General features: G+C 47.0%; 49 protein-coding genes, 1 pseudogene and 1 other annotated feature. Of the genes and pseudogenes, 28 read left to right on the top strand and 22 right to left on the bottom strand.

From position 1 onward, the window contains the following. The 6 genes from ACVA6Q_RS22375 to ACVA6Q_RS22400 all read right to left on the bottom strand — a co-directional run. On the bottom strand, nucleotides 1-681 hold a 681-nt coding region (locus ACVA6Q_RS22375), incomplete at its 3' end, for a response regulator (RefSeq protein ID WP_446648968.1). A gap of 337 nt (nucleotides 682-1,018) precedes the next feature. Continuing rightward, nucleotides 1,019-4,120, bottom strand: a complete 3,102-nt coding sequence (locus ACVA6Q_RS22380; RefSeq protein ID WP_446648969.1) for an efflux RND transporter permease subunit — start codon at nucleotides 4,118-4,120, stop codon at nucleotides 1,019-1,021. Beyond that, nucleotides 4,120-5,196: an efflux RND transporter periplasmic adaptor subunit gene (locus tag ACVA6Q_RS22385; protein WP_446648970.1), complete on the bottom strand. Its 1,077-nt coding sequence runs from the start codon at nucleotides 5,194-5,196 to the stop codon at nucleotides 4,120-4,122. The genes ACVA6Q_RS22380 and ACVA6Q_RS22385 overlap by 1 nt, the downstream gene beginning before the upstream one ends. Nucleotide 5,197: 1 nt before the next feature. Beyond that, complete coding sequence (locus tag ACVA6Q_RS22390; protein WP_446648971.1) at nucleotides 5,198-6,232, bottom strand: efflux RND transporter periplasmic adaptor subunit; 1,035 nt, start codon at nucleotides 6,230-6,232, stop codon at nucleotides 5,198-5,200. Between the two features lie 140 nt (nucleotides 6,233-6,372). Continuing rightward, nucleotides 6,373-7,146 carry a carbohydrate deacetylase gene (locus ACVA6Q_RS22395; RefSeq protein ID WP_446648972.1) on the bottom strand — a complete coding sequence of 258 codons (774 nt, stop codon included), beginning with the start codon at nucleotides 7,144-7,146 and terminating at the stop codon, nucleotides 6,373-6,375. An 11-nt stretch (nucleotides 7,147-7,157) separates the two neighbouring features. After that, nucleotides 7,158-8,489: a 6-phospho-beta-glucosidase gene (locus tag ACVA6Q_RS22400; protein WP_446648973.1), complete on the bottom strand. Its 1,332-nt coding sequence runs from the start codon at nucleotides 8,487-8,489 to the stop codon at nucleotides 7,158-7,160. A gap of 104 nt (nucleotides 8,490-8,593) precedes the next feature. Between ACVA6Q_RS22400 and ACVA6Q_RS22405 the strand changes: the two genes are divergently transcribed. Then, the gene (locus ACVA6Q_RS22405; protein WP_446648974.1) at nucleotides 8,594-9,508 is read left to right on the top strand and encodes a LysR substrate-binding domain-containing protein; all 915 of its coding nucleotides are present in this window, start codon (nucleotides 8,594-8,596) and stop codon (nucleotides 9,506-9,508) included. Nucleotides 9,509-9,617: 109 nt separating this feature from the next. Here the strand turns inward: ACVA6Q_RS22405 and pspC are convergent, their stop codons facing one another. From pspC to pspA, 3 genes are read right to left on the bottom strand one after another with little or no spacing between them, the layout of a single operon-like run. Continuing rightward, nucleotides 9,618-10,037: an envelope stress response membrane protein PspC gene (gene pspC / locus ACVA6Q_RS22410; RefSeq protein WP_353496481.1), complete on the bottom strand. Its 420-nt coding sequence runs from the start codon at nucleotides 10,035-10,037 to the stop codon at nucleotides 9,618-9,620. Then, complete coding sequence (gene pspB, locus ACVA6Q_RS22415) at nucleotides 9,997-10,233, bottom strand: envelope stress response membrane protein PspB (RefSeq protein ID WP_042499466.1); 237 nt, start codon at nucleotides 10,231-10,233, stop codon at nucleotides 9,997-9,999. Before pspB ends, pspC begins: the two co-directional genes overlap by 41 nt. A 20-nt stretch (nucleotides 10,234-10,253) precedes the next feature. Further along, nucleotides 10,254-10,922, bottom strand: a complete 669-nt coding sequence (pspA, locus tag ACVA6Q_RS22420) for a phage shock protein PspA (protein WP_353496482.1) — start codon at nucleotides 10,920-10,922, stop codon at nucleotides 10,254-10,256. A gap of 191 nt (nucleotides 10,923-11,113) precedes the next feature. Here pspA and pspF point away from each other — a divergent pair, with 191 nt between their 5' ends. The 6 genes from pspF (at nucleotide 11,114) to ACVA6Q_RS22450 (ending at nucleotide 17,520) form a co-directional block, all read left to right on the top strand. After that, nucleotides 11,114-12,148 (top strand): phage shock protein operon transcriptional activator, encoded by a 1,035-nt coding sequence (pspF, locus tag ACVA6Q_RS22425; RefSeq protein ID WP_446648975.1) that lies wholly within the window; start codon nucleotides 11,114-11,116, stop codon nucleotides 12,146-12,148. A gap of 138 nt (nucleotides 12,149-12,286) precedes the next feature. Further along, nucleotides 12,287-13,906: an ABC transporter substrate-binding protein gene (locus tag ACVA6Q_RS22430; RefSeq protein WP_446648976.1), complete on the top strand. Its 1,620-nt coding sequence runs from the start codon at nucleotides 12,287-12,289 to the stop codon at nucleotides 13,904-13,906. Next, nucleotides 13,907-14,869, top strand: a complete 963-nt coding sequence (locus tag ACVA6Q_RS22435) for an ABC transporter permease (RefSeq protein ID WP_446648977.1) — start codon at nucleotides 13,907-13,909, stop codon at nucleotides 14,867-14,869. Further along, nucleotides 14,856-15,743 (top strand): ABC transporter permease subunit, encoded by an 888-nt coding sequence (locus tag ACVA6Q_RS22440; protein ID WP_446648978.1) that lies wholly within the window; start codon nucleotides 14,856-14,858, stop codon nucleotides 15,741-15,743. Before ACVA6Q_RS22435 ends, ACVA6Q_RS22440 begins: the two co-directional genes overlap by 14 nt. Then, nucleotides 15,743-16,738, top strand: coding sequence for a peptide ABC transporter ATP-binding protein (locus tag ACVA6Q_RS22445; protein ID WP_353496486.1), 996 nt, complete (start codon nucleotides 15,743-15,745; stop codon nucleotides 16,736-16,738). Before ACVA6Q_RS22440 ends, ACVA6Q_RS22445 begins: the two co-directional genes overlap by 1 nt. After that, nucleotides 16,735-17,520: a peptide ABC transporter ATP-binding protein gene (locus tag ACVA6Q_RS22450; protein WP_353496487.1), complete on the top strand. Its 786-nt coding sequence runs from the start codon at nucleotides 16,735-16,737 to the stop codon at nucleotides 17,518-17,520. The genes ACVA6Q_RS22445 and ACVA6Q_RS22450 overlap by 4 nt, the downstream gene beginning before the upstream one ends. An 86-nt stretch (nucleotides 17,521-17,606) precedes the next feature. On the opposite strand, the gene rluB is transcribed toward ACVA6Q_RS22450, so the two are convergent. From rluB to rnm, 3 genes are all read right to left on the bottom strand, one after another. Beyond that, complete coding sequence (rluB, locus tag ACVA6Q_RS22455; RefSeq protein WP_353496488.1) at nucleotides 17,607-18,542, bottom strand: 23S rRNA pseudouridine(2605) synthase RluB; 936 nt, start codon at nucleotides 18,540-18,542, stop codon at nucleotides 17,607-17,609. 138 nt (nucleotides 18,543-18,680) lie between these two features. Continuing rightward, a complete protein-coding gene (locus ACVA6Q_RS22460) occupies nucleotides 18,681-19,301 on the bottom strand; it encodes an L-threonylcarbamoyladenylate synthase (protein ID WP_446648979.1) in 621 nt (206 codons plus the stop codon). A gap of 158 nt (nucleotides 19,302-19,459) precedes the next feature. Further along, a complete protein-coding gene (gene rnm, locus ACVA6Q_RS22465; protein WP_446648980.1) occupies nucleotides 19,460-20,356 on the bottom strand; it encodes an RNase RNM in 897 nt (298 codons plus the stop codon). Nucleotides 20,357-20,492: 136 nt separating this feature from the next. Then, nucleotides 20,493-20,595, top strand: a sequence feature (Trp leader region). Nucleotides 20,596-20,759: 164 nt separating this feature from the next. Here rnm and ACVA6Q_RS22470 point away from each other — a divergent pair. The 7 genes from ACVA6Q_RS22470 to ACVA6Q_RS22500 all read left to right on the top strand — a co-directional run bounded on the left by ACVA6Q_RS22470 (nucleotide 20,760) and on the right by ACVA6Q_RS22500 (nucleotide 29,095). Next, nucleotides 20,760-22,325, top strand: coding sequence for an anthranilate synthase component 1 (locus ACVA6Q_RS22470; protein ID WP_446648981.1), 1,566 nt, complete (start codon nucleotides 20,760-20,762; stop codon nucleotides 22,323-22,325). Nucleotides 22,326-22,330: 5 nt separating this feature from the next. Then, on the top strand, nucleotides 22,331-22,966 hold the full coding sequence (locus tag ACVA6Q_RS22475) for an aminodeoxychorismate/anthranilate synthase component II (RefSeq protein WP_446648982.1): 636 nt from the start codon (nucleotides 22,331-22,333) through the stop codon (nucleotides 22,964-22,966). A gap of 28 nt (nucleotides 22,967-22,994) precedes the next feature. Next, nucleotides 22,995-23,996, top strand: coding sequence for an anthranilate phosphoribosyltransferase (gene trpD / locus ACVA6Q_RS22480; protein WP_446648983.1), 1,002 nt, complete (start codon nucleotides 22,995-22,997; stop codon nucleotides 23,994-23,996). 25 nt (nucleotides 23,997-24,021) lie between these two features. Next, a complete protein-coding gene (trpCF, locus tag ACVA6Q_RS22485) occupies nucleotides 24,022-25,386 on the top strand; it encodes a bifunctional indole-3-glycerol-phosphate synthase TrpC/phosphoribosylanthranilate isomerase TrpF (protein ID WP_446648984.1) in 1,365 nt (454 codons plus the stop codon). 120 nt (nucleotides 25,387-25,506) lie between these two features. Continuing rightward, the gene (trpB, locus tag ACVA6Q_RS22490) at nucleotides 25,507-26,697 is read left to right on the top strand and encodes a tryptophan synthase subunit beta (protein ID WP_353496495.1); all 1,191 of its coding nucleotides are present in this window, start codon (nucleotides 25,507-25,509) and stop codon (nucleotides 26,695-26,697) included. After that, nucleotides 26,697-27,515 carry a tryptophan synthase subunit alpha gene (trpA, locus tag ACVA6Q_RS22495; RefSeq protein ID WP_446648985.1) on the top strand — a complete coding sequence of 273 codons (819 nt, stop codon included), beginning with the start codon at nucleotides 26,697-26,699 and terminating at the stop codon, nucleotides 27,513-27,515. Before trpB ends, trpA begins: the two co-directional genes overlap by 1 nt. Nucleotides 27,516-27,856: 341 nt before the next feature. Further along, on the top strand, nucleotides 27,857-29,095 hold the full coding sequence (locus tag ACVA6Q_RS22500; RefSeq protein WP_446648986.1) for a dicarboxylate/amino acid:cation symporter: 1,239 nt from the start codon (nucleotides 27,857-27,859) through the stop codon (nucleotides 29,093-29,095). Nucleotides 29,096-29,186: 91 nt separating this feature from the next. Here the strand turns inward: ACVA6Q_RS22500 and ACVA6Q_RS22505 are convergent, their stop codons facing one another. After that, a complete protein-coding gene (locus ACVA6Q_RS22505; protein WP_446648987.1) occupies nucleotides 29,187-31,016 on the bottom strand; it encodes a M4 family metallopeptidase in 1,830 nt (609 codons plus the stop codon). Nucleotides 31,017-31,329: 313 nt separating this feature from the next. On the opposite strand from ACVA6Q_RS22505, the gene ACVA6Q_RS22510 reads away from it, so the two are divergent. The 4 genes from ACVA6Q_RS22510 (at nucleotide 31,330) to ACVA6Q_RS22525 (ending at nucleotide 33,207) form a co-directional block, all read left to right on the top strand. Beyond that, entirely contained in the window at nucleotides 31,330-31,914 is a 585-nt protein-coding gene (locus tag ACVA6Q_RS22510) for a septation protein A (protein WP_353496498.1), read from the top strand. 86 nt (nucleotides 31,915-32,000) lie between these two features. After that, complete coding sequence (gene yciA, locus ACVA6Q_RS22515) at nucleotides 32,001-32,402, top strand: acyl-CoA thioester hydrolase YciA (RefSeq protein ID WP_112461011.1); 402 nt, start codon at nucleotides 32,001-32,003, stop codon at nucleotides 32,400-32,402. Nucleotides 32,403-32,485: 83 nt separating this feature from the next. Continuing rightward, a complete protein-coding gene (locus ACVA6Q_RS22520; RefSeq protein ID WP_112461010.1) occupies nucleotides 32,486-32,782 on the top strand; it encodes a YciI family protein in 297 nt (98 codons plus the stop codon). Between the two features lie 17 nt (nucleotides 32,783-32,799). Beyond that, a complete protein-coding gene (locus ACVA6Q_RS22525; protein ID WP_446648988.1) occupies nucleotides 32,800-33,207 on the top strand; it encodes a GspS/AspS pilotin family protein in 408 nt (135 codons plus the stop codon). Nucleotides 33,208-33,290: 83 nt separating this feature from the next. Here the strand turns inward: ACVA6Q_RS22525 and metE are convergent, their stop codons facing one another. Further along, nucleotides 33,291-35,570: a 5-methyltetrahydropteroyltriglutamate--homocysteine S-methyltransferase gene (gene metE, locus ACVA6Q_RS22530; protein ID WP_446648989.1), complete on the bottom strand. Its 2,280-nt coding sequence runs from the start codon at nucleotides 35,568-35,570 to the stop codon at nucleotides 33,291-33,293. A gap of 199 nt (nucleotides 35,571-35,769) precedes the next feature. Here metE and metR point away from each other — a divergent pair, with 199 nt between their 5' ends. Continuing rightward, nucleotides 35,770-36,681 carry an HTH-type transcriptional regulator MetR gene (gene metR, locus ACVA6Q_RS22535; protein ID WP_446648990.1) on the top strand — a complete coding sequence of 304 codons (912 nt, stop codon included), beginning with the start codon at nucleotides 35,770-35,772 and terminating at the stop codon, nucleotides 36,679-36,681. Nucleotides 36,682-36,896: 215 nt separating this feature from the next. On the opposite strand, the gene ACVA6Q_RS22540 is transcribed toward metR, so the two are convergent. Next, nucleotides 36,897-38,393, bottom strand: a complete 1,497-nt coding sequence (locus ACVA6Q_RS22540) for an ArnT family glycosyltransferase (RefSeq protein WP_446648991.1) — start codon at nucleotides 38,391-38,393, stop codon at nucleotides 36,897-36,899. 263 nt (nucleotides 38,394-38,656) lie between these two features. After that, entirely contained in the window at nucleotides 38,657-39,355 is a 699-nt protein-coding gene (locus ACVA6Q_RS22545) for a GntR family transcriptional regulator (protein ID WP_353496503.1), read from the bottom strand. 278 nt (nucleotides 39,356-39,633) lie between these two features. Between ACVA6Q_RS22545 and ACVA6Q_RS22550 the strand changes: the two genes are divergently transcribed. The 5 genes from ACVA6Q_RS22550 to ACVA6Q_RS22570 all read left to right on the top strand — a co-directional run bounded on the left by ACVA6Q_RS22550 (nucleotide 39,634) and on the right by ACVA6Q_RS22570 (nucleotide 45,390). After that, nucleotides 39,634-41,250, top strand: coding sequence for an alpha-glucoside-specific PTS transporter subunit IIBC (locus ACVA6Q_RS22550; protein WP_446648992.1), 1,617 nt, complete (start codon nucleotides 39,634-39,636; stop codon nucleotides 41,248-41,250). A gap of 124 nt (nucleotides 41,251-41,374) precedes the next feature. After that, nucleotides 41,375-42,712 carry a 6-phospho-alpha-glucosidase gene (locus ACVA6Q_RS22555; RefSeq protein WP_446648993.1) on the top strand — a complete coding sequence of 446 codons (1,338 nt, stop codon included), beginning with the start codon at nucleotides 41,375-41,377 and terminating at the stop codon, nucleotides 42,710-42,712. 390 nt (nucleotides 42,713-43,102) lie between these two features. Beyond that, nucleotides 43,103-43,393: a SemiSWEET transporter gene (locus tag ACVA6Q_RS22560; RefSeq protein WP_353496506.1), complete on the top strand. Its 291-nt coding sequence runs from the start codon at nucleotides 43,103-43,105 to the stop codon at nucleotides 43,391-43,393. Between the two features lie 202 nt (nucleotides 43,394-43,595). Continuing rightward, a complete protein-coding gene (locus ACVA6Q_RS22565) occupies nucleotides 43,596-45,017 on the top strand; it encodes an N-acylglucosamine 2-epimerase (protein ID WP_446649003.1) in 1,422 nt (473 codons plus the stop codon). Between the two features lie 133 nt (nucleotides 45,018-45,150). Then, nucleotides 45,151-45,390, top strand: a complete 240-nt coding sequence (locus ACVA6Q_RS22570; RefSeq protein ID WP_446648994.1) for an RNA recognition motif domain-containing protein — start codon at nucleotides 45,151-45,153, stop codon at nucleotides 45,388-45,390. A gap of 96 nt (nucleotides 45,391-45,486) precedes the next feature. Here the strand turns inward: ACVA6Q_RS22570 and ACVA6Q_RS22575 are convergent, their stop codons facing one another. From ACVA6Q_RS22575 to ACVA6Q_RS22585, 3 genes are all read right to left on the bottom strand, one after another. Next, on the bottom strand, nucleotides 45,487-47,136 hold the full coding sequence (locus ACVA6Q_RS22575; RefSeq protein ID WP_446648995.1) for a GMC family oxidoreductase: 1,650 nt from the start codon (nucleotides 47,134-47,136) through the stop codon (nucleotides 45,487-45,489). Next, on the bottom strand, nucleotides 47,123-48,700 hold the full coding sequence (locus ACVA6Q_RS22580; RefSeq protein WP_446648996.1) for a long-chain-fatty-acid--CoA ligase: 1,578 nt from the start codon (nucleotides 48,698-48,700) through the stop codon (nucleotides 47,123-47,125). The genes ACVA6Q_RS22575 and ACVA6Q_RS22580 overlap by 14 nt, the downstream gene beginning before the upstream one ends. A gap of 104 nt (nucleotides 48,701-48,804) precedes the next feature. Beyond that, a complete protein-coding gene (locus ACVA6Q_RS22585) occupies nucleotides 48,805-50,280 on the bottom strand; it encodes a coniferyl aldehyde dehydrogenase (protein WP_446648997.1) in 1,476 nt (491 codons plus the stop codon). A gap of 178 nt (nucleotides 50,281-50,458) precedes the next feature. Between ACVA6Q_RS22585 and ACVA6Q_RS22590 the strand changes: the two genes are divergently transcribed. The 3 genes from ACVA6Q_RS22590 to ACVA6Q_RS22600 all read left to right on the top strand — a co-directional run bounded on the left by ACVA6Q_RS22590 (nucleotide 50,459) and on the right by ACVA6Q_RS22600 (nucleotide 53,319). Beyond that, nucleotides 50,459-51,505, top strand: a complete 1,047-nt coding sequence (locus ACVA6Q_RS22590) for an AraC family transcriptional regulator (protein ID WP_446648998.1) — start codon at nucleotides 50,459-50,461, stop codon at nucleotides 51,503-51,505. A 198-nt stretch (nucleotides 51,506-51,703) separates the two neighbouring features. After that, the gene (locus tag ACVA6Q_RS22595; protein WP_446648999.1) at nucleotides 51,704-52,270 is read left to right on the top strand and encodes an outer membrane beta-barrel protein; all 567 of its coding nucleotides are present in this window, start codon (nucleotides 51,704-51,706) and stop codon (nucleotides 52,268-52,270) included. A 230-nt stretch (nucleotides 52,271-52,500) separates the two neighbouring features. Next, nucleotides 52,501-53,319 carry a hypothetical protein gene (locus ACVA6Q_RS22600; RefSeq protein WP_446649000.1) on the top strand — a complete coding sequence of 273 codons (819 nt, stop codon included), beginning with the start codon at nucleotides 52,501-52,503 and terminating at the stop codon, nucleotides 53,317-53,319. Between the two features lie 55 nt (nucleotides 53,320-53,374). Here ACVA6Q_RS22600 and ACVA6Q_RS22605 read toward each other — a convergent pair whose 3' ends face one another. The 3 genes from ACVA6Q_RS22605 to ACVA6Q_RS22615 form a co-directional block, all read right to left on the bottom strand. After that, nucleotides 53,375-54,676, bottom strand: coding sequence for a DNA cytosine methyltransferase (locus ACVA6Q_RS22605; protein WP_446649001.1), 1,302 nt, complete (start codon nucleotides 54,674-54,676; stop codon nucleotides 53,375-53,377). Between the two features lie 123 nt (nucleotides 54,677-54,799). Further along, nucleotides 54,800-55,087: a helix-turn-helix domain-containing protein gene (locus ACVA6Q_RS22610; protein WP_446649002.1), complete on the bottom strand. Its 288-nt coding sequence runs from the start codon at nucleotides 55,085-55,087 to the stop codon at nucleotides 54,800-54,802. Nucleotides 55,088-55,201: 114 nt separating this feature from the next. Continuing rightward, nucleotides 55,202-55,921 carry a DUF3581 domain-containing protein gene (locus ACVA6Q_RS22615; RefSeq protein ID WP_429761826.1) on the bottom strand — a complete coding sequence of 240 codons (720 nt, stop codon included), beginning with the start codon at nucleotides 55,919-55,921 and terminating at the stop codon, nucleotides 55,202-55,204. A gap of 209 nt (nucleotides 55,922-56,130) precedes the next feature. On the opposite strand from ACVA6Q_RS22615, the pseudogene rpsF reads away from it, so the two are divergent. Beyond that, a pseudogene (gene rpsF / locus ACVA6Q_RS22620) lies at nucleotides 56,131-56,216 on the top strand (30S ribosomal protein S6); the annotation flags it as partial.

Raw genomic sequence — 56,216 nt, forward strand, 5'->3', positions numbered from 1 at the left:
GCCATCCGAGAAACCAAGACGCTCCCCAACCTGACTAATCGAGTCCCCTTCAATACACACTAAGGCCTCACCATGAAGGCCTCCGCCAACAAACCTTTGCGCGGCTGCACAGCTGTTGTCTCGTGTCAGCGTATCTTGGATCATCATTGTTAATTCACTAAACGACAGCTCACCAACCGTCGGTACGGGGAGGATAATAAACTCTTTGAGCAACGTGGATATTGTTGCCGCTCCGACACCAAGAGCAATATTGGACGTCTCCTGAAATCGCTCAAACATCTGAGCTTTAGAAAACTGAGCGCCAACAGAGGCTGGGCGGTTGAAAGGTAAGTGTAAATCATCAAACAGCGGTGTCGCTACTTCTGGCGTTAACGGCTTTTGTATAAAGGCATACGCCCCAAGCTCAAAACAACGCTCTTGCGCCATTTCTTGAATATCACCAGACACCATGACGACTTTTGAACGACACTCGCGCTGACGCAATATTTCGAGAACCTCAAAACCATCCATACCCGGCATAGTAATGTCGAGAAATACGACATCTATCGACTGATTGTCGATAATTTCAATGGCTTCATGCCCATTTGCGGCAAACACAATTTCGCCTGCGAAACTCGCATCAATACAGCTTGCTAAACTTTTTCGCGCAACCTTGGAGTCATCGCATATTAGTATTTGCATGAACCTATTCAAATTCTTGATAAATCACCCAAAACTATCTAAACAGAATTTCATCTTGGAAGCTAGGGGAATTCTGAACCGAAATCACACTTTTATCGTTAATTGCGAGAAGGACTAAGTTACTGTTCAATAAAGGGATGTATGAGCCAATCTAGCTCGCAAAAATATGACCTAACGCTCATATTGTAGGGAGTATAGAACGTCAATCCTAATGGGAAACAATTATAAAATTTAGAGGGTTAAACAACCTATTTGATCATACTTTTAACTCAAGTTAGATAAAAAAGACTTGGTACTACTCAAATAGTACCAAGTCATAATAAGACAACAGCTCAAGTTAGATCGGTTTGACCCTATGGAATATCCGATACAACACCGGAACCACAATCAGAGTAAGTACCGTCGCAAAACCCAACCCAAACATGATCGTTACCGCCATTGGCTTAAAGAAAATATCCGGTAGCAGAGGAATCATACCCAGTATGGTTGTGATCGCCGCCATACAAACCGGACGCACACGACTTAATGCAGCATCAACCACAGCCAAATACGGCTCTTTGCCCGACTTCATCTCAATCTCAATTTGATCCAGCAGTACGATACCATTTTTCAATAGCATCCCTGACAAGCTCAAAAATCCAAGCAATGCCATAAAGCCAAACGGCGTATTGAGTGCCAACAACCCAGTCGTGACCCCAATTACTGCGAGTGGCACAGTAAACCAGACAATCAATGCCTCTTTCACGGCGTTGAACAAGAAAATGGTGATTAAGAACATGAATAGGTAGCCAAGCGGCATGGTCTGGAATAACGACTCCTGCGCATCACCTGAAGACTCATACTCACCACCCCACTCTAACGAGTAACCTGGCGGTAATTCTATTGCTTCAATCTGAGGTTGCAGACGTTTTTGTAACGTTGCTGCCGTCTCTTCTCCAAGCAGGTCAGGATCCGCCATAATGGTCAGCATACGCTTACGGTTTTTACGCACGATGATTGGATCTTCCCATCGAGTATCGTAACCCTGAGTCACTTGCTGGAACGGTATAAACTCGCTAAGTGCTGGACTCCAGATCATCATGCCTTCAATGTTGCGGATATCCACACGCTCTTCATCTGGCAAACGTGCCACAATCGGCATCAAGGTTGTGCCATCGCGGTACAAACCAACGTTTTTACCTGAGAACGACATCATCAACACATCATCAATATCGGATTTTGTGATGCCGTAACGTCTCGCCTGGCTTTCATTGAAAATAGGCTCTAACACTTGAGTTCGTTCACGCCAGTCATGTCGAATATTATAAGCGCCAGGATCGGCGTACATGATATCCATCACTTGCGATGCAATGCCACGCAGCACGGTTGGATCAGAGCCGATAATGCGCGCCTCTATTTTCGCACCACCGCCAGGACCAAGCTCAATTTGCTTAAGCTTGTAGTTGATTTCAGGGAATGTCGCATCCAAATACTCTCTGAATCGCTCCATTAAAGAATTCAAGTCTTCATAGCTGTGCACACGCGTGGTGATTTCCCCATAAGCGGCATAGCTTTTCTCAGGCGCATAAGTCAGCATGAAACGTTGCAAGCCTTTGCCCGCAGTCGTCGTGATGTGGTCCGTTTCTGGCTGGTCAGCAATCCATGCCTCTATCGCTTTGAGCTTAGTGTTCGTTGCACGAATGTCTGTCCCTTCAGGTAACCATACATCCACTTGGAACATCGGCGTGGTTGAGGCTGGGAAGAAGGATTGTTTCACCTGAGTAAAGCCGTACAACGCTGCCACCAGTGCCACAACCAATACCACAACAGTCAGCCACGCTCTGTGCATACAAAATTCAAGGAACTTACGATACATGACGAAGACAAAGCCGTTATAAGGATCTTTCCCTTCTTCGCCCTCTTTCACCTTTTGACCTCTAAAGAAAATGTCAGCAAAGAATGGCGTAAGCGAAATCGCGGTGAACCAACTGAGCATTAGAGAAATCAATAGCACCGAGAACAAGGTGCCACAGTACTCACCAGTTGAGTCTTCGGAAAGACCAATAGGCGCAAAGGCTGTTACCGCAATCACGGTTGCACCAAGAAGCGGCCACTTGGTTTGAGTGACAATGTCTGTTGCCGCTTGGAGCCTCGTTCGCCCTTTTTGTGTTCCTATGAGTATCCCCTCGACCACCACAATGGCATTGTCCACCAGCATCCCTAACGCTATGACGAGCGCTCCAAGTGAGATACGTTGTAAATCGATGGCCATGTACTGCATGAAAATAAAGGTGCCAAATACCGTGAGCAGCAATATCAAACCAATCAACAACCCAGAGCGCAGCCCCATAAAGAACAGCAGTACAATGATTACGATAGCAACCGCCTGCCCCAGACTCACCACAAAGCCACGAACCGATTTATCCACCTCTTTGGGCTGGCTATACACTTCGTTTATCTCAACACCAACAGGCTGCTGAAACTTAAGCTCAGCAAGCCTGCGATACAAACGATCGCCCACTTCCACCACGTTAACGCCGGTCGCGAAAGAGATACCGACGTTTAGCGCAACGTCACCGTTATAAGTAATGATATTGCTGGGTACTTCTATAAAGCCGCGTTTTATTTCCGCTACGTCTTTTAAGAAGATGAGACCTTGTGCCCCCCCTTCCGTCAATATCAAATCGCCAAGCTCAGAGACGTCAGTAAACTCGCCCGTTGGCTGGATACGAATATATTTATCACCAATGCGCGTGGCACCTGCGTTGGAGACGATGTTCTGAGTTTGTAAAAGATTGAAAATGGTGCTCGGCGCGATACCCAAGGCACTAATGCGCTTAATGGAAATCTCAATAAAGACCTGTTCTTGCTGATCACCTGTGACCGAGACTTTGCTTACGCCATCCACTAACTCGAGCTCTCGGCGTAGATAGTCCACATAGTCGAGAAGTTCTTTGTAGTTATAACCTTCGCCCGTTAACGCAAACAAGACACCATACACATCACCAAAGTCATCAATCACTGAGGGTTCATTGACCCCGGGGGGTAACGAGCCCTTCACATCATTCACTTTTCGGCGGAGTTCATCCCAGATCTGCGGTAGGTCGTCCGGCCCATAGTTGTTTTTCATGGTGACGGTTATCTGCGACAACCCGCGACTAGAGATAGAATTAATCTCGTCGACATAGGTCAGTTGCTGAATTGCTTTCTCGATAGGATACGTTACCTCTTCTTCAACTTGCTGAGGCGTCGCACCCGGGTAGGAAGTCACTACCATGGCATCTTTGATGGTAAATGCCGGATCTTCGAGTCGACCCAATCCAAAGAACGCAGATACCCCACCAATCAAAAAGATCAGCGAAACCATCCAGCTGATCACGCGGTTGCGAATGAAATACGCCGCTACACCCGTGATTTCATCATCGGATTGCGGTAATGATTTTTGTTGTTCTTGGCTCATTACTTCGCCTCCTGCGGCAATACTTCAACCTTCATGCCTTCTCTAAGCCTCGCAATCCCTGCAATGACAATCTGCTGCGACTGCTCAAGCCCATTAAGGATCTGAATAGTCGATTGAGACACTTTGCCCGTGGTCACTTTTTGTTTGGTCACCGTACTATCACCATTCACAACCCAGACAAATTTCTCATTCGCCGCCAAGCTGTCACCATCTTGATTAAAGACCGCTTCGATAGGCACGCTGACACCAACGCTAAAGTTGATCCCTACATCTTTCGCTTTCGATGTTACATCCACTGCCATCCCATCAAGAATGAATTCATTCTCCGGCATCGGTAATACCAAGGTTGCAGTAAAGGTGCCAAGTGCAGGATCTGGCTCTGTCGTAAATTCTTTCAACGATGCGGTGTATTCATTGCCAGAGGGCACTCTGACCAGCGCTTCTATATCGGTAACATCTTTATGCTTCGGCTGGTTGAGTGAGAAACTGTCTGGCATTTGCACCACCACTTCCACCTCTTCAACGCTATGAATATTAACCACTTGTTGCCCAATTTGAACATTTTCAAACTTCTCAGCAGAGACACGAGAAATGATGCCATCCACAGGAGCTTTTAGTTCGGTGAACGATAAGCGAAGTTTGGCAAGATCCAGCTCCGCCCGCGCATAGGCACGCTGCGCCGCTATCTCATCAAATTGTGACTGTGCCAAAAGGCCTTTCTTTACTAGCGGGCTTGAGCGGCGATATTGGCTATTGATTACGTTGTAGCGTGCCTGAGCATTATCAACCGCGAGCTGATAATCAGTAGGCTCTAATGCCGCCAATACATCACCGCGATTAACAAAGTCTCCTTCTTTAAGATCGATTGAGCTTATCTCGCCTGCTACGCGAAAACTCAAATGAGAACGGTCTGCCGCACTCGCTAAGGCAGGGAAGTAAAGTCGACTTTTCAGCTCAGTACGACCGATTTCTGCCACGCGAACTTTTGGCACCTCGTTGCGTTCACCGACTTCCGGTTTACTGCAACCGACAAGCGTCGCTCCAATCAAAAGAGCTGTAAGAGTGTGTAACTTCATACTAGAGCCCTCTCTCTTTGATCCATTCGCGAACCTTGATACCAGCATCGATGCCTTGCACCCCGGAAATAACGATTTGGTCGCCATTATTGAGTCCACTGATCACTTGGCGCTTGTCATTAAGCTCTACCGCTACTTTTTCAACAATACCTTGCTCATTCACACGCCATACACACTGCTTTTCGCCTTCCATAAACAGTGCTGATGTTGGTATCACCGTCGCGGCGCTACTTTTTGCCACAACGAGAACTTGACCCGCCATACCGGGCAGAATCCCAACATCACTTGGGCGCTCCATGACCATGGTGACTTTATACGAGCCAGTTTTCGGATCCGCCTCTGTATCAATTTCTTGGAACGTCAGCTCGTAGCTACTGGATGGGTGAGCATCAAATGTCATCGTCGCTTCCACCTCTGCACCGCCTTGGAAGCGATTAAGGAGCGTATCTGGAAGTTGGAAGTTCACTTTGAGAAGCTGATTGGACTGAATGTTCATCACGCCTTCTTTGGCCTGGATGTATTCATAATTATCCGCGGGAATAATGGAGATAGTGCCATCGTAGGGCGCGAGCAATCGCGTATAGCTTAGATTTGCTTTCGCTTGCGACCAGTTGGCACGAGCAGAATTCATGTTTGCCTTAGCTTGGTCAAAGTCCTGTTCGGACACCACTTGCTCTTTGCGAAGCTTCAAAGCTCGTTGATATTGCACATCCGCCAAACGGAAGTTCGCTTGTGCTTGTTTTTCAAGCTGCTGATATTCATCCGGATTGAGTCCAGCTAAGAAATCCCCTTTGGTGACTCGCTGGCCTGAGCGAACGGCAATTTCTTCAAGTTGTCCTGGAACACGAAACGCTAGCACGGCTTTATCTCCCGCTTCCGATGTGGCAGGAAAAGTACGTTCAAATTGGCTGTTGCCGACAGCAACGGAGAAAAGCTTAGCGGGGCGAGATTCGGGCTCGGGAACGGGAGGCGGCTCCTTACCACACCCACAGAGAAGGCCAGTGATAACCACCAGCAAGGTAAACTTACTATTCATTCTCTAACTACCTTGTTTTAATTGTACTTTTAAACATAGTCTAGAGAGTCAGCGCTTGCCACCAAGTTATTAATAATTAATGAATTTGTGGCAAAATAGCGTAGCTCAAGCGATCTATGGTCGCTTGAGCTAGTGTTTTATCAGTAGTTAGAAGCAATATCGTTAAAGCCAATGCATTGTATTTGATTCGTTTCGAGCCACTCTTTTAGTGTTCTGCTGGTTAGAATCTCCCACTCATCAACACGTTGCTGCCTATAACCAGATACCGCACAAAGCTCTTCCGTCACTTCCATTGCCGGGTGGCACATCAACTCTACAACTCCGGTTGGCATTTTGTGCTTATAAGCTGCCAACATGGCTTTTAGATGTTCAAGGGTTGCACCTTCTGCATAAAAGCCCATATCGAACGCATCGGGAGTTGCGCTTCGCAGCATCTCTTGACCAAGCACCACATTGTCAATACGCCTTGCTGGAAGGCCTATCTCATTGATTCCCTCAGTAAAGCCAATTTTTAAAGCACGAAATGCGCCTGCAAAATGGTGACTGTCAATATGGTTGATCTCGAAACCTGCATCCAATGCCGCTTGGTACTGTGCTTTAAGCTCGATAACCACTTCCTTTGGACAAATATCTGATTTATTAAACAAAGTTGCTCTGTCATAAAAGCAGCCTGACGCATCCACTAAACTTGGTATCAGACTCGGCTCTGCAATCGGTTTGCCACTTGTTAGAGTGAAATGCAATCCAACATCAGGAATCAGCCCTTGCGCATTCAGCGCAGCGGCATGGGCCGTGCCGGGTTGATTCATCATCACCGTGGTCGATTTCACGACACCCGCTTCAATGCAATCAACAATCGCCAAATTTACGCTTTCAGTGAGCCCAAAGTCATCGGCATTGAGGATGAGTTTCATAATAAGACCCCTTATTGATTCAATGCGTGAGCAAACTTTGGCATGAAGTCTAGGTTCTCACGAATAGTTTCTTGCAAAGCTTCATCAATATGCGCACCACTATCCACTATTGGATTAAGCATTAACGCTCGTTTTGCGAGATTAATATCACCGCTGATTGCCGCTTCAACCGTCAGAGTCTCAAACTCTTTCATCAACTGGATGAGTCTTAGCGTGCCTGTTTCAAAAGGCTCAACATTGAGAGGAATAATTTCACTGCTAGTGATGAGCGAGCTCACCTCTACCGCGCAGTCATCCGGAAGGCCTTGAATCGCTCCGTTGTTACGAGTGTTAACGTGCATGATTGAGCGCTTGTTATTGTAGATACTATTCATAAGCTCACAAGCCGCTTCTGAGTAATAAGCTCCACCTCGCTCCTCAAGGAGTTGTGGCTTAGTATCCAGTGTTGGGTCTTTATAGATTTCAAGCAGTTCGGCTTCTACTTTTGCAACCAAATCCGCACGGTTACTCTTGTTAGACGATGCGGCAAACTCTTTGTCTAAAAAGTCTCTTGATTGGTAGTAGTAGCGAAGATACGCGCAAGGCACCATGTCTAAGCTTTTCAGTAATCCTTCGTCCCAACGAAATGGTGGGATGTTCTTAGGTGTCATACGGTCATTACCCGCAACCAACTGCTCAAGCACTTCACGACTGCGGTCTTGCCCGTTATGCAGCACTTTTCTCGCCCACACCAAGTGATTCAAACCCGCAATTTGCATAGTAATTTCATCGCGAGGTACACCCAACATTTCCGCTGCGCCTCGCTCCATGTTGACGGGTACGTTACATAGACCCACTGTTTTAATGGTGGAGTATTTTGTCAGCGCTTCCGTTACCATACCCGATGGATTAGTAAAATTGAGCAGCCATGCATTTGGACACAGCGCTTCCATTTCTTTGGCAATCTCTAATGCGATTGGGATGGTACGACACGCATTGGAGAACCCACCTAGGCCATTGGTTTCTTGGCCAATTACGCGATATTTAAGTGCAATTCTTTCGTCACGTAACCGCGCTTCAATACGCCCTGCTCGAAACTGAGAGCAAACAAAGTCAGCGTCCACCAAAGCTTGTTTGCGATCAGTAGTAAGGAAGACCTCTATGTTACAGCCTGTTTTAGCGATCATACGCTTAGTGAGATCCGCAATCACTTTGGCTTTTTCCATTCCCGCATCAATATCCACCAGCCAAAGTTGGGAAACAGGCAGCTCGTGATGTCTTGCCAACAAGCCCTCTACCAATTCCGGTGTATAACTAGAACCACCACCAATCACAACCACTTTCAGTTTTTTCATCTCAGTCATAATCATCATTCCTCTTCAAAAGATTACGTGATTTAATTTATAGGTCAGACTAGAATCAAACAAACCAATAAAACCCTCTTATGAATTAGCTGGAGTAATGCGTAGTGGCTATTCACAATCGTCAGCAGTTATTGTCATTGCTGCACACATTTAGTGTCGCAGCCCGCCACCTCAGTTTTACTCTCGCGGCGGATGAACTGTTTGTTACCCAAGGCGGTGTCAGTCAGCGAATCAAGAAGCTCGAAGATTTATTGGGGTTCAGCTTGTTCGTGCGAAAAACGCGAAAGCTTGAGCTGACGCCCGAGGGGCAACGCGTACTGGTGATGCTCAACCTATCGTTTGAGACCATTTTTTCCGAGATCTCTGATATTCAAACCGGTGAACTGTCAGGTGAACTGTATATCGCAACCTCACCTTATTTCGCTTCCGCTTGGTTAATGCCAAGATTGCCCGATTTTAAAGCTCGCTATCCGAAACTCGCCATTAAACTGCAAGCCAAACAGAATCAATCCGACTTTCAGTTTGAACCCTACGATGCGGCTATTTTCTATAGTGAGGGTCACTACCCTAACCAATACAGCGAACGGTTATTTGCGGGAGTAAGAACGCCGCTGTGCAGTCCTGATTATGCTAGGCGTCTGGGTTTGGATCTGGACTTAGATACCAATTTGGATGATGGGTTAGAGACTCTCGCTAAGGCCAACTTTATTCATAGCGGCGACAGCAGTGCTTGGCATCGGTGGCTGCAAGCCATGGGCGCATCGGTGGACTGTCAGCAGCATTGTGATTATTACAGTGACAACCGTCTTGCGATGGATGCGGCAGTGCTCTCAATGGGCGTGGTGCTTGGGCGATTGGAGTTCGCTCAGAATCAAGTGGAAGAAGGCACTTTGGTTGCGCCTTTTGCCAAGTTGGCATCGGGCAAAGGCTATGATTTAGTTTGTCCTAAAGGCATGGAAAATCGGGCGAAATTCACTGCATTCTCGCGCTGGGTAAAAGATCACATCACTGTTACGTGAAAAAGCCCTGCCAATCTGAAATTAGCATCAAAGCACTAGCTATAAATTACAGTACACAAAAAAGGCGCCTTAGCGCCTTTACCATTCCAAACAAGCTGTGCCTGTTTGATTACAACTTACTGAACTCGCGATTGACCTTAAACGCTTCGGATGTGACATACGCTTCCATGTCTCGCACTTTATGCTCCATTGAGTCAAAGTCACGTTCCAACGTATTAATGAGATCCTTAGCATTCTGTCCTTGCTGCCAAGGTTTACTCTTTAGCGAATGTTCCTGCTTGGACTTCATCGCCTGAACAAAATTGTCTGGCTGCTTTTCCAGCATCAAACTCATTGCCACATAGGCGAGTAGGACAAGGAAACTACCACCCAAGAGTGCCGCTGAAATCACCAAGATTCTGACCAGCCACACCTCGAGTCCAAAGTAATTAGCAAGTCCTGCACAAACACCAGTGAGCTTGCCGTTAACCGGATCTTTATACAGCTCTCTATGAGTCATAAGTTTGCCTCCAGTTTGGTGCCTCTGCATCTAGAATTCGTTCTAAGTTGTCAACACGAGCTTGCATCTTTTCAGCTCGCTGCGACAAAGACTGCAATTTCTGAAACTCTTGCTCAGACAATCCATTATCGGCTTTGCGTTTGCTGCGGTAGTGGAGAAAAAGCCACAGCGGTGCGACAAAAATCAGAAAGACAATTAATGGACCCGCAATTAAAAAAGTCGACATGTTTTTCTCCTACTCCGTTGTTATTTGTCTTTGTTCATCTGCTCTTTAAGTTTGGCGAGCTCTTGATCTATTTCATCTTGAGCCTGCAGCTCTGCGAACTCTTGATCGAGTGACTTAGCGTTCCCGGTCTTCGAATACAGATCAGCTTCCGCTTCAAGTTCATCGATTTTACGCGAGTACTGCTCAAACTTAGCCATCGCTTCGTGGGTGCGGCTCGTGTGTAGATGTTTTTGCACATCGCGACGGTTACTGGCTGCTTCCGAGCGAATCACGAGAGCTTGCTGCTTAGCACGAGTTTCTGTGATTTTAGATTCTAGCTTAGCAATCTCGTTCGTCAGTTTGTCAATGGTTTCTTCGACCAAGGTTTGCTCATCGTGCAAGCCTTTCACAACGTTTTCAAGCTTTTGCTTTTCAATGAGCGCGGCTCTTGCTAGGTCTTCACGTTGTTTTGTGAGTGCTAATGTCGCTTTCTGTGCCCATTCAGCAATTTGTTCTTCAATGGCCGTGACCTTGCGCGCTAACTCTTTTTTGTCGGCAATCGCTTTTGCGGAGTTAGTACGTACTTCCACTAGCGTATCTTCCATTTCCTGAATGATGAGACGAATCATCTTTTCTGGATCTTCCGCTTTATCAAGCAAGGCACTAACATTTGAATTTACGATATCGGCAAAACGAGAAAAAATACCCATAATACATCTCCTATCTGGATGAGTTCGCCAATGAACTCTTTGGTTGTTGATAACAGTAATCCAAGTACCGTGCCAACATTTTCATTTCTTACATATCAATAACTTAACTTTAGTCACTCGCTTTCACCCAATGCCGTGCTAAGATGCATAAGCCAACAATTGGTATTTTTTACCAACATTGAGAGGAAATCATGGCGCAAAACTTAATTGGTGAATCCCCCGCGTTTTTAGCGGTGCTCGATAAGGTCTCAAGGCTTGCTCCTATCGACAGACCCGTACTGGTGATTGGTGAGCGTGGTACAGGTAAAGAGCTTATCGCACAGCGACTGCACTATCTGTCGAGGCGTTGGGATCAACCTTTAGTCTCATTAAACTGCTCTACTCTCAGTGAAGGACTCATTGACTCAGAGCTGTTTGGCCATGAATCCGGTGCCTTTACTGGCGCCAAAGGACGTCACCAAGGCCGCTTCGAACGCGCCGAAAACGGCACATTATTCTTAGATGAACTCGCTACTACGCCGCTTTCTGTTCAAGAAAAGCTGCTTCGCGTAATTGAATATGGTCAGTACGAAAGAGTTGGCGGAGCCAAGGCACTGGAGGCGAACGTTCGATTGGTCTGCGCAACTAATGAAGATTTGCCAGCACTCGCCGAAAAAGGAAAGTTTCGCGCCGATCTCCTCGATCGTCTCGCCTTTGATGTTATTCATCTTCCGCCTTTAAGGCACAGACAAGAAGACATTCCCCTGTTGGCCGAATTTTACGCGATTAAAATGTGCCGCGAGCTAGGGTTACCCTTTTTCGTAGGCTTCACCGAACAAGCTTGGCAAAGCATCTATGACTATCATTGGCCTGGCAACGTGCGAGAGCTGAAAAACGTGGTTGAACGTGCTGTGTATCAGCAAGGCACCACTGAAGCGCCTATTGAATCTCTGATATTCAACCCTTTTGAAAATCAGTTTAGTCAACCGAGCCCTATAGCAAGAAGAGATCAGGCGGATAACAATACAAACGGTGATAGCGCCTCGTCAGAGGATTCCGATGCAGCCGCACCATCACCGGACTACCACTTTCCATTAGACTTTAAGTCTTGGCAAGATGAGCAGAATATTAAGCTGATAAATGAAGCGCTTAAACAAGCTCAATACAATCAACGTGGTGCAGCCAAACTGCTAAGCTTGAGTTATGACCAGCTAAGAGGCTTAGTGCGAAAGTATAAACTGGTTTGATGTTGATGGGTTACTTGGCTTTCTATACGACAAACTCAGCGATAAGTGCTTGTCGTTATTGGTTTAGCAAGCGAATTAGTGGTAAATTACCCTGATCTCAATATAGATAATACGTTCGCCAACGAATGTAGCGTGTTTATGAAGGCATTAATCAAATTATCACTCGGGCTCTGTGGCTTAATTTTGCTCGCTGGATGTGAAGACAAAGTCGACCACTCCAAAATACGACAAGACGGTTTCGTCTATTGTGACCAAGGCCGACCGAGTACATTCAACCCGCAACTCGTAGACGGTGGCATTACTGTCGAGTCGATTGCACCGCAATTATTCGACACCTTGCTCACGCTAAACTCAGGAACGCATCAGCCTGTGCCTAACCTAGCGAAAGCCTGGAAGGTCAACAAGGCGGGGACTGAGTACACCTTTACACTCCGAGACAATGTTCAATTTCAGAGCACGGATTGGTTTACGCCGTCTCGCGCTTTGAATGCGGATGATGTGGTGTTCAGCTTTAGCCGTATTATCGACCCTAACCACCCATTCCATGATGTGGGTGGCAGTGTGTACCCTTGGTTTGCCGGTATCGACTTCGCCAACCTAGTCGAAAAAGTGGAAGCCATCGACGGACTGACGGTGAAATTTACCCTATCAAGACCAGACAATTCATTCTTATCAAATATCTCTACCGCACACGCGCCTATCTTCTCTGCCGAATATGCAGACCAGTTGGTTACAGGCGACAATAAACTGAATCTCGATACTCACCCTGTCGGTACGGGGCCATTCTACTTGGACGAGTATCAAGTTGCGGACTTGGTTCGTCTTAAACGCCATGAAGACTATTGGCGTGGTTCCGCTCAAATGTCACAAGTGGTTTTTGATATCTCACACCGGGGTGCTGGTGCTCTAGCCAAACTGCTACGTAATGAATGTGATGTTCTAAACTCACCAATTTCGAGCCAAATTCCGGTAATACTTGAAGAAGACTCGGTCGTACTGCAAGCCAAACCCGCCATGAACGTGGCGTTTGTTGCTATGAATACTCAGCACCGAGCACTTAGTGACCCTCGCGTTCGTAAAGCGCTGAACCTTGCCATTAACCGCGACACTATTTTAGAGGCCGTCTATTTCGGCAGCGGGGAAACAGCCTACAGTTTGCTTCCACCAAGCTCTTGGGCCCATCAAAAAGACACGGTACAAGTTCGCTATGACCGTAACTATGCGATGGCACTGCTTCGTGAGGCCGGGTACGCACACGGGCTAGAGCTTACTATGGCAGTACCTCTTGAGCCACGTGTGTACAACCCAAGCCCGCGTAAAACCGCAGAGCTTATTCAGGCAAACTTTGCCAACATTGGCGTCACACTTAATTTGCTAACCGATGATCGCGTTGACCGTCTAGAATTGTCCAACATCGAATCTGTCGATATGCTTCTAACCGGCTGGGTAGGCAATACGGGCGATCCCGATAATTACTTAAGACCACTGCTCTCTTGCACCTCAAAGCGTGAAGGCCTAAACCTTTCTATGTGGTGTAACGATGACTTTGACTTTATTTTGGACTTAGCTCTTGAAGTCAACCAACCAAGATATCGTCTAAATCTATATCGCCAAGCACAAAATATTCTAAATGAGGAAGTGCCGGTGCTGCCTATCGCTCACGGACAAAAATACCAAGCGCACAATGACAACTTGACCGGTTTTAGAACCAGTCCGTTCAATGCTCAACCTTTTGATCAAGTGATGAGGTTGAAATAAATGTTCTGGTACTCAATACGTCGCCTTAACCTATTTGTCATCACGCTGTTGATTCTCACCTTTGTGGGATACAGTTTGGTGAGACTTGAACCGACTTCGCAATGGGCATCTGCACCTATGCTTGAGGGTTGGTTCGAATACCTTAGCAAATTGCTTCAACTCGATTTTGGTCTGACGAAAGCCGGTGTGCCAATCACCCAAGAACTCGCCTCCGTGCTACCTGCAACATTAGAGCTATGTTTTGCGGCGTTTACTATTTCGGTATTTATTGGCATTCCTGCGGGTACCATCGCCGGAATGCGCAAAGGCAAGTGGCTTGATAACGTGATCTCATTTTCCTCTATGGTCGGCTATGCGGCGCCACTATTTTGGATCGCGCTATTGATGATCATGTATTTCTCGCTCAATTATCAATGGTTCCCAGTGGCCGGGCGCTATGACCTACTTTATGAAATTGATCATGTGACTGGTTTTGCACTTATTGACGCGATCCTATCGGATGGCCCGTACCGCAAAGAAGCACTTCAAAGCGTTATAGAACATATGATCCTACCTTGTTTGGTCTTGGCATTGTCACCAACGATGCAGGTTATTCGTATGATGAGAACCTCCGTAACCGAAGTTATGGCACAAAACTACATTCGTGCGGCGCGTATTCGTGGTCTATCCAACTACGAAATCGTCATTGAACACGTGCTGCGCAATGCGATTCCGCCAATTATCCCTAAACTGGGCGTGCAGCTTTCAAGTATGATCACCTTGGCTATCATGACCGAGTCTATCTTTAACTGGCCGGGCGTTGGTCGTTGGCTGTTAGATGCACTATCAAACCAAGACTACGCGTCAATTCAAGCTGGCGTTCTAGTGGTGGCGACGATTGTATTGGCGGCGAGTATCGTCTCTGATCTTATCGGCGCGATGATCAACCCGTTAGTAAGGAAGGAATGGTATGCTGTCAGATAACGTTTATCAGGAAGAGCGCATTCCTACTCAGCTTGAGCGCTTTTGGCGCAGCTACCGCTCAAACAGCTTATCGATGTTTGGTCTGTGGTGTTTGGTTTTTATCATCCTTATCACCCTACTATCGCCATTCATTACTCCTTATGATCCAATGGCGCAGAGCTCGAACCTGCTAGTGCCACCATCATGGGATCCAAAAGGCACGGTAGATTTTTTCTTCGGCACCGATGATTTAGGCCGTGATATTTTGTCTCGCATCATCGACGGCTCACGCTTGTCATTTGGCGCAGCGGTGATCATAACAGTGATCTCAACGTTGGTCGGCTGCTTAATTGGTATCTTGGCTGGTATGACGCGCGGGCTACTATCGAGCACACTCAACCACCTGCTTGACACTGTCATGTCCATCCCATCGCTGCTGTTGGCAATCATCTTCGTTGCCTTCTTAGGCCCTGGTGAGTTCAATATTATGCTGGCGATTTGTCTTGCATTGATCCCACGGTTTATTCGTTCCATTTACATGGCTGTCCATACCGAAGTAGAAAAAGACTACATTATGGCCGCTAGACTTGATGGCGCTAACGAGTTTTACCTACTGTGGAACTCCATTCTTCCAAACCTATTAACTGTGATTGCAGCTGAGGTTACTTTCGCTTTGTCTATCGCTATTCTTGATATCACTGCCTTAGGCTTTTTAGGCCTTGGTGCCCAAGCGCCAAGCAGTGAATGGGGTGCTGTACTCGGTGATGCAGCCGAGCTACTTTACCTTGCACCATGGACCGTTATTCTGCCAGGTCTTGCGATTCTGTGTACGGTTGTTGTGGTGAACATTGTGGGTGAAGGCATTCGAAGTGCATTGAGTGCGGGGATCGAATAATGCCAGTATTAGACATTCGACATCTCACTATCGAAATCGAAACCCCGCAGGGGTTAGTGAAAGCCGTCGATCGCATGAGCTTCACCATTAACGAAGGTGAAATCCGCGGTCTTGTGGGTGAATCGGGTTCAGGTAAGAGCTTGGTAGCTAAAGCGATTGTTGGTGTAACCAAAGATAACTGGAAGGTCACAGCCGATCGCATGCGCCTTGGCAATATTGACCTGCTTCAGTTAACACCGCGAGAGCGGAGGCGAGTGATTGCTCGTGACGTTGCGATGATTTTCCAAGAGCCTACGACCTGTCTCGACCCTTCTGAGCAAGTTGGGAAACAGCTTATCGAGTCTATTCCGGCTCGCTCATTTGAAGGCAAATGGTGGGAGCGATTTAAGTGGCGTAAAAAGCAAGCTATTGCTCTGCTGCATAAAGTGGGTATTAAAGAGCACACCCGCGTGATGCACAGCTACCCCTACGAGCTCACCGATGGTGAATGCCAAAAGATCATGATTGCGATGGCCATTGCAGCTAAGCCAAAACTGCTGCTTGCCGATGAACCAACCAATGACTTGGATCCTATTACTCAGTCGCAGATCTTACGTTTATTGAGTCGTATGAATCAGCTCAACAACACTACCATAGTGTTGATTGGCCACGATTTAACGACCATCACCCAATGGGCGACGCGCATTACGGTGATGTATTGTGGTCAGTCGGTAGAGTCGGCTGACACCGCAAAAATTTTGGCAAAACCAAAGCATCCATATACCGTTGCGCTTCTAAAAGCGATGCCTGATTTTGGAGAATGGATACCGCATAAAGAGAAGCTTCAATCGCTTCCTGGCTCTATCCCCCCACTTCAGCACCTGCCTATTGGCTGTCGATTGGGTCCGCGTTGCCCATATGCGCAAAGGCAGTGCGTGGAAATACCTGAAGCTAAACGAATTAAGAACCATAAGTTCAGTTGTCACTTCCCGCTGAACACGGAGAAAAAAGCATGAGTTCGTTGTTAGAAGTCTCCGACCTTAAAAAAGACTTTGTCACTCGCTCAAAGCTGTTCCAAAGAAACGTGCAGCATGCCGTTAAACCTGTCAGCTTTAGCCTTGAGGCTGGCCAGACTATTGGTTTTATCGGCAAAAATGGTTCCGGCAAATCAACGCTGGCACGTATGCTCGCTGGCATGGTCGAACCGACTTCAGGTGAGATACGAGTCAATGGCGATCTACTTGAGCACAAAGACTACTCCACGCGCTGCAAGCTGATTCGCATGATTTTCCAAGACCCAAATACGTCTTTGAATCCGCGGATTCAAATCGGTCGCATTCTCGAAGGTCCCTTAAAACGAAACACTAACATGCCTCCAGAAGCGCGCATGCAACGTGTGAAAGACACGCTCATTCGCGTTGGGCTGTTACCGGAGCATGCCTATTTCTATCCGCAAATGCTGGCAACCGGACAAAAACAGCGCGTCTGTCTAGCACGTGCATTGATCCTTCAGCCATCTATTATAGTTGCAGACGAAGCGTTGAATGGTTTGGACATGGCGATGCGCTCACAGATCATTAACCTGTTTCTCGAGCTTCAAGAAGAAATGGGAGTCGCGTTTGTTTATGTGTCTCAGCACCTAGGCATCGTGAAACACATCACTGACAAGGTCATGGTGATGCATGAAGGTGATGTTGTAGAGTATGGGAACACCAATGATGTCATTACCAACCCTCAACACATCGTCACCCAGCGAATGGTCGAGAGCCACTTTATGAAAAGCCCAAACCACCGCTAACTTCCCTTCGCGATAAAAAGGGACTAAACGCCAGACATAAAAAAACCAGCTTACGCTGGTTTTTTAGCATTCGAGAAATGTCGTGATTAACGGCGCGTCTTATTACGTGAGCCCTGCTCACCAGAAGACTTTTTGTTGCGACGCTGTTGGTTGCTACGACCTTTTGGTGCATTTGCACGCTCTTCGTGGCGACGTACTGCACGACGGATTTTCTGGCTGCGAGAACGCTCACGTTGACGAGAGGTATTTTGACCTTGCTGATCGAGCATGGTCTCTTTCTCTGGACGAAGTTCAACTAGCTCACGTAGGTAGTTTACTTCTTTAAGAGTTAGCTCCATCCAACCACCACGAGGCAGTTTCTTATCTAGGTAGATGTCACCATAGCGAACACGTTTCAGACGGCTTACTGTGGTCTCTTGAGATTCCCAAAGACGACGAACTTCGCGGTTACGGCCTTCGTTGATAACAACGTAGAAGGTGTGGTTCATACCTTCACCACCTGCGTACACCACGTCTTCGAAACGTGCCATTCCGTCTTCAAGCTCGACACCGTTTACCACGTTGCGAACTTTTTTCTCGTCCACGTCACCGAAAACGCGAACTAGGTATTCACGCTCAACTTGGCGGCTTGGGTGCATTAGGCGGTTAGCTAGCTCACCATCCGTCGTGAACAGAAGTAGACCTGATGTGTTAGCATCAAGACGGCCGACAGAAATCCAGCGGGAACCGCGGATTTTCGGCAAACGATCGAATACAGTACGACGACCTTCAGGGTCGTGACGTGTACATAGCTCACCTTCTGGCTTGTAATAGGCCAGAACTCGACAAACCACTTCTTCTTGTGCTTTGGCAGAAACAGTATGACCATCGATACGGATGACCGCATTTTCGTCTTCCAGACGTTCGCCCAGTCTTGCTACCTGACCATTCACACTCACGCGCCCTGTCTTAATCAGGGTTTCAAGTTCACGACGAGAACCGTGGCCTGCGCGAGCAAGCACTTTTTGTAATTTTTCGCTCATTTACCTACCTATAATGTCGTCTTCACAGACGTCGAAACCAGATAATGCGACCTAAAATCGCGGTCGCGTATTATCGCAAAGAAACCTGGTTCACGCACCAAGTTTCTTCATAAATTTAGTAAGAAAACATTCAAAACTCTACTCGAACGGTTCAGGGTCACCCGCACCAATACGCAGAACTTTGGCTTCGTCATCACTAAAGTCAATCACAGTCGTTGGCTGCTCACCCAAATAACCACCATTCAAGATACAATCGACCGCATGCTCTAGCTTGTCGCGAATATCTTCCGGATCCGATTCTGTTACTTCGTTACCTGGCAAAATCAGAGACGTTGACATCAACGGCTCACCCAGCGCTTCAAGTAAATCTAGGGCAATTTGGTTGTTTGGAACACGAATACCGATAGTTTTACGCTTTGGATTCATCAAACGGCGAGGGACTTCTTTAGTGCCTTTGAAGATAAAAGTGTAAGGTCCAGGCGTATTGTTCTTTAGCAAGCGGAATGCAGTATTATCTACACGTGCATAAAGTGATAGCTCAGACAAATCACGGCACAACAAGGTGAAGTTATGTTTGTCATCAAGACGACGGATCTGGCAAATGCGCTCCAGCGCTTGTTTATTTTCTAGCTGACACCCCAGTGCATAACCAGAATCGGTGGGATAAATAATGACACCGCCGTTACGAATAATAGCTACCGCTTGAGTGATCAAGCGTGCCTGCGGGTTGTCTGGGTGTACATAAAAAAATTGGCTCATTGTTATTCCTTCAAACTTAAGGACGCTCTCGGCACGACCTTCCCTGTCGTTCGACTTCAAGAGCTGTCGCTTTAATACAATATTGAATCAAAAGAAAGTGCGGTGAAGATGCTTATTTCAAGGTCAACGTGGTTCAAGGTCTAAAACTGTCGGCTTCGTTATTCTTTTTCACCATCTTCAGTACCACTCTCAATTGTAGTGGTCGTCAGCGAAGTTGCTGTTTTTAATGGTAGGCGATCCCATACAGGCTCAACCCCCGAAGGTAGCCATAGGTTTCTACCTAACTCCATCCAAGGAGAAGGATAGTGGAAATCTGACCCTTGTGAAGCTAATAGATTGTATTGTATCGCATAATCCGCGAGGTTGCGCCTTTCTTGTTGACTTTGTTGTGGCTGAGCGACTTCCATTGCATCACCATTCGCTTCAACAAATGCCGTCAGTAGACGCTTCAGCCATTTAGCCGTTAGCTGGTAACGACCAGGATGTGCCAGCACAGCTACCCCACCCGCTTGATGAATCGCGTCCACCGCTTCGGACATCGTGCACCAGTTTGGCGGCACGTAGCCGGTGTTATTACGAGTCATGAACTTCTTGAACACTTGCTGCATGTTTTTTGCGTAGCCATTGTCTACCAGCCATTTGGCGAAATGAGCGCGTGTTATCGGCGCATCACCCGCGATCGCTTTTACTTCCTCAAGCAAACCTTCGCGAGTCGCTTTTTCTAATCGATGAGCGATGAGCTCCGAGCGTTCAACTCTTCTTGCTTGCTGAGCTCGAATCAACGTATTTAACTCTGGGGAGTCAATGCCTACGCCAAGCCCGACAATATGAATATCTTTATTCTGCCAAACCGTCGAAATCTCGATGCCGTTCACCAACTCAATTGGCAAAGATTGCTCTTCAATTAACTGATGAGCGACAGGCAATGCATCTAAGGTATCGTGGTCGGTAATCGCCAATACTTTCACGTCAAAGCTTATGGCTCTTTCCAAAAGATCAGCAACCGATAATCGGCCATCAGAGGCGGTAGTGTGACTGTGTAAATCTATCTTCATTTTTTCACATTTTCGGTTGACTTTTACAGCGCGAACTAGTTAACTAGTACGCAGATACAGATTTTGAGATTAGGCACGTATGTTACTCGATATTCAACTATTCAAAAAACCTTTAAACCGTAGGGTTAACGCTCTAGTAGGTTGGTGGCGCACTTGGACACAATCCGAGTGGGCTTTTTTGCGTGCATAATCAAACCTAAACTTGATTAAAGCCCACTCAACTGAGTGGGCTTTTTTGTTTTTCGATTCATCTGACAAAGAATTCAATTTAAACGATTATTTTAGCAACAATTTGGGAACATTGAACGTTGGGCAAACGTTTTAATTGTGCGACTATAACCCAGTGAACACTCGGTGTACCAAGATTGTTGCAACAGCAGATTCAAGATTAAAAGGAGCTTTTGTGAATAAAGCCATTAGCATCAATAAACAGGGTCGATTGGAAGTACTTTCTCTCCAAGTGCCGTACGCACAAGACCCAACCAGACTGTTTCACACCTTGTGTGAAAACAAAACCGATAGTCTGCTACTTGAGTCTGCTGAAATTGACTCAAAACAAGACTTACAGAGCCTACTCATCGTTGACTCTGCGGTTCGTATTGTCTGTGAAGGACACAAAGTACGCTACGAAGCGCTAACCAATAACGGTGTGAACCTGCTACGCGTTATCGCCCAAAACCTTACTGACGATATCGAACGCACAGTGACCGATAGCGAACTTATCGTTCAGTTCGAAATGCCAGACGACACACTTGATGAAGACTCTCGCCTTCGTGAGGCGTCATCGTTTGATGCGCTGCGTCTGGTTCAGCACAGCTTTGACCTAACGGGTCTTGATAAAAACGCGATTTTCATGGGCGGTCTGTTTGCCTATGACATCGTGGCAAACTTTGAACCACTTGGTGATGCTGACAAAGCGAATCAATGCCCAGACTTTGTATTCTATGTCGCTGAAAGCCTGCTGATTGTAGACCATCAGAAAGAATCTTGTGATTTACAAACAACACTGTTTAACCACGATGATGCTGAGCTTGCTCGTATTCGCGGTCGAATCACAGAGATTAGCCAGCAATGCAAAAACCTTAAGATGGTACCCGCGGCAACCAAAGTCGCTGGCATTGAAGAAGACGTGAGTATTTCAGACGAAGACTTCTGCCAAATTGTTCGCGACCTTAAAGAATACGTGGTTCGCGGCGATATTTTCCAAGTGGTTCCTTCTCGCCGCTTTACCCTACCGTGCCCTTCTCCACTTGCTGCATACAAAGAGCTCAAGCAAAGCAACCCAAGCCCTTATATGTTCTACATGCAAGATGAGCTGTTTACTCTGTTCGGTGCGTCTCCGGAAAGTGCACTGAAGTACGGAAAAGATTCTAACCAAATTGAGATCTACCCGATCGCCGGTACGCGCCGTCGCGGTAAAAATCCAGATGGCAGCATCAACAAAGATCTCGATAGCCGCATCGAACTTGAACTGCGTAGCGACATGAAAGAAAACGCGGAGCACATGATGCTGGTTGACCTAGCACGTAATGACGTGGCTCGCATTGCTGAGCCTGGCTCTCGCCATGTGGCAGATCTTTTGAAAACCGACCGTTATAGTCACGTGATGCACTTAGTATCTCGCGTCGTCGGCCAGCTTCGTGGTGACCTAGATGCGCTTCACGGCTACCAAGCGTGTATGAACATGGGGACGCTAACTGGCGCACCTAAGATTCGTGCTATGCAGTTGATTCGTCAATTTGAAGGTCAAACTCGCGGCAGCTACGGCGGAGCAGTTGGTTACATGAACGGCGCCGGTGATTTAGATACCTGTATCGTAATCCGCTCAGCGTATGTTGAAGACGGTATTGCTCAAGTTCAAGCAGGTGCTGGCGTCGTGTTCGACTCTGACCCTCAATCTGAAGCGGATGAAACTCGTGGTAAGGCGCAAGCCGTCATTTCAGCAATCAAAACGGCGCACAAGGGGTAATCACGATGTCTAACAATCCAAAGTCAGTAAGCAACGAACTCGCTAATATCGTTTTTGTCGATAACTTTGACTCGTTTACCTACAACCTGGTGGATCAATTCCGAAGCCTAGGCCACAGCGTAAAAATTTATCGTAACCATATCGCTGCGGAAAAAATTGCCAAAGCGGTATTAGATCTAGAGAACCCTGTCGTCGTACTCTCTCCTGGGCCTGGGGCACCTTCCGACGCGGGCTGTATGCCAGAGCTGATTAAAACATTGCGTGGCAAAGTGCCAATGATCGGTATTTGTCTTGGTCATCAAGCGATCGTTGAAGCCTATGGCGGTGTCGTTGCTGGCGCAGGCGAAATTATTCACGGCAAAGTGTCGATGATGGCGCATGACAATCACACTATCTACCAAGGTTTACCTTCACCGCTAGCCATTGCGCGTTATCACTCACTAGTGGCAACGAAAGTGCCTGACTCATTGGAAGTAACCGCACAGGTTGATGGTCTAGTAATGTCAGTGGCGAATGAACAAGATCGTATCTGTGGCTTTCAGTTTCACCCAGAATCAATTATGACAACATATGGCGCGACACTGCTTAGCAATGCCATCGCATGGGCGACTGAACAGTCTGTCGAAACAAAATCTGCTTAAGAACTCAAACAACTAAGGAATCGTAATTATGGAAAATATCATCAACAAACTTTACGACCAACTGGATCTCACTCAAGAAGAGAGCCAGTCGTTGTTTGACACTATTATCAAAGGTGAGCTCGATCCAATCCTGATGTCAGCTGCTCTAACAGCACTCAAAATCAAAGGCGAAACGCCGGACGAGATCGCAGGTGCAGCCAAAGCACTGCTTGCCAATGCGAACCCATTCCCTCGTCCTGATTACGACTTTGCTGATATCGTGGGCACAGGTGGCGACGGTGCCAACACCATCAACATCTCAACCACAGCGGCATTTGTGGCGGCGGCGTGCGGTCTTAAAGTCGCAAAACACGGTAACCGTGGCGTATCAAGCAAATCTGGCTCTTCGGATCTTCTTGATTCATTTGGTATCGATCTGGCGATGTCAGCTGAAGACACTCGCAGCGCAGTCGATGAAATAGGCGTCGCTTTCCTGTTTGCACCTCAGTATCACGGCGGCGTTCGCCATGCGATGCCAGTACGCCAAACCATGAAAACTCGCACCATCTTCAACATCCTTGGTCCGCTCATTAACCCAGCGCGCCCTAACATCGAACTGATGGGCGTATATGATGCAAAACTGGTTCGTCCTATTGCGGAAACCATGTTACAAATGGGTATGAAGCGTGCAGCCGTTGTTCACGGCAGTGGCTTAGATGAAGTCGCTATTCACGGTGAAACTCTGGTTGCTGAAATTCAAGACGGCAAGATCACCGAATACACGCTAACACCTGCAGATTTCGGTTTAGAGTCTTACCCACTCGAAACTATCAAAGGTGGTGAGCCAGAAGAAAACCGCGCCATCATCACTAATATGCTAACCGGTAAAGGAACGGACGCGCAGTTAGGCGCTGTTGCGGTAAACGTCGCGCTTCTTATGAAATTATTTGGTCACGAAGACCTCAAAGCCAATGCAGCGCAAGCCATTGATGCAATGAACTCAGGTAAAGCTTACGAGCTGGTTCAAAAGCTGGCGGCACACGGCAAGTAACTCGGCGAATCAACAGGAAAAGACAATGGAAACAGTATTAGCAAAAATCGTCGATGATAAGAAAATTTGGGTTGAGGAGCGTAAGCAAACTCAGCCACTAGAGAGCTTTAAAGCGGATCTTGTTCCATCAGACCGCAGCTTCTATGGCGCGCTGTCGACAGGCAAAACGGCGTTTATTTTAGAGTGCAAAAAGGCGTCACCATCGAAAGGTTTGATCCGTGATGACTTTGACCTCGACTACATCGCCTCGGTCTACAACAACCACGCTAGTGCAATTTCTGTACTGACTGATGAAAAGTACTTCCAAGGCAACTTCGACTTCCTTCCACAGGTACGCCGCCAAGTTAAGCAGCCAGTACTGTGTAAAGATTTCATGATAGATACCTATCAAGTGTATTTAGCTCGTCATTACAACGCAGATGCTATCTTGCTCATGCTGTCAGTGCTGAATGATGACGAATACCGTGAGCTAGCAGAAGTCGCGGAGTCTCTTGAACTAGGGATTTTGACCGAAGTGAGCAACGAAGAAGAGCTAGAACGCGCAATTGCGCTTGGTGCAAAGGTAGTAGGTATCAACAACCGCAACCTTCGTGACCTTTCGGTTAACCTAGATCGCACCAAAGAATTGGCACCGAAACTGCCGGAAGGCACCATCATCATTTCTGAGTCTGGTATCTACAACCACCAACAGGTTCGTGACCTTTGCCACTATGCGAATGGTTTCCTCATTGGTAGCTCGCTAATGGCGGAAGACAACCTTGAACTTGCAGTACGTAAAGTGCTGTTAGGTGAAAACAAAGTATGTGGTCTCACTCATGCCGATGATGCTGCAAAAGCTTATCAAGCTGGTGCGGTAAAAGGCGGCCTGATCTTTGTTGAAAAATCTCCTCGTTACGTTGATGTTGAGTCAGCTCGCATGGTAATGAGTGGTGCGCCTCTTGAGTTTGTTGGCGTCTTCCAAAACCACAATGTCGAGTTTGTTGCCAACACAGCTAACCAACTAAAACTATCAGCGGTTCAACTTCACGGTGACGAAGACCAAGCTTATGTGGATACATTAACCCCTCTTCTAAGCGATGACGTAAAAATCTGGAAAGCACACGGCGTGATCGATGCCATCCCTGATTTAACGGCCATCAAAGTAGACCGTCACCTGTTAGACGCCAAAGTCGGCGAGCAATCAGGCGGTACGGGTCAACGCTTTGACTGGCAACTGTTGAACGATACCAACGATGTGATGTTGGCCGGCGGTCTATCTCCAGACAATGTTAAGCAAGCCAGTACACTTGGCTGCATCGGACTAGACTTAAATTCAGGAGTTGAGTCAGCACCGGGCAAGAAAGACGCAAAAAAACTGAATCAAGCGTTTGCGCTAATTAGAGATTATTAACTTAGAGAATAGTAACTTAGAGAATAGTAACGCTCTGCAAACAACTAAGAATTATTAAAACTTGCTCGAGAGCAAAGACAACGCGAGTACTCGAGCAAGTTGACTATTGAGGAATTAACCATGTCTAAATTAGATGCCTACTTTGGCGAATACGGTGGACAATTCGTACCACAGATCTTGGTGCCAGCACTGGATCAACTAGAGCAAGCTTTTATCGACGCTCAAGAAGACCCAGAGTTTCAATCTGAGTTCATGGAGCTACTGCAAGAATACGCAGGCCGTCCAACCGCGCTAACACTTACCCGCAACCTAACAAAAGGTACTAAAACCAAACTGTACCTGAAACGTGAAGATCTCCTTCACGGTGGCGCGCACAAAACTAACCAAGTACTTGGTCAAGCACTGCTTGCTAAGCGCATGGGCAAAAAAGAAATCATCGCAGAAACAGGCGCAGGTCAGCACGGCGTAGCAACCGCACTCGCGTGTGCCCTACTTGACCTTAAGTGCCGTGTTTACATGGGTGCAAAAGACGTTGAGCGTCAAAGCCCGAACGTGTTCCGTATGCGTCTAATGGGTGCAGAAGTGATTCCTGTTCACTCAGGCTCTTCAACACTGAAAGATGCATGTAACGAAGCGCTACGTGACTGGTCAGCAAGCTATGAAGACGCGCACTACCTACTTGGTACTGCGGCGGGTCCTCACCCATTCCCAACCATCGTACGTGAGTTCCAGCGCATGATTGGTGAAGAGACCAAAAACCAAGTATTGGCTCGTGAAGGCAAACTGCCAGACGCCGTGATTGCTTGTGTTGGTGGAGGCTCTAACGCTATCGGCATGTTCGCAGACTTTATCGAAGAAGAATCGGTACGCCTGATTGGTGTTGAGCCAGCAGGTCTAGGCATCGATACTGACCAGCATGGTGCACCACTAAAGCATGGTACTACAGGTATCTTCTTCGGAATGAAAGCACCACTGATGCAAGATCCAAATGGCCAAATTGAAGAGTCGTACTCAGTATCTGCAGGTCTAGACTTCCCATCGGTGGGTCCTCAACACGCCCACCTAAATGCGACAGGTCGTGCTGAATATGGTGCGATTACCGATGATGAAGCATTGGATGCATTCCAAGAGCTAGCGAAGCATGAGGGTATTATCCCTGCGCTAGAATCTTCTCACGCCCTAGCTTACGCACTTAAGATGGCTCGTGAGAACCCAGAAAAAGAACAACTACTTGTCGTCAACCTATCAGGTCGCGGTGACAAAGATATCTTTACTGTACACGATATTTTGAAAGACAAAGGAGTAATGTAATGAGCCTGAATCAAGATCGTTATAAAGAGATGTTCACTCGCCTAGGCGAGAAGAACCAAGGCGCATTCGTACCTTTCGTTACTATGGGCGATCCTAGCCCAGAATTGTCACTGCAAATTATGGAAACCTTGATTGAGTCTGGTGCCGACGCATTAGAGCTAGGTATGCCATTCTCAGATCCGCAGGCAGACGGCCCAACGATCCAAGGCGCAAACATCCGTGCATTGGACGCGAAAACAACGCCAACTATCTGCTTCGATATGCTAGCTAAGATTCGTGAAAAGCACCCAGAGACGCCAATCGGCTTGCTAATGTATGCCAACCTCGTTTATTCCAAAGGTGTTGATACGTTTTACAAGCAATGTGCAGATGTAGGCGTGGATTCAGTGCTTATCGCTGACGTTCCGACTAACGAGAGCAAAGAGTTTGTCGAAGCCGCACATAAGCACGGCGTACACCCAATCTTCATCGCTCCGCCAACGGCAAGCGAAGAAACGATCGAGCAAGTGGCGAAACTTGGTGGCGGTTATACTTATCTGCTTTCTCGCTCCGGTGTTACAGGCACTGAGACTAAAGCGAACATGCCGATGAACACTCAGCTAGACAAACTCAATAAATACGATGCTCCACCATCACTGCTTGGATTTGGCATTTCTGAGCCAGAGCAAGTGAAACAGGCATTGGATGCGGGTGCAGCAGGTGCAATTTCCGGCTCTGCTGTGGTAAAAATCATCGAGAAAAATCTTGATGCGCCAGAAACCATGCTTAGCGAACTGTCTCAGTTTGTTAAATCTATGAAGGCCGCTACTCAGCGTTAATCAGCTAAATCCTCCCCTGATAGGTTGCACTTCCAGTGCAACCTTTTTTTTACATTTCGTTCTACCCACCTCCGTCAAAGTCATTGCCCAATAAAGAATTCAACCGCTAATCATTCTCAAAACCAATAGCAAACGTTTGCTTTCGGGTATTCGTTCACCATTTATTCGGTTTTTTCGCGCTTTTTCTCATGATTTCGGTTTCTGCTGTTGCGCAAAGTGCTAAATAAGTGTAAAAATTGCCGTCGACGATTAGTCTGATATTTACCGTTCAAATAGAAGACTACACTAGGATTTGATAAATAATCAGCACAGGAGTTAAGGAAGTGTTAAAAGAAAAGTTGATGCTAAATAACATTGGCGTCCAAGTTGTGATTGCAATGATCCTCGGTACCTTTATCGGTGCCATGATGGGTGAATCTGCTTCTATGTTTGCTCCACTGGGTACTATCTTCATTAATCTAATCAAGATGTTAGTGATCCCACTGGTTGCAGTTGCTTTGATCTCAGGTGCAGCCGGTCTTGGCAACAGCAGCAATGCAGGTAAAGTTGGCGTAACAACGCTCGCTTACTTCGGTCTAACATCAGCACTTGCAGTCGCACTTGCTCTGATCATGGGCGAAGTATTCCAACCAGGTGTGAACATCGATACAGCGGGTATCGAAGGCATGTTCTCAGCTGAGTACGCTTCAAAAGGTGAACTACCCACTTTCTGGGCTACCGTCACTGGTATGATCCCAACCAACGTTTTCCAGTCGCTAAATGAAGCAAACATCCTTCAGATCCTTGTGTTCTGTCTGTTCTTCGGCATCGGTCTATCTAAGCTAGAATCTACTCGCCGCGACCCACTACTTAACGGTGTAAACGCGATCGTTGACGTCATGGTTTGGATGATCAACAAGGTAATGGTCATCGCACCAATCGGTGTATTTGGTCTTATGGCTGAGGCTGTAGGTACATTCGGCTTTGGCGCACTTATGGTTGTGTTTAAGCTGTTCGTTGTCTACATCGCTGCTATCCTAATCTTTGGTTTCGTTGGCTACCCACTGATGATTCAGTTGTTCACAAAGACATCAGCGAAGAAGTTCATCAGCGCGATGAAAAAGCCGCAAGCTGTTGCACTATCAACGGCTTCGTCAATGGCAACACTACCAGTTACAATGGACACTGTAGAAAAAGAGCTTGGCGTTAAGAACTCAACCGCATCGTTTGTTCTGCCGCTAGGTGCGACAATCAACATGTCTGGTAACGCTATCTACTACGGCCTAGTGGCAATCTTCTTTGCGCAGCTGTTCAACATTGACCTTTCAATGGGCGCTTACATTGCGATCATCGTGACATCAACATTGGGCGCAGTTGGCCAAGCTGGTGTCCCTGGTCCATCATTCCTTGTTGTAGCCGTTCTGCTAGCTGCGGGTATTCCAATCGAAGGTCTACCACTTCTGTTTGCTCTTGACCGTATCTTCGACATGATTCGTACTGCACTAAACATCACAGGTGATGCTGCGTGTGCGGTTATCGTTGATGCATTGGTTGAAGAAGAAGCTGAGCAAGAAGCACAGCTTGAGAAACAGCAAGCCTAGTATTAACACTCAATACCAAAACGGGTTGTCACCTTTAGGGACAACCCGTTTTTTATTATGTCCTGTGTAAAAACTTACCTAGTACCCGCTGCTAGTTGAGCGACAACGTCACGTTTGAGTAAGCACGGTAACCTCGCAGCATCACATGATAAGTGGTATTTGCTACCGCACTTACCGAGCAAGACTCTACGTTGCCGTCACGGTATGGTCGACAATCAAAATCGGAAGTCGTCGGTTTCGCGCCTTTCTTCACATACAGATCCGCATCACCAGTACCACCCGTGATCGCTACCGTCACCATTTTGTCCGTATCGACACTAAAAGTGTAATAGTCCGTGCTGTTGTAGCTGCCACTTAGCTCAGTAACCGGCTGACCCATTACCAGTTCATTACCAGGAGTCGGCGTCGTAGTGCCACAACTCGCATCCACCCCAACCTCCGCAAACGCATTCACGACATCACTGCGTTTAAATGACAGATCGTCCGCAGCCTTCGCTACACCACAGCCACCTTGGTCAAAAGTACTATTCGCTCCCCAGTACATTTGGTTTGCTAGTGTAAACACCTGAAAACCTGACTTAATGTCCCAATTGTACTTAGTGCTTAGCAAGTAGAACGCACGATTGAACACACCGCTTGAGTAATGCACATTCAGCCCGTCGTAATACTGCGAGGCATTATCGATACTCTTGCCATCTTTCGATGGCTGATCAAAGTAGCGCAATCCACCATTTCCTTTAAAGATATCCGCGCCCACCAGCCAATCGACGCTGCCACGCATGTAGTATTCTGCAGCTTCACCGGCAATATCTGAATAAGCTTCGTTCATACCGCCAGACATGTTTTTGTATACCAATCCTGAGTTTTGCTCAGTAAAACCATGGCTCACCTCGTGAGCACTCACGTTAATATCAACCAAAGGGTAAAAGGTGTTTTGCCCGTCACCGAAAGTCATTGACGATCCGTTCCAAAAGGCATTTTCATAGTTGTTACCATAGTGGACACGCATGGTTAACTGAAACGTGAGTGGTGCGGTCTGCATCCAATCTTTGAACATATCAAACACTACATTACCGAAATATTGCGCATCATTAATCGGTGAATAAGCACCGTTCACGGTTTTGTAGTCGTTATAGTTGGTTGAATCGTTGCAGGTATAGCTAAACGCTGAAGACCCTGACGTACTGCCATTAAGGTTGACTGTCTTAACATTGCTGTTCGACATGGTGCAGGTATTCCCCGACTTACTCATCAAAATAGAAGGAAAGTCCTGACCAAAATAGTACGCACCCGTTTTCTCATTGCCGCCTGGCCCTGTCGCCATCGCATGGTTTATTCCATCCCAAGACTCAAGAATGTCACCAGATTCTGCATCCACAAACATAAACGGCCTTTCTGGTTCATCGCCAGCGACAAAAAAGTCCACTAGGTAAACCATGCGTGCCACTTGGTCTTCACCAACGCGAACCATCAACTTCGATTTTCGGTTCTCGACCTCTGGTTTCGTATCAACAAATGACGGGTGAAGACTAAAGTGATGACGCTCTGCAAGTTGCAGCGCTTCATCGCTAGATATATTCGGTTTCACTACAGGTAGATCACTGGCTAGACCTTGCGCCATCACCCCATAAACCTCAGAAATCCCCTGCTCTCCTTTGGTTGAGGTGATCGTCGCATCATAGACAGGTAGCCCTTGATATAGCTGCTGATATTTTACCTTAGTCTTCCCATTAGGCAGCGTTACTCGCTTTACTTCGGTATAAGCATCTGCTTGAGGAGCGATACTAAACTGCGCGTCGATAAGCGCTTGTGCCTTGGTTGCATCTGTCATCTCGACAAACTCTGCGGCGTTGACGGATAGCGCCATAACAGCGGTAGAGGTTCCAATGAGCCACCTAGCTTGACGTGTTACATGATTCATTCTGTATTCCTTGAATGTTATTGATATTATTAGTACTTATAATTCAATCGGTTACTACAGGTTCGATTGAAAGTAAAAACATATGCAACAATTTCGCAACACTCAAGAATAGAGCAAAAACTCAGCATTAACATTCTGTAAATATTTTCAGGCGCCAATTTATCAATAGCTGCTGCTTTATGGTGCAATTGACGTGCTAGTCAGTACGAGAACTGAAAACTGTGTTCTTGTTTCCAAGAGATGACAGCCGTTTGCTCTTCGGCGGCTTTTGGTTACACTAGCGACTCAATTTATAAAAAGGTCTTTCTGAGCCATGAAGCAGTTGCTCGATTTCATCCCTCTGATTATTTTCTTCGTTCTGTACAAAATGCAGGATATCTACGTCGCTACCGGAGCGCTTATCATCGCCACCGCAGTGCAAGTTGCAGTAACATATTGGCTATACAAAACTGTCGAGAAGATGCAGTTGATTACCTTTGCGATGGTCGCTGTTTTTGGTGGTATGACCTTGTTCTTCCATAATGACAACTTCATTAAGTGGAAAGTAACCATTGTTTACGCGCTGTTTGCGATAGCACTTGCCGTGACTCACGCAATGGGACGTGGCTTGATTAAAGGCATGCTGGGCAAAGAGATCACACTACCTGAGCGAGTTTGGGCTAAAGTTAACTTTGCATGGGTGGGGTTTTTCTCGTTCTGCGCGGGCCTTAATATTTACGTAGCCTACGCCCTGCCCCTTGATGTTTGGGTCAACTTCAAGGTGTTTGGATTGTTGGCTGCAACCCTGCTCTTTACTGTGTTTACTGGCATTTACATCTACAAGCACATGCCTAAAGACGCATCGAACGAAGAGCAAGATAAAGCCTCTAAAAATGAGAACCAAGATCATACACCTTGATCACCGGTGGATCTTTTGTATACTCCGCGAACGATTAAGAATCAGCGACCTACGGGTCGCTGTGCTGTTTCTGGAAGACAATAAACATGACAAATACAACATCGAACACTCCTAAAGGCCAGTTAATCATTCGCACGCTGGCAATGCCTGAAAACACCAACGCCAATGGCGATATTTTCGGTGGTTGGATCATGTCTCAACTCGACTTGGCGGGCGGTATTCTTGCCAAAGAGATTTCTCACGGTCGAATTGTTACTGTGTCTGTATCGAGTATTACGTTTAAGCACCCAGTTAAGGTCGGTGACGTTGTTTGCTGCTACGGTGAGTGCACCAAAATTGGTAATACTTCTATGTCCATTAACTTGGATGTATGGGTGAAACCTGTCAGCGTCGAAGGTGTTGGTGAACGTTATCAAGTCTGTGACGCAACCTTTAACTACGTAGCAATTGATGCAAATGGGCGCCCACGTCCAATTAATCCAAATTAAGCAACGGCCAACGATGACTTTTCAGTGAAAAAATGACATCTTATAGAACAATTAAGTTACTGAACTATTTGAAGGATACAAATATGTGGTACGTTATTTTTTCTCAAGATGTCGAGAACTCGCTAGAAAAGCGTCTGAGTGTACGCCCACAGCACCTAGAAAGACTTCAAGCACTTAGAGACGAAGGTCGTCTATTGACCGCAGGTCCGATGCCTGCCATTGATAGTGATAATCCAGGTGAAGCTGGGTTTACAGGATCCACAGTCATTGCAGAGTTTGACTCACTAGACGCTGCACAAGCATGGGCAGATGCCGATCCATACATTGAAGCCGGCGTTTATGAGAACGTAATCGTCAAACCATTCAAGAAAGTATTCTAAAAGCGATAAATAGCATAATGAAAAAAACATTAAGTTGGCTAGCAATCGCTGCGCTTACCGCGCTGGCTGGTTGTTCAAGCAATGGCGACGATGAACGCCGTAAACTCGAGCTGTTAGCGCAAAGCCGAGCGAGCGTTATTTCCTCCGGATTACCGATTGAGCAAGGTCCGCTCTCAATTATGAAAGCATCGGCAAGCAAAGGCATTGTTGAAATCATGATGATTTATAACACCGATGCCAAAGGTGCACTGCCGTTAGAGCAAGTTTTGCGTAACAGCATGAACTACTACTGTACTGATCGTGAAGTGAAAGCCAACCTAGAGCTTGGACTGGGCTATCGCATTATGATCCGTAACGCTCGCGGTCAGTTAATGATCGACCAAATTGTCAATCAGCAGTATTGTCAAAAGCCGCTACCACAGTAGCCAAACGATCATAATCAATTGACGATCAAAACAAAGAGGCTTGCATTAACAAGCCTCTTTTTCATTCTACAATCTACACCCTATTACAATAAACGCTCTCGCAAGTTCTTCGCCGCTTGTACCAAGTTCGTTAGCGACGCTTCTGTCTCTTCCCAGTTACGCGTTTTAAGGCCGCAATCTGGGTTAACCCATAGTCTCTCAACCGGGATACGTTTCGCAGCTTTTTCAATTAACTGTTCAATCCACTCAACTTTCGGAATGTTTGGCGAGTGAATATCGTACACACCAGGACCAATCTCATTCGGATAGTTAAATTCTTCAAATGCGTTTAACAACTCCATGTTAGAACGAGACGTCTCAATCGTAATCACATCAGCATCCAGTTCCGCCACCGACTCGATAATCTCGTTGAACTCGCTGTAACACATATGAGTATGAATCTGGGTTTCAGGCCTTGCACTGGCCGCTGAAACCTTGAACGCTTTCACCGCCCAATCTAAGTATTCTTTGTGGTCGCGTTTTTTCAGCGGCAGGCCTTCACGAATCGCAGGCTCATCAATTTGAATGATATTGATGCTTGCTTGCTGCAGCGCATCGACTTCATCTTGCAACGCAAACGCCAATTGGTTGGCAATCGTCTCACGAGAGACATCTTCACGCGGGAAGGTCCAGCACAAAATGGTCACAGGTCCAGTTAGCATGCCCTTCATTGGTTTATCAGTCAGTGATTGCGCATAGGTAGACCAATCCACAGTAATTGATTTATCACGCTCAATATCAGCGACGACAATTGCCGGTTTAACGCAGCGCGAACCATAGCTTTGTACCCAGCCAAATTCTGTGGTTTGGAAGCCCGATAAGTTCTCGGCAAAGTACTCCACCATATCATTCCGCTCAGCTTCCCCGTGCACTAGCACGTCCAGACCCGTCGCCTCTTGGCGCTTCACGGTATCTTTGATGAAGCCTTTCATGAGTGATTCATACTCCGCGATGGTGATATCACCACGCTTGAAAGCGGCGCGGCTTTTACGCACTTCGGCAGTCTGAGGAAACGAGCCGATCGTCGTCGTTGGGAGCTTAGGTAACTTAAGTACTTCTTGTTGATGATGGGCACGCTCAGCATACGGAGCGCTGCGGTCGCCATGGGTAGAAGTTAGCGTCGCGACACGGCTTTGAACTTGGGGTTTATTCACCCACGTTGAACGAGCACGATCTAAGATAGGTTGACTATACTGGGCGCAGTGCTCTATTGCTTGTTTATCACCATCAAGTGCTTTGGCAAGCCAAGAGACCTCGGATACTTTTTGCTTGGCAAACGAGAACCAGTTTTCGGTACCTTGAGGCAACTTAGTTTCTAACTCAGCATTCACAGGGCTGTGGAGCAAAGAACATGAAGACCCCACCCAAAGGCGCTCACCCAAGATTGCTTTTACTGGCTTTAATGTCCGCAAAGCGCTGTGCAGATTAGCACGCCAAACATTACGACCATTGATGATACCCGCTGACAGCACCCAATCACTTGGCAGACGATTAACCACTTCATCCAATTGGTTTGGCGCGGCAACGGCATCAACATGTAAACCGTCAACCTCAAGCTCAACAATCGCGTCAAGTGAGTCCACAACAGAGTCAAAGTAGGTCGCAAGCAGTACTTTCACATCACTGCGGATCACCTGATAAGCGAGCTTAAAGCTGTCCAACCACGGCTTTTCAAGCTCCAGCGCTAAGATAGGTTCATCCACTTGTACCCATTCAATGCCGAGTTTTTCAAATTTAGCGAAAATAGCCTGATAAGCAGTCAGTACTCGTGGTAGTAGTGACAAGCGATCAAAGCCCTGTTCTACTTCTTTACCCAGGTAAAGGTAACTCAACGGACCAAGCAGTACCGGCTTCACTTTATGACCTTGCTGCTGCGCTTCATTAATTTCATCGAACAGCTGAGTCCAACTCACTTTAAACTGATCTTCTGAGGAAAACTCTGGAACAATGTAGTGGTAATTGGTGTTAAACCACTTAGTCATATCCGAAGCGGCTTCCCCAGCACAGCCACAATCCGTTTGAGACTGACCTCGGCCAATACGAAATAGCGTGTCTAGATCGGGGAAACCGTTATTGTGTCGCTTTGGCACGTGACCTAAAAGTAGACTGGTACCAAGTACATGGTCGTACCATGCAAAGTCACCGACGGTTACATAGTCGAGGCCGTCTTGTTTTTGGCGTTCCCAGTTTTGTTTACGGATTTTAGCAGCGACCAGCTTCAAGCCTTGCTGGTCAAGCTCGCCACGCCAATACTGTTCTAAAGCAAATTTCAGTTCACGCTTTTCACCGATACGCGGGTAACCAAGAATATGAGTTGCTGTCATGATGTTGTCCTTTTTATTAATTAGCAGTCTGGATGGCTAAAGCATCACCCAGCAAAGCAATATGAACAATCGCAATTCATTCACAAAGAATATGAATCTTTCTCATGCAATAAGAAAACATCATTTAGACGTCTAGACGTTTACTTATACCCTAAAGCACGGTAAGTTAATGGAAAGGGATTAAGGATGAGGGATTTTCATGATAGAGCTTAAACACTTAAAAACACTGGCATCACTGCGCGATACCGGCTCACTAACCGCTACCGCAACCTCGCTGCACCTAACGCAATCAGCACTCTCTCATCAACTGAAAGATCTCGAGGCTCGTATTGGCTCGCCACTATTCATTCGCAAAACTCGACCAGTGAAATTCACCTCTGAAGGCGAGATCCTGCTTAATCTCGCTAACGACGTTCTACCACGCATCGCCCAAGCCGAAGGTGACTTAGCCGGACTTAAAGAAGACGTTAACGGTCGCCTCCATATGGCTATCGACTGCCATTCTTGCTTCCAATGGTTAATGCCAGCCCTGAAAGAGTATCAACTTGCTTGGCCACATGTTGAGTTGGATTTCTCCTCAGGCTTTGGCTTTGAACCCATCCCCGCTCTAGTAGGCGGAGAGCTGGATTTGGTGATCACGTCAGACATCCAACCACGCTCAGAAATCCACTACGAACCCCTATTCGACTTCGAAATGCGCCTTGTTACCTCAATCTCTCATCCTTTGGCAGGAAAAGATCATATCGAGCCAAGCGATCTAGCGGACCAAACCCTTTTGACTTATCCGGTGCAAAAGCAGCGCCTAGATGTCGTTAAACACTTCCTCACGCCAGCAGGCGTAGAGCCAAATAAGTGGAAACAAGCAGACAATACTCTAATGCTAGTACAAATGGTCTCTGCTGGTCTTGGTGTAGCCGCTCTACCAAACTGGGCGGTCAGTGAGTTCTCCCGTCAAGGTCTAATCACCAGCAAACCATTAGGTAAAGGACTATGGCGCAGACTGTTTGCTGCCGTTCGTAATGGGGAAAAGGATAAACATTATCTGCAAGCGTTTTTTGGTACCGCAAGAGCGCAGTGCAAGCAGCATTTGGATGGGATCAAAGTGGCTTGATGATGGGCGTTGGTTCTAGATCAGGCGACACGCAGTGAGCCAGTTTGCTCCTCCCCTTAACAAGGGGAGGCTGGGAGGGGTGCTTTTTGCTCTTTGTTTTTATCTCTGTAACACATTAAATTAATGAGAAAAAATCAAGAGCACCCCCTCTAACTCCCCCTTATTAAGGGGGAGAACTATAGGCTCGCTCCTATCGTCGCATCGCCAAAACTAAATCACTCTTTCGGCGCTATCATCCCCAAACAAATCTGCTGTACCGGCTCTTGAGGAGAATCTTGATAGGCAATCTGCTTAGTCACTGTCACTTCAAACTGCGGCCACTCTTCAGTAAAACGTCTAAACGTCTGACCTTCACAACCTTCACCTACATGACTCAGCAACAACACACCTTGTGATTCAATCTTTTCCGCTGTGATATGGCGGTTGTAAACATTCGGTAGCGTCTCGTTGCTCCAGCGGTTTGACATTTCTGGGTGCGGTGCGATGTAGAATGTCATCCATTCTGAGATTTCTGCGCCGCCCACCAGCTTGAGGGGCTTATCCGTGTTCTCGTACCAGAATGTTTCTGCATCATGCGCTAACACTTTAACGCCTTCAAAATTCTGGCCTGCATTGCGTACGTTACAAACCATAACTGAGCTGTAACCAACGATCATCAGCAGCGCCATTGTCACCAGAACTTTGTATGCCCGTGACAGCTGACCAATCACATCTTTGGCTAAAAACGCGACCAATACCGCCGGTGCTGGCATAAAGAATGGATGCAACCACTCAACGAGTCGACCACCTTTATGGAAGCTAAACCACGCCATAATCACCACCAGCGGTGCCAACAACACAAATGTCGTCAGCCAAACCTTCTCAGGCACATTTTTGGTAAAACGAAGGTTACGTTTGCCAAGCAAACCAGCGAGCAGGATCAATGGATAGAAGACAGATAACAGTGCCAGCCAACTACCAGGACTCAACTGAGCGGATACCTGACCACTCACCCACTTCACTGACGAGAAGTTATTTGCGAACATCCAAAAGAAGTTTGGCGTGACTAGAGCTAAGAAAGCCGCAATACCAATATAGAAATTACGATCACTCCAATTGCGACGCACACTTGGCACTGCCAAGCTTAGAATAAAAATCATCGCGACTGGCGCAAACGTCGTATATTTCGCCATCGCCGAGCAGCCTGCCAAGATGCCAAACGGAATCCACCATTTAGAGTCTTCGTAAACCGCCTTTACAAACATCAGCAACAGCCAAGACCAAGAGCCAAATAACAAATAGTTGTCATTGTATGGAATAGCATCAAAATTGATAACGCCTGAGAGATTCAGAGTCAACATTCCCAACCAGGCTAGCGCAATGGAATCGGTTAGCTTGTATGCCAAACGGTAACAACCCAGCATACCAATGGCAACCACACTAAAGTGGCCTACATACCAAAATGCCGATGCAAACTCCGTAGAAGACGAAATCAGCAAAATACGCGCGACAAAACCCACAAACCATGGGTTATTTGGGCTGCCCCACTCTCCATTGCTGGCCCAGTTTAACGCCTCAACAGCATCATAAGGCACTGTTGGATCAAGGTGATAAGAAACCAATGACCAAGCCACAGCGTACACAAAACACCAGATCAACGCAGCGCGATGTGAGCGAGCAATATCAGTTGGAGTGTTTGTTGATTGGTCGAAATGGAAAATTGTAGACAGCATAGACGCCCTTGGATTCGGTTAATTTCAGGGGTTTGGCGGCAAACTTTACTCAGGTTGAGCATATGAGAAAAGTAAACTAAGTCAATTCTCTGTAAATTCCCCATGAATTCATAAATAAGGAGAATTGGAGCCCGCACTTCAACAATTAGTCTATATATTTATGCCGTCAAGGCCTGTAATGCTTTGTATAGAGTTAGGTATGAGAGAGTCAAGAAAGGAGTCTAGAAATCAATGCCAAGAATAATTCCTCGGCATTGGTCTGGTTAACGCTTTAGATAATGCTTGTACGAATACGTGTTCGGTTTGAAGTACAGCTTAGTGTATTCAAAGATGCTGCCATCGCTGAGCTTACCTGTCGAAAGAAGGCGAATAATAGGCACCTCTGGAGATAGCTCAAACACTTCGCATAAGTGCTCGTCTGGCATAACCGCTTCAAAATCCTGGAGTGCACCGTCTATATGCAAGCCCAACTCTTTTTCAAGATATTGGTACTTCGAGCCTTGCAAAGACATGATGTTCATTTGCGGGAACATAGCGACTGGCATGAATGAGTCTTCGTAAATGGAAGGGACGCCATTTATCAGCTTAAAGCGGCGGATAAAATACACTTTCTCATCGGAGCCAATTTTTAGCGCAGCAGCCACCTCTTCATCAGGATCCATCAGAGTAAACTCGACCACTTTGTACTCGAGCTTAGTCCCTGCATCACTCATGTATTCGCTAGTGCTACGCAAATTCGACATCGAGCCAGTCATGGTCTTACCGATAACCGTAGAGCCTGCGCCTTGGCGCTTCTCAACCAAGCCCAGCTTCACTAGTTCTTCTATCGCCTTGCGCACCGTAATACGACTCACTGAATAGGCGTCGATAAGATCTCGCTCGGTAGGAAGGGTATCGCCAATGGCGAACTCTTCTGAGTCAATGCGGGACTTTAAATCCTGCATTACCTTTTTGTATAACATGTTTTCACCTCTTAGGTACCACGCTATCACCACCAAAAGTACAAATCAATAACCAATCGTACTAACCTCGTCACAACTCAGCGCTATCGCCACAAAACATCCTTTATAGGTCTCTTTTTATGCTCCAAATCACATAATACATGCTTTATTTGTACTCAATCACAATTTATTTATTATTGATTTGTTATGTTTTATTTTCAGGAGTAACTTAAGACCTGTCGAGAGACACAAGAATTACAAAAACAAAAATCTATACCAATAACAAAAAGGACCCTTCCATGTTAAGTGCTATACAACGCTTAGGTGGAGCAATGTTTACCCCAGTTTTGCTGTTTCCTTTTGTCGGGATCTTAGTGGGACTGACCATTGTTCTCAAAAACCCCATCTTTGTTGGCGACCTCGCTGATAAAGACGGTTTGTACTATCAAGTTTTACAAGTCATTGAAGAAGGTGGCTGGACTATCTTCCGTAACATGGCGCTACTTTTTGCCGTAGGCCTGCCGATTGGCCTTGCTAAAACCGCTCATGCTCGTGCCGTTATGGTGGTCATGGTTTCCTACCTAACCTTCAACTACTTTGTTGGTGCGATGGGTGGATTCTGGGGTGAGTTCTTCGATGTCGATTTCTCTCAAGCGATTGGTGGTACATCGGGTCTGACTGAAATTGCAGGTATTAAAACGCTGGACACTGGTATCTTTGGTGCCATCATCATCTCTGGTTTTGTTACCTGGATCCACAACCGTACTTTTGAAAAACAGCTACCTGCTTATCTAGGTATCTTCCAAGGTGCATCATTTGTTGCAATGATTTCATTCTTTGCAATGTTGCCAGCGGCTTGGTTAACGCTTTACATCTGGCCTTCAATCCAGCACGGCATTCTTAACCTACAAGGCTTCTTAGTTAGCTCAGGTTCATTCGGTGTGTGGCTATACACCTTCCTAGAACGCATCTTGATCCCTACAGGTCTGCACCACTTCGTCTACGCACCATTTGTATTCGGTAACGTAGCGACGCCAAATGGCATCACGGTTGACTGGTTTACTAACTTAGAGGCGTTCACGCAATCAACCCAATCAATGAAAGATCTCTTCCCTGCTGGCGGCTTTGCACTGCACGGTAACTCTAAGATCTTCGGTTGTACTGGTATTGCGCTAGCAATGTACCACACCGCAAAACCTGAAAACCGTCAAAAAGTTGCGGCACTTCTTATCCCAGCAACGTTAACCGCAGTATTGGTAGGTATCACTGAACCACTTGAGTTTACCTTCCTATTCATCGCGCCTTGGCTATTCGCAATCCACGCGATTCTTGCAGGCACTATGGCGATGGTGATGTACACCTTTGGTGTGGTCGGCAACATGGGTGGTGGCTTGATTGAATTTGCAACAGGTAACTGGATCCCACTACTGGGCAACCACACTGGCATGGTCGTGACTCAAATTGCTATCGGTCTGTGCTTCACAGCCATCTACTACGTGACGTTCAAATACCTCATCGTCAAGTTTGATGTGCCAATTGCAGGTCGCGGCGAAGCAGAAATGAAGTTGCACACTAAAAAAGACTTCAATGAGAAACACGGCATTACTGGTAAAGGTGGTGCAGGTACAGCAACCCCACTACAAATCCAAGCAGTAGAAACTATCGAAGGTTTGGGCGGCGTTCATAACATCGAAGATCTAAGTAACTGTGCGACCAGACTTCGCGTCACGGTCAAAGACCCAAGCAAAGTTCAAACAGCAGAATACTTTATGGAAACTGGTGCGGTGAACCTCGTGAAAAACGGTAAAGCCATCCAAGTCATCATCGGACTGAATGTCCCTCAGCTTAGAGAAGAGTGCGAAAAAATCTACAGCGCTTCTAAAACTGTCGACATGACACTGGCTCCGGCCACTTAGTCCAAGAGAAACGAATAGCAATACCTAGATAATCCATCTAGTCCAATAACGTAAACAAAACAGATACTAACAACATACTACCAAAGGGCGGTAGCGTACCGCCCTAGTCCAAGTGAGGCATATCATGAAAAAAGAATTCTCAGTAGTTATCGCAGGCGGCGGCTCAACATTCACTCCTGGCATCGTTATGATGCTGCTTGAAAACCAAGAGCGTTTTCCAATCCGCAAACTGAAATTCTACGACAACTTCGCTCAGCGCCAAGAGACTATCGCTGAAGCCTGTAAAATCTTGCTAAAAGAGCGTGCACCGCACATTGAGTTCTCATACACCACCGATCCTGAAGAAGCATTCACAGACATCGACTTCTGTATGGCTCATATTCGTGCTGGTCTTTACGCAATGCGTGAGCAAGACGAGAAAATTCCTCTACGCCACGGCTGTGTAGGCCAAGAAACCTGTGGTGCTGGCGGTGTGGCTTATGGCCTTCGCTCAATCCCTGCAGTTATCGAAATGATTGACTACATGGAAAAATACTCGCCAAACGCTTGGATGCTGAACTACTCAAACCCAGCAGCTATCGTCGCTGAAGCGTGCCGCGTAATGCGCCCTAACTCAAAAGTGCTTAACATCTGTGACATGCCAATTGGTATCGAAACTCGTATTGCAGAGATCCTTGGCTACGAAGACCGCAAACAGTTCGACATCATGTACTACGGCCTAAACCACTTCGGTTGGTGGAAAGAGTTCAAAGATGCGAAAACGGGTGAAGACTTGATGCCACGCATCAAAGAGTACATCAAAGAGAACGGCTACTTGCCACCAAGCGCAATTAACGGTGCACAGCACACAGACGAATCTTGGAAGCAAACCTTCATCAAAGTTCGTGACGTGTACGCACTTGACCCAGAAACGATTCCAAACACGTACCTCAAGTACTACATGTACCCAGACTACGTAGTAGAGCACTCTAACAAAGAGTTCACTCGTGCAAACGAAGTGATGGAAGGCCGTGAAAAAGAAGTGTTCACAGAATGTCACCGCATCATTGCCGCTGGCACAGCGGTAGACACAACTATCGAAGTCGAAGAACACGCATCTTACATTGTTGACCTAGCAACAGCGATTGCATTCAACACCAAAGAGCGCATGCTGCTCATCGTTCCAAACAACGGTGCCATCGCGAACTTTGACCCAACAGCCATGGTAGAAATCCCATGTATCGTCGACAACACAGGTGCGAAGCCGCTGCAAGTTGGCGCGATTCCTGAGTTCCAAAAAGGCATGATGAGCCAACAAGTTTCGGTTGAGAAGCTGGTAGTGGAAGCGCACGTTGAGGGCTCTTACCAAAAACTATGGCAAGCGCTAACGCTGTCAGCGACGATTCCAAGCGCAACGGTTGCGAAAGCGATTTTGGATGACCTGATTGAAGCCAACAAAGAATACTGGGTTGAGATGAAGTAATTAGTGTTTAGCCGACTTCACCAAAAAACCAACTCAAACTAATCGTCACCCCTGCGCAGGCAGGGGTCTTCTTTAAGCGCACACCAAGCCTTAAGTAGATTCCTGTCTTCACAGGAATGACGGTGTTGAGGGTTGTAAAGACCCAATTTAGTCGTCACCCCTGCGCAGGCAGGGGTCTACTTTAAGTGCGTACCAAGCCTTGAGTAGATTCCTGTCTTCACAGGAATGACGGTGTTGAGGGTTGTAAAGACCCAATTTAGTCGTCACCCCTGCGCAGCAGGGGTCTTCTTTAAGCGCACACCAAGCCTTAAGTAGTTTCCTGTCTACACAGGAATGACGGTGGCTAAGGGTTTTATTGCTTTAACAATTCATCCATTCTGGAGCAATAATATGTTGAGTATCACCACACTCGGCTATATCGCAGCGTTCTGCACCACTTGTTCTTTCATTCCTCAAGTGCTGCACATATTCAAGACCCGAGATACCCAATCCATCTCACTAGCAATGTATTCAATCTTCGTCACCGGTGTCGCGCTTTGGCTTGCGTATGGTGTATTAGTGACTGACCCACCAATCATCATTGCCAACGCCATCACCTTATTGCTCGCCTCCATCATTCTGATTATGAAAATCAAAGATGTCACCGGCAAACGACCAACCTTCTCCAAAACCAGCGCTTGATAAAGCGTGACCTCCAAGCCAAGCTCCCCCTGCTTGGCTTTTTTCATTGTAAAACTCTTGAACTGCACAACAGTTTGTATAGGTGTTATGGCGCTATAGTTTCAGCAATTCAAACACTTATAAAAAACAAGGATACGTCATGTTGTCTTATTCTCTTCGCACCTCTATTTTAGCTCTGTCTATCGCTGCCTCGTGTGGTGCGATGGCGTCACAAGCATCGTCAGTGACACCAGAAGATACCTTTCCGAGCACACAAGCGTGGCTAACACACGCCAAGCAAGGTCTCGCTCCTTACTGGATGCATGAAGCAGCGCAAGGTGTCCCCGTCGGCAATTTCCCAACATTTCGCTGCGATAATGGAGAGTTATTAGACATATCCAACGTCTGCCCAGAGCTGCAACACGGCTGGATCATCCCTCACTTTGGGCGCGAATACACACGTATGAAGTCACGCCAGACTTACGCTTATGGCGTTCTTTTTCATCTTACCGGCGATGTTAAAGCGCTCGAACTTGCCAAAGACGGGGCTTACTACCTCATTGACCAACTTCAAGACGCCGAGAACGGTGGATTTATCTCGTTCACCGAAGATGATAAGCCGGGTCTAAAGTGGACACAACGCACCTCACAAGACCAAGCTTACGCCCTTGTTGGCCTTGCCATGTATTACTACCTAACGCGCGACCCTAAGGTAGAGAAAGCACTCGTCGAACAGCAAGCGTTCATCTTCGACAAATACAAACTCAGTGACGACGTCGGCCTAGCCTGGGTATTGGAAGATGGCGATGACCAAAGCGCCAAACAACACGAACTGGTCGCACAGCTTGATCAAATCAATGGCTACATGCTCCTAGTCGCCCCTCTACTTCCCGAGCCTCATAAAACCAAATGGCTAGCGGATCTCGAGTGGCTAACACAAATCTTAGTCAATGATTATCACGCCGATGATGAGCAGCGATTCTACGGAGCCATACACCACAAAGCCGTGATGCAGCCTAACGCGAAACATAATGACTTCGGTCATACCATTAAAGCGTATTGGATGACCTATCTCACCGCCCAGCTCCTAGATAAGCCAGACTGGGAGACCTTCGCTAAGCAAGGCATGGAAGCAACACTAGAAAGAGCCCAGTACAACATGCCATTTGAATATGTCGCCGATTTCTTCCCCAAAGAGCAGCAAGAAGCGCTAAAAGGCACCACCATCCCGACATGGCAAAGTAGACCAAACAGTGGTGGCGCCTCTTCTTGGGAATGGGCGGAGCTTGACCAAGCCGCTATGACGCTCTCTATGGATGTTGGAAAAGCTAGAGCACCACTCGGTGATACCACCACTGGCTTTATGAACGTATGGGTTGACCATAAATATGGCGGTGTGGGTCTAAATCCAAAATCAACCAAAGCCTTCCACTGGGGAAATGGTTATCACCAATTTGAACACGCTCTGATTGGCACACTGGCATCAGGGTCACTCAATCATAACCCAGTGACCCTGTATTACGCAGTGAACGATGAAAGACTCCCAAGCTTCACGCCATACTACTATCAAGGCAAAGTGAACAAGACCACATCGCTCAAGAATGGCAAGGTTCAGGCGGTAAGCTTTAGTGACATCACACCTTAGCTTTTATGCAAAAGGGCTGAAGTCATGCAAAGAAGGTAAGAAAATCGAAGAAACGGGCAGGAATCACTTGGTTTCAAAGGCATAACCTGCGACAATCCGCCCGTTATTCACCCTTGATTACAGATGGTCAATTATGCAAATCTTAGTACGCAACCTATCTCGCGAAACCACAGAGCACGATGTACGCCTTCAGTTCCGTGAGTACGGCCGAGTTACCGAGTGCACACTCGTACTAGACACAGAGACAGGAAAGTCGAAGGGCTTCGCGTTTGTAACTATGCCTGAAATTGAAGAAGCGAAGGTAGCGATTAAAGAGCTAAACCTAACTATGTTTGGTGGCAGCAAGATCCGCGTTAAATTCGCCGGTCACTAATTTTTTAGTGCAAGTCTTTTAGGTCAAGTCACCTAGCCATCAAGATAGAAAACACCAGCCATTTCGGTTGGTGTTTTAGTTTGTAGCCATGCCTAATTAAGGCTGCTCAAGCAGCGATGCGTGAACAGCCCCTGTTTCACGGGCATCCGCATACGCTTTCTTGATCACATCCGCTATCTTCTCTGCAATCATAATCGTTGGCGCATTAGTATTTCCTCCAACCAAGGTTGGCATTACTGACGCATCGACCACTCTTAGGTTTTCCAGCCCATAAACCGAAAGGTCATTGTCCACCACAGCTAATGGGTCTTGCTCAGTACCCATTTTACAGGTACCAATTGGGTGATACTGGGTATCAGCGCGATTACGAATATCTTGCTCTATCGCCTCATCGTCATTTGGATCGACAGGATAGAAACAATCTCCTCGAACCTCATCAAACGCAGCGCTATTGAGCATTTGATATTGCTTCTTCCACCCTTTAATCATGACTGTCATATCGTCAGGATCAGCAAAGAACGCGGGATCAATCTGCGGAGCGTCATATGGGTCGGCGCTATTGAGCTTTACTGTCCCGATGCTTTTTGGTCTTAGTAAGGTAACATGCGAGCTAAAGCCATGGCTGGCATGGATTTTTCTCGCGTGATCGTCCACTACAGCTACAACAAATACAAACTCCAAATCCGGTACCGACACGCTATCATCGGAGCATAAAAAACCGATGCCTTCGGCAAAGTTACTGCTCAGCTTGCCTTCACGCTGTCTCAACCATTTTGGCAATGCCTTGGACATTTCAGCCGCCATCTGTAACGACACCCCAAACGTTTCTCGCTTCGCTGAGCATTTATAACTGTGCACTAAGTCGATGTGGTCTTGCAGGTTCTCCCCGACTCCGGGAAGCTCGTGCACTTGCTCAATACCGTGCTTATCGAGCTCTGCTTTCGCACCCACTCCGGAAAGCATGAGGATCTGCGGCGAACCAAATGCACCAGCACTTAGTATCACTTCTCTATCGCAGAAAATCTGAAAGCGCTTATCTTTCAATCCATACTCAACGCCCACTGCACGCTTGCCCTCAAACAAAACTTTGTGGGTGGTCGCTTTGGTAAGCACGGTTAGATTCGGTCGGTGCAGGTTCGGTGTCAGGTAAGCCTTTGCGGCGCTGCATCGCTCACCATTTCTCTGCGTTACTTGCGTTTGCATCGCGCCAAGTTGCTCGGCTCCATTCACATCAGCGTTTCTTGGTACCCCAATAGATCCGCAAGCATCAAGATAACGCTCAACCATCTCACTGGGTGAACGCAGATTGGCCACATTAAGCGGTCCACCCTGACCATGATAATCATTATGAAAGACTTCGTTATTCTCAGCCTTTTTAAAGTAAGGCAGACATTGCTCATAGTCCCAACCGCTGTTGCCTAGTGCTGCCCACAGATCGTAATCATAATGGTGCCCGCGCGCATACATCATGGCATTGATCGAGCTCGAACCACCGAGTGTTTTACCACGCGGTTGATAACCCTTGCGTCCATTCAATCCTGGTTGAGGTACGGTTTCAAAACCCCAGTTGTTTATCTTGGTCGGCATCATGACCACACAGCCAACAGGCGTGTGAATAAACGGGCTTGAGTCTTTGCCGCCCGCCTCTAACAAGCACACTGAAACAGATGGGTCTTCGGATAAACGTGAAGCAAGCACACACCCAGCGGAGCCGCCGCCAACAATAATAAAATCATAGCGATCCATTGCCGATCTCCTCTGCAACGGTTTTGACGATATCGAGAGGATGCAACTCTCGCTTGAGGATCTTGCCAGTCGCTGTCATAGGAAGTGATGGGCGAATGAAGACGCGACGCGGATACTTGTAGTCCGCCAACTGGCTTTTGCACCATGCGACCAGAGTTTCACCCTCGCAGCTTGAGGTCTCATGGAGCACCACGTGCGCATGTATCTCTTCCCCTAGCCTTTTATCATGCTCCCCGACGACCGCAACCATCTCGACGTCAGGATGACACATCAATACCTCTTCGATTTCTCGCGGATAGACGTTGTAACCACCACGAATGATCATGTCTTTAACGCGGTCGACAATGAATAGATTGCCGTGCTCATCCAAACGTCCAATATCACCCGTTAAAAACCAACCGTCTCGAATCGACTCAGCGGTCGCTTCGGCACGTCCATAGTAGCCCTTCATCACACTTGGGCTTTTAATGCATACCTCTCCCAACTCACCGCAGCCCAACGTATTGCCCTGAACATCGGTAATCTTGATCATATGACCACACAAAGGTTGTCCAACACTGCCCGGCAGCCTATCGCCATCTATGTGATTAAAGGTGGCGACGGGCGCAGTTTCCGACAGTCCATAGCCTTCTAACACGGGCAGTTCAAACCTTGATTCAAACTGGCGAATCACCTCGACTGGCATAGAGGCGCCACCCGACACACCCAGTCTCAAACTGTGTTTTACCTGCTCAGATTGCTCTGAAGACTGCTCGCCAGCGGTAAGCAGGGCAATATACATGGTCGGTACGCCTGCAAATACACTCACCTTATGCGAGATGATCTGCTCTATCACTAGCTTGGGCTCAAAGCGCGGTATCAGCACCATGCTAGAGCCTGTTAAAACACTGGCGTTCATCATCACGGTTTGACCAAAACTGTGGAACAAAGGTAGGGTCAGCATCGTGGTGTCGCTGTACTCAAGGCGCATCAAATACTGAGACGCCATGGCATTGGTTAGCATATTCGTGTGGGAGAGCTCCGCCCCTTTAGGTTGCCCTGTGGTGCCAGAGGTATAAAGAATGACAGCGGTGTCATCGCCTTGCCTCGTGATGGACTCAAACGGCTGTGGCGATGCCTCTAGCCAGATCTCGAGTGCTTGCTCAGTATCGGTTGATGCAAGCATAGAGATAAAGTGCTCACAATGCGGCGCCTGAGCAAAGCCTATGCGTCCGTACTGCTCATCAGCACTGGTTTGCTCTGCTTCAAAACAGAAATACGCTTTTGCATCTGAGTCATTCAGGTGATAAGCAATCTCTCGACTTTTGAATAGGGTATTGAGGGGAACCACCACGCATCCAGCCTTCAAGATGCCGTAATACACAATAGGAAAATAGGTCATATTAGGGCACGACAGCGCCACTTTATCACCCGGTACTAAGCCAAGTTTTACTAAGTTGCGAGCCACGATATTCGCGTAGTCGTCCAATTGCTGATAACTCACGTCATCGTTGCCCATTTTAAGTGCGGCTTTGGTAGGGAAAAGCGCAGCACTTCGCTCTAGATTAACGGCGAGGTTGTGCATCTTAGGTCTCCTTTTAGGGTGTACGACGCCAGCCCTCGCTGGCGTTCCGAAGATTCTTGTAAGACGAAGGTTTGAATTTGTTGTTGGATGAAACTGAGTTGTCGCTAACGGCGTTTACTGAGACTCGGATCTGGTTTGCCGACAAACACGCGCACAACCAGCTTCTGAACCCAGGTACCATAAGGGGGAGAGAACAACTGAATCGGGAACCAACCGCGCATCTGCAATACAGAGCGGGCATGACTCAACTCTCGAAAGCCTTCTTCGCCGTGATAGTTACCAATACCAGAATTACCCACACCGCCAAACGGAACCGAGTGGTTGAGCACATGCCAGCCCCAATCATTGATAGTGACGCCACCACTGTGCGTCTGCTCTAACACATGCTCACGCGCGGCTTCGTCATAGCTAAACAGGTAACAAGCAAGGGGTCTTGGGCGCTCTGTGATGTACTCAATCACATCATCGATGTCTCGGTAGCCATGAACAGGCAGGAGTGGTCCAAATATCTCTTCCTGACAGATACGCATGTTCGGGGCTAGGTTGGTCGCCACATAAAGCGGTGTTTTACGCCCTTCTCCGTCCGGCAAGCATTGAGTAATGGTTGCGCCTTTTTGCTTGGCGTCTTCGAGCAGTTCATTGAATCTTAGATGCTGAGAATCATCCACCAGCGAGGTGTAGTCAGCATTTCCCTTGATGTCACTGTACATCGCGATATGACTTTGCTTTAACCCCTCAACAAACTCCGTCACTTTAGATTCAGGAACAAATGCATAGTCAGGCGCGATGCAGATCTGCCCGGAGTTAAAGCCTTTGCCGTGAGCAATGCGACTCGCCGCTGTTTGAATATCGTAATCATCAAACACAATAACCGGTGACTTGCCGCCGAGCTCAAGCGTGACAGGCGTTAGGTTCGCAGCAGCATTGGCCATAATGATTTTGCCACTCGCTGGCGAGCCAGTGAAAACCAAATGATCAAAAGGAAGATGTGAGATCTCCATTGCCTCAGGATGAGTGCCGTCCACAATTCGAACCAGATCCGTTGGGTAGATCTCTGCCAACATACCCTTAAGCACCTTGGTGGTCGCTGGACAGTTTGGTGGCATCTTGATCATACATCGATTGCCAGCCGCCAACGCGGTGATCATAGGGCCAAGGGATAAATAAAGTGGGAAGTTCCAAGGACAGATAATACCCACCACCCCCTTCGGCTGATAACGGACCTCCAACTTATTACCCTTAAATAACCATTCTGTCGGGCGACGTTGCGATTTCATCCAACCCTTTAGGTGGCTGAGCACATGTTTGATATCGAGAACCGGCGCCATGACATCCGCCATGATGGATTCTGTATGACTGCGACCACCAAAATCATCACTCATCGCCTCTGCTAGCACATCTTGGTAGCGAGTCAGTTGCGTTTTCAACGCTTGTAAACGCTGCTTTCTTATTGCAAGACTCGGGTTTGTCTCTTGTTGATACGCCTGCTCAAGCTCCGAAAACCAAGTTGTTAATTCACTCACCCCTTGATTATTGCATTCAACCAAATCACCTTTAGGCCAATCAATCATTTCACTCATTTATCTATCCCGTACGTCATTTTGCTTAATTACAACATTCTGATAACATTAATCACAGGTTGCATAGAGACAAAAAACGGTGATATTCGGACATTCGTCAGACATGGCGTGTCTGCATTTGAGCTATGTTGACGCTAACTTATTGAAACTATGTCGGTTAGGAACGGGAGAATCATCAATGCAGTACACCGCAGTCTACGAGCCCGATTTACAAGCGTGTGGAATTTTAGATCTTCAGCTTATGACCCGATACCTAGAGGGGAAGATGCCAACCGAATCTCTATTTGAAGGCACCCCACTGACCGCGGACCAACTCTATCAACCCGATACTAAGGTGACGATGGCGCAGAAAATGGCCATTTTCAGCAACGCCCTCTCCCATGTTCATGAACCCGGGCTCGGCTTAAAAGTGGGTCAACAAGCAAGATTTAGCGACTTCGGCGTATTAGGTTACGCCGTCTTTAGCAGCAACACTATGTTGGATGCCCTGATGATGGGCTTTAAATACTTGCGCCTAGCTGGACCTGTTTTAAAAAAACAGATGTGGGTTGAGAACAACCTAGGGTATTTTCGAGCCGAGCAACTCGTTGACCTAAGAGACTTACTGCCCTTCTTCTGCGAATACTGGTTTACCGCTATTCAAAACCTCTGTGAAGAAGTCATGCAACAACAATTCTCATCCAAGCTGATTCGCTTTCCTTACCCAGAGCCGGAACACAGCGACTTATACCGACAGATTTTTCACTGCCCCATTGAATTTAATGCGGACTACCTTGAATGGCAGTTTGATGCCACCACGCTCTATGACCCACTCCCAGCGGCCAACACCATGACGCTGCAGATGTGCCTAAAGTCATGTGATGAGCTGCTCGCAACAGTTCAAGGCTCCACCAGCCTGAATGAGAAAATCACTCAGCTGTTTGTCGAACAACTTGGCAACTATCCATCCATTGAATCGCTCTCGTCAGAACTTGGCATGTCATCGCGAACGCTGCGTCGCCACCTAAAGAGTGAGGGCACCAGTTACCAACAACTGCTCGATGATGTCCGGTATCGGCTGGCAAGGCACTATCTTCTGAATACGCAGATTACCATTGAAGAGATATCCGATAGAGTCGGCTTTTCTGATAGCGCTAACTTTCGCCACGCATTTAAAAAATGGAGTGGCCACTCACCAAAAGGGTTTAGGAATAACCAAGACCTCAATAGTTACACCAACGGCTAAGAGACTACCTACATGCAACCGGCAGACAATCACCAAATGCCGCCATGTAACCTACTCATTTTCAACTGATATCGCTTATAAACTGGGCTTTTTTGCTTGGTTATATGCGATACCGTACAAAACTCACTTTTTTGTATTGCAACGAAGTATTTGCCGTTCTAGCCTATAAACAGTTCAATAGACTCAAAAGGAATTACAGTGTCCCTTTCTCGTATCACTCTTACACTGACGCTCCTCGCATCCGCTACCAGTTACGCAAGCCCGGTACAGTTTCTACTTGGCGTCGACAGCCATAAAGGTTTTGCTGGCGGCATAGAAACCATCGTCTACGATAACTTTATTATCGGCGGCCAGTTTAATTTTGGCTCTTCCGACGAAAGCAACAGTCAGACAGGCACTTACCCAGGCATTACCAACCCAACGTTTACCAGCAAAAAATCGGCACAGCATTACGGTCTATACACTGGTTACCGATTTAATGACGGAATGTTAGACGGCTTGGCGCTCAAACTCGGCATTGCTCAAATGAACGTCAACATCAGTGAAGATGTTTATGGCACGGACGGGAATTCAGATATCATTTACGATATCAACGAGCGTAAATACCAACCTTTCGTCGGTCTTGGCTACCATGTTAGCGAGCGTTTTTCACTCAATGTACACGCACACTTAGCCGGTATCGATACCATCAATGTTGACGGCAAAACACTGGACTCAGGTTTTGATGCAACGACGCTAAGCTTTATGGCCGGGTTTACCTTCTAGCCTGTTTAGACTCAAAATAATTTCCAACTGTTGAATCGGATAGTGCCCGTTTCGGGCCTATCGACACCCTTCTGATAACATCATCACCAAAAGCCTCATATTTCTCGATACATATCAAACAAGTCACACACCTTAGGGTTTGCGACTGTGCATTGAATCGGATTAACCTGATATCAACCAAATAGAAACCTCTATCTTGCCGCACTTAGACTAGGGAAAGTGAGTTAACTATGCCGTATGAGCTAAAGGATTTTGAAAATAACGAAATCAGCTTCGCTGAGCTGAACAACAAGTCTTTTGCCTGTGCGCAAGGGGAGAATCAAGAGAGCTTGTTCGTAAAAACCTTTAAAAAGTTGCAAGACAACGGATTTATTCAGTCTGAAGAGCGTATCGCCATCCATCCAGAGAAGGAAGCCAACCCTTATCATCCCGACTTGATCGTAAACGAGAAGCTCGTCGCTGAACTGAAAACCAAGGCGTCACCACTGTTTATGGCGCAGAACTACGGTATCGACCCTCAATACGCACTCACCATGGATTTAAAAGACTCTCTACATTACAACAAACTGCTTGAGCAAGGTACAGACGTCACCATCTATGTTTGGGTGAAGTGGGCAGCCAAAACAATGCAACGCTATTCTGTGCAAAACGGGCAAAAGTGCTACAACGACGAAGTCTTTGAAGTTGGACAATTAGCGGGGATATGGAAGGTGAACTTCTCCCAATTGCGTCAGTTCGAACGTGACTATCAAGTGCCCATTCATTGGTACAAGGAAGAATTTCGAAAACCACCTGAATACTCACGCGATGAGCCAGAACACAAAGCGTGGTATGACTATCTTGAAAACTTTGAGCCGAGACTAGTCAACCCTACGACAAACAAACTGAAGAACATCACCTCAAAAGGTTATGACAAAGACACTCTTTACACCAAAGGCGACTCTTCTGGCAGTTACGTCTTTGACCTAAGAAACCCAATGTTCCAGAGACTTTACTGGAATCATAAAAGCCCCAAGCGTCTTTGTTTGGACATACAACATTATCGCTAAATGCAAACAAGGAAGCCAAACGGCTTCCTTGTTTGCATTTGGGTACTACTCGTTATTACGCGTTGCCAGTGGTTGGCTGCTCAAGAGATTCGATATCGTTAAGTAGCCTTACCAGTGAATGCCCTAACGCTTTAGACATATTCACCGGTACCGCATTACCGATTTGCTTGTACGCAGCGTTCTTCGAGCCTTTAAACTCCCAATTGTCCGGGAAAGTCTGAATACGTGCGTACTCTCTTACTTGAAGCGGGCGCGTTTCAATAGGATGGCAGCGTTCCGTTTGTTTTTGTGCTGGAGACGTGGTGAGAGTCAAACTCGGCTCATCCAAAGAGAGACGTCTTGCCATGCCCGTCTTACCACCACCTAGGAAGTAGCTTCCTCCCATGTATTCACGCTGCAGATCATCTGACAGATCGCGCCAGTAGCCACCTTGCGGTACATGCTCCATGATTTCGCGTTTGCGCTCTGGGTAAAGCTGGCCTTCTGACTCAGGTACATCCGTGTCGTAAAGTTCACCCGCGTAAAATGCATCACGAAGCGTCATCACTTTGCGATAAGGTGAAGGCCAATGAAACTTCACTTTTTGCGCCAGATCTTTTCGGATAGCGACCAAAATCAAGCGTTCACGTTTTTGTGGAACTTTATAGAAAATCGCTTTGAGTACACGCGGCTCTACCAACTCATAACCGAGTTCATCAATGACGCTTTTAATGGTTTCTAGGGTGCGACCATCGTCGTGAGTAAGCAGTGCTCTTACGTTTTCTGCCAAAAATACTTTTGGCTGAGTTTCTTTGATGGCACGCGCCATTTCGAAAAACAAAGTACCGCGCGTATCTTCAAAACCTAGGCTCTTACCTGCATAAGAAAATGCCTGACATGGGAAGCCACCAGTCAGAATATCCACCTCTTCTTCAATCTGGGTGAAATCCACTTTAGCAATGTCGCCTTCAATCACATTCCAATCTGGTCGGTTATGGCGTAACGTCGCACAGGCGTGCTTGTCCATTTCGTTAAGAAGAATGCTCTCAAGACCGGCTTGTTCCATACCAATAGCAAGGCCGCCACCACCAGCGAACAGCTCGACCAGTTTGTAAGGTCGCAATGGTTTCACAGCGCGTTCATCATCCCAAAGGGTTTGAACCATCGACTGGATCTCTGGGTGATGTTCAACTTGGTCAAGCCCAATGGTGCCAGACTCTTCGCAGCGCTTTAATTCGCCACGACGAATACGTGCTTCCATGGTCGATTTAGATTGGGAAAGGATATCCGCTAATACTTCAACACTAAAATTCATTTTCTTCTCTTTGGACATCATAACAATGACGCTTCCAATAGTAGATAAGAACTGTACAAACATACAGCCCTCATTTGTTCGGGTTGACTATTCTACCTGTTTTTAAAAGTGCAGACTACCTGCCAAAAGCTCTGACTGTCATCAAACTTCCGCGCTAAGTGGTTACGTTTACGTTTGCCAGTCGCCCTACTTTTTCAAATAGCCTAGGGTTTGCGCCATACGCTCGGCGTTTTCTTTAACCCAGCCAGAGTCAAAAGGCCCCCAAGAGACAATTTGATAGTGACCATTTTTCAGCGCCCCAGTGAACTCACACTCGATATCAAGCTCATGTAAGGCATTAATCGTGTCTTGAGCCGTGCGGCGTGGAATTTCGATGCTAGATTGGATCTTTGGGATGGTGTTGCAGCCAGAATCAATAAGATAAGCGAGATACAAGCGGCGATAAAATGAAGTTTTAGTTTTACTAGGGGTCATGCGTCCTTTTCCTTGGAAAGAGGAAGAGCATTGCGCTCCCCCTCTAATGATTCATCATCCGGGCAGGTTGATGTCATCCGAAATAGACTAGCAAAATTTGATACTTAGAGCCAGTTAAGCCGCCAACTGCATTAGGAAAGCATCTTTGCGAGCGTTGAATCGCTCTACGAGATCATCGATCGCCTCATCCGAATAAGGTTTAAGACCGCTAGCCACCATTCGCTTGACGCCTTTACCAATGACAATGCCGTCTTCTTTAAAGTTGAAATTCAGTGTCACCGTACCGCGCTTACCTTCAATATCAAACGTTGCACCGCTAAACTCAACCTCTGGGTGCGTCAGATCTAAACGAGAAAACTCCACTTCCATGCTCTCGTAAATCACCAGCGGGCGCTGGGAGTTGATCATCATCTGCTTTTCCTGCATCAGTGGCACCATAATGTGCGGGAAGTTCATGCCAGAGAATTGAACGTAGTTCGATACCACGTGTTCAATAAACTCAGCAGAACGGCTTTGCTCACCTGAGTGAGAGAAACGCAGATACTCTTTGCCATTATCATCGACAACCACAGATTCACTGTCGCTGTTACGCTGTACTTCGAGTTCAACACCGTCGTTGACCATTCCAGAGAATTCAAAACGCATCTTTTGGCTAATGCCTTCTTTATCTAGCAAGGCTGCAAAAAGCAGATCGCCCGGCACACAAAAGCGCTTGCTGTCTTCGTCGTGGATAGGATTGAAATCCCCAGCGACTTTTTTAGCAAAATGGCTAGCTTGTTGACGAGTGAACTGGAACTTCGAATTTTCTCTTGAAATATAAGGTGTTAGAAACATACAACGACACTATTAATTTAAAAACTGGCGGAAGTATAACGTATGCCACCTAAGGCAATGGTCTATCCAGATAAATACCTAAATACTTAGTTGTTTAACGCAGCAACTTCTTGTAATATCGCCGCTCATTTTCGGTCTTATTATTCGTTCCTTGCTTCCTCTGGACGACCGACCAACTGTGGAAGCTAATAATCCGTAAGGAGCAACCAATGCGTCACTACGAAATCGTATTCATGGTGCACCCTGATCAAAGCGAGCAAGTTGCTGGCATGATCGAGCGTTACACTGGTTCAAT

It is taken from the genome of Vibrio sp. DNB22_10_4 (assembly GCF_052879755.1).

What these genes read in the sequence shown, in the direction of transcription:
- ACVA6Q_RS22590 (WP_446648998.1), top strand. Translation starts at nt 50,459, where the DNA reads ATGCAGTACACCGCAGTCTACGAGCCCGATTTACAAGCGTGTGGAATT.
- ACVA6Q_RS22580 (WP_446648996.1), bottom strand. Translation starts at nt 48,700, where the DNA reads ATGCACAACCTCGCCGTTAATCTAGAGCGAAGTGCTGCGCTTTTCCCT.
- trpB (WP_353496495.1), top strand. Translation starts at nt 25,507, where the DNA reads ATGTCTAAATTAGATGCCTACTTTGGCGAATACGGTGGACAATTCGTA.
- ACVA6Q_RS22575 (WP_446648995.1), bottom strand. Translation starts at nt 47,136, where the DNA reads ATGGATCGCTATGATTTTATTATTGTTGGCGGCGGCTCCGCTGGGTGT.
- ACVA6Q_RS22390 (WP_446648971.1), bottom strand. Translation starts at nt 6,232, where the DNA reads ATGAATAGTAAGTTTACCTTGCTGGTGGTTATCACTGGCCTTCTCTGT.
- ACVA6Q_RS22510 (WP_353496498.1), top strand. Translation starts at nt 31,330, where the DNA reads ATGAAGCAGTTGCTCGATTTCATCCCTCTGATTATTTTCTTCGTTCTG.
- ACVA6Q_RS22460 (WP_446648979.1), bottom strand. Translation starts at nt 19,301, where the DNA reads ATGAGCCAATTTTTTTATGTACACCCAGACAACCCGCAGGCACGCTTG.
- ACVA6Q_RS22380 (WP_446648969.1), bottom strand. Translation starts at nt 4,120, where the DNA reads ATGAGCCAAGAACAACAAAAATCATTACCGCAATCCGATGATGAAATC.
- metE (WP_446648989.1), bottom strand. Translation starts at nt 35,570, where the DNA reads ATGACAGCAACTCATATTCTTGGTTACCCGCGTATCGGTGAAAAGCGT.
- pspF (WP_446648975.1), top strand. Translation starts at nt 11,114, where the DNA reads ATGGCGCAAAACTTAATTGGTGAATCCCCCGCGTTTTTAGCGGTGCTC.
- ACVA6Q_RS22615 (WP_429761826.1), bottom strand. Translation starts at nt 55,921, where the DNA reads ATGTTTCTAACACCTTATATTTCAAGAGAAAATTCGAAGTTCCAGTTC.
- trpCF (WP_446648984.1), top strand. Translation starts at nt 24,022, where the DNA reads ATGGAAACAGTATTAGCAAAAATCGTCGATGATAAGAAAATTTGGGTT.
- ACVA6Q_RS22585 (WP_446648997.1), bottom strand. Translation starts at nt 50,280, where the DNA reads ATGAGTGAAATGATTGATTGGCCTAAAGGTGATTTGGTTGAATGCAAT.
- rnm (WP_446648980.1), bottom strand. Translation starts at nt 20,356, where the DNA reads ATGAAGATAGATTTACACAGTCACACTACCGCCTCTGATGGCCGATTA.
- ACVA6Q_RS22440 (WP_446648978.1), top strand. Translation starts at nt 14,856, where the DNA reads ATGCTGTCAGATAACGTTTATCAGGAAGAGCGCATTCCTACTCAGCTT.
- ACVA6Q_RS22610 (WP_446649002.1), bottom strand. Translation starts at nt 55,087, where the DNA reads ATGACCCCTAGTAAAACTAAAACTTCATTTTATCGCCGCTTGTATCTC.
- ACVA6Q_RS22445 (WP_353496486.1), top strand. Translation starts at nt 15,743, where the DNA reads ATGCCAGTATTAGACATTCGACATCTCACTATCGAAATCGAAACCCCG.
- ACVA6Q_RS22450 (WP_353496487.1), top strand. Translation starts at nt 16,735, where the DNA reads ATGAGTTCGTTGTTAGAAGTCTCCGACCTTAAAAAAGACTTTGTCACT.
- ACVA6Q_RS22555 (WP_446648993.1), top strand. Translation starts at nt 41,375, where the DNA reads ATGAAAAAAGAATTCTCAGTAGTTATCGCAGGCGGCGGCTCAACATTC.
- ACVA6Q_RS22550 (WP_446648992.1), top strand. Translation starts at nt 39,634, where the DNA reads ATGTTAAGTGCTATACAACGCTTAGGTGGAGCAATGTTTACCCCAGTT.
- ACVA6Q_RS22400 (WP_446648973.1), bottom strand. Translation starts at nt 8,489, where the DNA reads ATGACTGAGATGAAAAAACTGAAAGTGGTTGTGATTGGTGGTGGTTCT.
- ACVA6Q_RS22570 (WP_446648994.1), top strand. Translation starts at nt 45,151, where the DNA reads ATGCAAATCTTAGTACGCAACCTATCTCGCGAAACCACAGAGCACGAT.
- ACVA6Q_RS22545 (WP_353496503.1), bottom strand. Translation starts at nt 39,355, where the DNA reads ATGTTATACAAAAAGGTAATGCAGGATTTAAAGTCCCGCATTGACTCA.
- trpD (WP_446648983.1), top strand. Translation starts at nt 22,995, where the DNA reads ATGGAAAATATCATCAACAAACTTTACGACCAACTGGATCTCACTCAA.
- ACVA6Q_RS22520 (WP_112461010.1), top strand. Translation starts at nt 32,486, where the DNA reads ATGTGGTACGTTATTTTTTCTCAAGATGTCGAGAACTCGCTAGAAAAG.
- trpA (WP_446648985.1), top strand. Translation starts at nt 26,697, where the DNA reads ATGAGCCTGAATCAAGATCGTTATAAAGAGATGTTCACTCGCCTAGGC.
- ACVA6Q_RS22395 (WP_446648972.1), bottom strand. Translation starts at nt 7,146, where the DNA reads ATGAAACTCATCCTCAATGCCGATGACTTTGGGCTCACTGAAAGCGTA.
- pspA (WP_353496482.1), bottom strand. Translation starts at nt 10,922, where the DNA reads ATGGGTATTTTTTCTCGTTTTGCCGATATCGTAAATTCAAATGTTAGT.
- metR (WP_446648990.1), top strand. Translation starts at nt 35,770, where the DNA reads ATGATAGAGCTTAAACACTTAAAAACACTGGCATCACTGCGCGATACC.
- ACVA6Q_RS22505 (WP_446648987.1), bottom strand. Translation starts at nt 31,016, where the DNA reads ATGAATCATGTAACACGTCAAGCTAGGTGGCTCATTGGAACCTCTACC.
- ACVA6Q_RS22560 (WP_353496506.1), top strand. Translation starts at nt 43,103, where the DNA reads ATGTTGAGTATCACCACACTCGGCTATATCGCAGCGTTCTGCACCACT.
- pspC (WP_353496481.1), bottom strand. Translation starts at nt 10,037, where the DNA reads ATGCAGAGGCACCAAACTGGAGGCAAACTTATGACTCATAGAGAGCTG.
- rluB (WP_353496488.1), bottom strand. Translation starts at nt 18,542, where the DNA reads ATGAGCGAAAAATTACAAAAAGTGCTTGCTCGCGCAGGCCACGGTTCT.
- ACVA6Q_RS22385 (WP_446648970.1), bottom strand. Translation starts at nt 5,196, where the DNA reads ATGAAGTTACACACTCTTACAGCTCTTTTGATTGGAGCGACGCTTGTC.
- pspB (WP_042499466.1), bottom strand. Translation starts at nt 10,233, where the DNA reads ATGTCGACTTTTTTAATTGCGGGTCCATTAATTGTCTTTCTGATTTTT.
- yciA (WP_112461011.1), top strand. Translation starts at nt 32,001, where the DNA reads ATGACAAATACAACATCGAACACTCCTAAAGGCCAGTTAATCATTCGC.
- ACVA6Q_RS22605 (WP_446649001.1), bottom strand. Translation starts at nt 54,676, where the DNA reads ATGTTTGTACAGTTCTTATCTACTATTGGAAGCGTCATTGTTATGATG.
- ACVA6Q_RS22500 (WP_446648986.1), top strand. Translation starts at nt 27,857, where the DNA reads ATGCTAAATAACATTGGCGTCCAAGTTGTGATTGCAATGATCCTCGGT.
- ACVA6Q_RS22540 (WP_446648991.1), bottom strand. Translation starts at nt 38,393, where the DNA reads ATGCTGTCTACAATTTTCCATTTCGACCAATCAACAAACACTCCAACT.
- ACVA6Q_RS22600 (WP_446649000.1), top strand. Translation starts at nt 52,501, where the DNA reads ATGCCGTATGAGCTAAAGGATTTTGAAAATAACGAAATCAGCTTCGCT.
- ACVA6Q_RS22565 (WP_446649003.1), top strand. Translation starts at nt 43,596, where the DNA reads ATGGCGTCACAAGCATCGTCAGTGACACCAGAAGATACCTTTCCGAGC.
- ACVA6Q_RS22435 (WP_446648977.1), top strand. Translation starts at nt 13,907, where the DNA reads ATGTTCTGGTACTCAATACGTCGCCTTAACCTATTTGTCATCACGCTG.
- ACVA6Q_RS22525 (WP_446648988.1), top strand. Translation starts at nt 32,800, where the DNA reads ATGAAAAAAACATTAAGTTGGCTAGCAATCGCTGCGCTTACCGCGCTG.
- ACVA6Q_RS22475 (WP_446648982.1), top strand. Translation starts at nt 22,331, where the DNA reads ATGTCTAACAATCCAAAGTCAGTAAGCAACGAACTCGCTAATATCGTT.
- ACVA6Q_RS22430 (WP_446648976.1), top strand. Translation starts at nt 12,287, where the DNA reads ATGAAGGCATTAATCAAATTATCACTCGGGCTCTGTGGCTTAATTTTG.